Annotated in this window: 57 protein-coding genes and 2 pseudogenes (1 of these 59 only partly in view); 53 read left to right on the top strand and 6 right to left on the bottom strand. The window is 33.4% G+C overall.

Features of this window, described 5'->3' with window-relative positions; translation table 11 throughout:
* From rimP to rbfA, 6 genes are all read left to right on the top strand, one after another.
* A protein-coding gene (rimP, locus tag BG262_RS07155) for a ribosome maturation factor RimP (protein WP_070788208.1) crosses the window boundary here: on the top strand, positions 1–288 show its 3' portion. Its footprint begins 183 nt before the window's first position; the window shows 288 of its 471 coding nt (coding positions 184–471); its start codon lies off the left edge, out of view; its stop codon occupies positions 286–288.
* 25 nt (positions 289–313) lie between these two features.
* A complete protein-coding gene (nusA, locus tag BG262_RS07150; protein WP_070788207.1) occupies positions 314–1549 on the top strand; it encodes a transcription termination factor NusA in 1236 nt (411 codons plus the stop codon).
* A gap of 20 nt (positions 1550–1569) precedes the next feature.
* Entirely contained in the window at positions 1570–1863 is a 294-nt protein-coding gene (gene rnpM, locus BG262_RS07145; RefSeq protein ID WP_070788206.1) for an RNase P modulator RnpM, read from the top strand.
* Positions 1860–2165 (top strand): YlxQ-related RNA-binding protein, encoded by a 306-nt coding sequence (locus tag BG262_RS07140; protein WP_162271526.1) that lies wholly within the window; start codon positions 1860–1862, stop codon positions 2163–2165. Before rnpM ends, BG262_RS07140 begins: the two co-directional genes overlap by 4 nt.
* A 62-nt stretch (positions 2166–2227) precedes the next feature.
* Entirely contained in the window at positions 2228–4657 is a 2430-nt protein-coding gene (gene infB / locus BG262_RS07135) for a translation initiation factor IF-2 (protein WP_070788204.1), read from the top strand.
* A gap of 382 nt (positions 4658–5039) precedes the next feature.
* Entirely contained in the window at positions 5040–5387 is a 348-nt protein-coding gene (rbfA, locus tag BG262_RS07130) for a 30S ribosome-binding factor RbfA (protein ID WP_070788203.1), read from the top strand.
* 43 nt (positions 5388–5430) lie between these two features.
* Here the strand turns inward: rbfA and BG262_RS07125 are convergent, their stop codons facing one another.
* On the bottom strand, positions 5431–6012 hold the full coding sequence (locus BG262_RS07125) for a hypothetical protein (RefSeq protein WP_070788202.1): 582 nt from the start codon (positions 6010–6012) through the stop codon (positions 5431–5433).
* Between the two features lie 160 nt (positions 6013–6172).
* Here BG262_RS07125 and BG262_RS07120 point away from each other — a divergent pair, with 160 nt between their 5' ends.
* Positions 6173–6550: a hypothetical protein gene (locus BG262_RS07120; protein WP_070788201.1), complete on the top strand. Its 378-nt coding sequence runs from the start codon at positions 6173–6175 to the stop codon at positions 6548–6550.
* Here BG262_RS07120 and BG262_RS07115 read toward each other — a convergent pair.
* Positions 6534–7094, bottom strand: a complete 561-nt coding sequence (locus BG262_RS07115) for a nucleotidyltransferase family protein (RefSeq protein ID WP_070788200.1) — start codon at positions 7092–7094, stop codon at positions 6534–6536. The genes BG262_RS07120 and BG262_RS07115 overlap by 17 nt on opposite strands.
* Positions 7095–7299: 205 nt before the next feature.
* On the opposite strand from BG262_RS07115, the gene rplK reads away from it, so the two are divergent.
* The 8 genes from rplK (at position 7300) to BG262_RS07075 (ending at position 13129) form a co-directional block, all read left to right on the top strand.
* Positions 7300–7725, top strand: coding sequence for a 50S ribosomal protein L11 (rplK, locus tag BG262_RS07110; RefSeq protein ID WP_070788199.1), 426 nt, complete (start codon positions 7300–7302; stop codon positions 7723–7725).
* Positions 7726–7870: 145 nt separating this feature from the next.
* Entirely contained in the window at positions 7871–8560 is a 690-nt protein-coding gene (gene rplA / locus BG262_RS07105) for a 50S ribosomal protein L1 (RefSeq protein WP_070788198.1), read from the top strand.
* A 115-nt stretch (positions 8561–8675) separates the two neighbouring features.
* Positions 8676–9020: an arsenate reductase family protein gene (locus BG262_RS07100; protein ID WP_070788197.1), complete on the top strand. Its 345-nt coding sequence runs from the start codon at positions 8676–8678 to the stop codon at positions 9018–9020.
* 17 nt (positions 9021–9037) lie between these two features.
* On the top strand, positions 9038–9364 hold the full coding sequence (locus BG262_RS07095; RefSeq protein WP_070788196.1) for an inorganic pyrophosphatase: 327 nt from the start codon (positions 9038–9040) through the stop codon (positions 9362–9364).
* Between the two features lie 443 nt (positions 9365–9807).
* Positions 9808–11046, top strand: coding sequence for an MFS transporter (locus BG262_RS07090; RefSeq protein WP_070788195.1), 1239 nt, complete (start codon positions 9808–9810; stop codon positions 11044–11046).
* A gap of 98 nt (positions 11047–11144) precedes the next feature.
* Positions 11145–11537, top strand: coding sequence for a GntR family transcriptional regulator (locus BG262_RS07085; RefSeq protein ID WP_070788194.1), 393 nt, complete (start codon positions 11145–11147; stop codon positions 11535–11537).
* Positions 11538–12266 carry a DUF1648 domain-containing protein gene (locus tag BG262_RS07080; protein WP_070788193.1) on the top strand — a complete coding sequence of 243 codons (729 nt, stop codon included), beginning with the start codon at positions 11538–11540 and terminating at the stop codon, positions 12264–12266. It begins immediately after the preceding gene.
* 92 nt (positions 12267–12358) lie between these two features.
* Positions 12359–13129 carry an HAD hydrolase family protein gene (locus BG262_RS07075; protein ID WP_070788192.1) on the top strand — a complete coding sequence of 257 codons (771 nt, stop codon included), beginning with the start codon at positions 12359–12361 and terminating at the stop codon, positions 13127–13129.
* A gap of 46 nt (positions 13130–13175) precedes the next feature.
* Here BG262_RS07075 and BG262_RS07070 read toward each other — a convergent pair whose 3' ends face one another.
* On the bottom strand, positions 13176–14003 hold the full coding sequence (locus BG262_RS07070) for an exodeoxyribonuclease III (RefSeq protein ID WP_070788191.1): 828 nt from the start codon (positions 14001–14003) through the stop codon (positions 13176–13178).
* A gap of 115 nt (positions 14004–14118) precedes the next feature.
* On the opposite strand from BG262_RS07070, the gene metG reads away from it, so the two are divergent.
* The 18 genes from metG (at position 14119) to BG262_RS06985 (ending at position 31558) form a co-directional block, all read left to right on the top strand.
* Positions 14119–16122, top strand: a complete 2004-nt coding sequence (metG, locus tag BG262_RS07065; protein WP_070788190.1) for a methionine--tRNA ligase — start codon at positions 14119–14121, stop codon at positions 16120–16122.
* Positions 16123–16235: 113 nt separating this feature from the next.
* Positions 16236–16436, top strand: a complete 201-nt coding sequence (locus tag BG262_RS10880; protein WP_206598550.1) for a hypothetical protein — start codon at positions 16236–16238, stop codon at positions 16434–16436.
* Positions 16427–17221, top strand: a complete 795-nt coding sequence (locus tag BG262_RS07060) for an agmatine deiminase family protein (RefSeq protein WP_206598549.1) — start codon at positions 16427–16429, stop codon at positions 17219–17221. The genes BG262_RS10880 and BG262_RS07060 overlap by 10 nt, the downstream gene beginning before the upstream one ends.
* 351 nt (positions 17222–17572) lie before the next feature.
* Positions 17573–19153 carry a ribosomal protection-like ABC-F family protein gene (gene abc-f / locus BG262_RS07055; RefSeq protein ID WP_070788189.1) on the top strand — a complete coding sequence of 527 codons (1581 nt, stop codon included), beginning with the start codon at positions 17573–17575 and terminating at the stop codon, positions 19151–19153.
* A gap of 120 nt (positions 19154–19273) precedes the next feature.
* On the top strand, positions 19274–20371 hold the full coding sequence (locus BG262_RS07050) for an AbiH family protein (RefSeq protein WP_070788188.1): 1098 nt from the start codon (positions 19274–19276) through the stop codon (positions 20369–20371).
* Positions 20372–20380: 9 nt separating this feature from the next.
* Positions 20381–20620 carry a DUF2829 domain-containing protein gene (locus BG262_RS07045; protein ID WP_070788187.1) on the top strand — a complete coding sequence of 80 codons (240 nt, stop codon included), beginning with the start codon at positions 20381–20383 and terminating at the stop codon, positions 20618–20620.
* On the top strand, positions 20613–21332 hold the full coding sequence (locus BG262_RS07040) for a 3-oxoacyl-ACP reductase (protein ID WP_070788186.1): 720 nt from the start codon (positions 20613–20615) through the stop codon (positions 21330–21332). The genes BG262_RS07045 and BG262_RS07040 overlap by 8 nt, the downstream gene beginning before the upstream one ends.
* 21 nt (positions 21333–21353) lie before the next feature.
* Entirely contained in the window at positions 21354–22193 is an 840-nt protein-coding gene (locus BG262_RS07035; RefSeq protein ID WP_070788185.1) for a metallophosphoesterase family protein, read from the top strand.
* Positions 22194–22364: 171 nt separating this feature from the next.
* Positions 22365–23798, top strand: a complete 1434-nt coding sequence (locus BG262_RS07030) for an alkaline phosphatase (RefSeq protein ID WP_083312935.1) — start codon at positions 22365–22367, stop codon at positions 23796–23798.
* Positions 23799–24075: 277 nt separating this feature from the next.
* Positions 24076–25179, top strand: coding sequence for an ABC transporter ATP-binding protein (locus BG262_RS07025; RefSeq protein WP_070788184.1), 1104 nt, complete (start codon positions 24076–24078; stop codon positions 25177–25179).
* Positions 25169–26047, top strand: a complete 879-nt coding sequence (locus tag BG262_RS07020) for a carbohydrate ABC transporter permease (protein ID WP_070788183.1) — start codon at positions 25169–25171, stop codon at positions 26045–26047. Before BG262_RS07025 ends, BG262_RS07020 begins: the two co-directional genes overlap by 11 nt.
* Positions 26044–26874: a carbohydrate ABC transporter permease gene (locus tag BG262_RS07015; protein WP_070788182.1), complete on the top strand. Its 831-nt coding sequence runs from the start codon at positions 26044–26046 to the stop codon at positions 26872–26874. Before BG262_RS07020 ends, BG262_RS07015 begins: the two co-directional genes overlap by 4 nt.
* A gap of 11 nt (positions 26875–26885) precedes the next feature.
* On the top strand, positions 26886–28208 hold the full coding sequence (locus BG262_RS07010; protein WP_070788181.1) for an ABC transporter substrate-binding protein: 1323 nt from the start codon (positions 26886–26888) through the stop codon (positions 28206–28208).
* Positions 28209–28312: 104 nt separating this feature from the next.
* On the top strand, positions 28313–28951 hold the full coding sequence (locus tag BG262_RS07005) for a DJ-1/PfpI family protein (protein ID WP_070788180.1): 639 nt from the start codon (positions 28313–28315) through the stop codon (positions 28949–28951).
* A gap of 159 nt (positions 28952–29110) precedes the next feature.
* Complete coding sequence (locus BG262_RS07000) at positions 29111–29662, top strand: TMEM175 family protein (protein ID WP_070788179.1); 552 nt, start codon at positions 29111–29113, stop codon at positions 29660–29662.
* A 364-nt stretch (positions 29663–30026) separates the two neighbouring features.
* Positions 30027–30968, top strand: coding sequence for a mannose-6-phosphate isomerase, class I (gene manA / locus BG262_RS06995; RefSeq protein ID WP_070788178.1), 942 nt, complete (start codon positions 30027–30029; stop codon positions 30966–30968).
* Between the two features lie 89 nt (positions 30969–31057).
* Positions 31058–31261 (top strand): DUF3923 family protein, encoded by a 204-nt coding sequence (locus tag BG262_RS06990; protein ID WP_070788177.1) that lies wholly within the window; start codon positions 31058–31060, stop codon positions 31259–31261.
* A 93-nt stretch (positions 31262–31354) separates the two neighbouring features.
* Positions 31355–31558, top strand: a complete 204-nt coding sequence (locus tag BG262_RS06985; protein ID WP_070788176.1) for a TMEM199/VMA12 family protein — start codon at positions 31355–31357, stop codon at positions 31556–31558.
* Positions 31559–31697: 139 nt separating this feature from the next.
* Here BG262_RS06985 and BG262_RS06980 read toward each other — a convergent pair whose 3' ends face one another.
* Both BG262_RS06980 and BG262_RS06975 read right to left on the bottom strand, forming a co-directional pair.
* A complete protein-coding gene (locus BG262_RS06980) occupies positions 31698–33485 on the bottom strand; it encodes an ABC transporter ATP-binding protein (protein ID WP_070788175.1) in 1788 nt (595 codons plus the stop codon).
* On the bottom strand, positions 33482–35218 hold the full coding sequence (locus BG262_RS06975) for an ABC transporter ATP-binding protein (RefSeq protein WP_070788174.1): 1737 nt from the start codon (positions 35216–35218) through the stop codon (positions 33482–33484). Before BG262_RS06975 ends, BG262_RS06980 begins: the two co-directional genes overlap by 4 nt.
* A 352-nt stretch (positions 35219–35570) precedes the next feature.
* On the opposite strand from BG262_RS06975, the gene uvrA reads away from it, so the two are divergent.
* The 20 genes and pseudogenes from uvrA (at position 35571) to pknB (ending at position 56869) form a co-directional block, all read left to right on the top strand.
* Positions 35571–38402, top strand: coding sequence for an excinuclease ABC subunit UvrA (gene uvrA / locus BG262_RS06970; RefSeq protein WP_070788173.1), 2832 nt, complete (start codon positions 35571–35573; stop codon positions 38400–38402).
* Complete coding sequence (locus BG262_RS06965; RefSeq protein WP_070788172.1) at positions 38392–38808, top strand: hypothetical protein; 417 nt, start codon at positions 38392–38394, stop codon at positions 38806–38808. Before uvrA ends, BG262_RS06965 begins: the two co-directional genes overlap by 11 nt.
* A gap of 6 nt (positions 38809–38814) precedes the next feature.
* The gene (locus BG262_RS06960) at positions 38815–39870 is read left to right on the top strand and encodes a M24 family metallopeptidase (RefSeq protein ID WP_070788171.1); all 1056 of its coding nucleotides are present in this window, start codon (positions 38815–38817) and stop codon (positions 39868–39870) included.
* A 110-nt stretch (positions 39871–39980) separates the two neighbouring features.
* Positions 39981–40541: an elongation factor P gene (gene efp, locus BG262_RS06955; protein ID WP_070788170.1), complete on the top strand. Its 561-nt coding sequence runs from the start codon at positions 39981–39983 to the stop codon at positions 40539–40541.
* A 31-nt stretch (positions 40542–40572) separates the two neighbouring features.
* On the top strand, positions 40573–40983 hold the full coding sequence (locus BG262_RS06950) for an Asp23/Gls24 family envelope stress response protein (RefSeq protein WP_070788169.1): 411 nt from the start codon (positions 40573–40575) through the stop codon (positions 40981–40983).
* Positions 40973–41380, top strand: coding sequence for a transcription antitermination factor NusB (gene nusB / locus BG262_RS06945; protein WP_070788168.1), 408 nt, complete (start codon positions 40973–40975; stop codon positions 41378–41380). The genes BG262_RS06950 and nusB overlap by 11 nt, the downstream gene beginning before the upstream one ends.
* A gap of 99 nt (positions 41381–41479) precedes the next feature.
* Entirely contained in the window at positions 41480–42373 is an 894-nt protein-coding gene (gene rapZ / locus BG262_RS06940; protein WP_070788167.1) for an RNase adapter RapZ, read from the top strand.
* Positions 42370–43347, top strand: coding sequence for a YvcK family protein (locus BG262_RS06935; RefSeq protein WP_070788166.1), 978 nt, complete (start codon positions 42370–42372; stop codon positions 43345–43347). Before rapZ ends, BG262_RS06935 begins: the two co-directional genes overlap by 4 nt.
* Positions 43344–44258, top strand: coding sequence for a DNA-binding protein WhiA (whiA, locus tag BG262_RS06930; protein ID WP_070788165.1), 915 nt, complete (start codon positions 43344–43346; stop codon positions 44256–44258). The genes BG262_RS06935 and whiA overlap by 4 nt, the downstream gene beginning before the upstream one ends.
* A 206-nt stretch (positions 44259–44464) precedes the next feature.
* Positions 44465–45169: a DeoR/GlpR family DNA-binding transcription regulator gene (locus BG262_RS06925; RefSeq protein ID WP_070788164.1), complete on the top strand. Its 705-nt coding sequence runs from the start codon at positions 44465–44467 to the stop codon at positions 45167–45169.
* Between the two features lie 50 nt (positions 45170–45219).
* Complete coding sequence (gene pfkB, locus BG262_RS06920; RefSeq protein ID WP_070788163.1) at positions 45220–46131, top strand: 1-phosphofructokinase; 912 nt, start codon at positions 45220–45222, stop codon at positions 46129–46131.
* A gap of 77 nt (positions 46132–46208) precedes the next feature.
* Positions 46209–46653, top strand: a pseudogene (locus tag BG262_RS11075) (PTS sugar transporter subunit IIA); the annotation flags it as partial.
* A 65-nt stretch (positions 46654–46718) separates the two neighbouring features.
* Positions 46719–48170, top strand: a pseudogene (locus BG262_RS06915) (PTS fructose transporter subunit IIC); the annotation flags it as partial.
* A gap of 261 nt (positions 48171–48431) precedes the next feature.
* The gene (gene gmk, locus BG262_RS06910) at positions 48432–49040 is read left to right on the top strand and encodes a guanylate kinase (protein ID WP_070788161.1); all 609 of its coding nucleotides are present in this window, start codon (positions 48432–48434) and stop codon (positions 49038–49040) included.
* Between the two features lie 26 nt (positions 49041–49066).
* Positions 49067–49381 (top strand): DNA-directed RNA polymerase subunit omega, encoded by a 315-nt coding sequence (rpoZ, locus tag BG262_RS06905; RefSeq protein WP_070788160.1) that lies wholly within the window; start codon positions 49067–49069, stop codon positions 49379–49381.
* 72 nt (positions 49382–49453) lie between these two features.
* On the top strand, positions 49454–51823 hold the full coding sequence (locus tag BG262_RS06900; protein ID WP_070788159.1) for a primosomal protein N': 2370 nt from the start codon (positions 49454–49456) through the stop codon (positions 51821–51823).
* 13 nt (positions 51824–51836) lie between these two features.
* On the top strand, positions 51837–52772 hold the full coding sequence (fmt, locus tag BG262_RS06895) for a methionyl-tRNA formyltransferase (RefSeq protein ID WP_070788158.1): 936 nt from the start codon (positions 51837–51839) through the stop codon (positions 52770–52772).
* Positions 52759–54075 carry a 16S rRNA (cytosine(967)-C(5))-methyltransferase RsmB gene (rsmB, locus tag BG262_RS06890; RefSeq protein WP_070788157.1) on the top strand — a complete coding sequence of 439 codons (1317 nt, stop codon included), beginning with the start codon at positions 52759–52761 and terminating at the stop codon, positions 54073–54075. The genes fmt and rsmB overlap by 14 nt, the downstream gene beginning before the upstream one ends.
* Positions 54076–54102: 27 nt before the next feature.
* Entirely contained in the window at positions 54103–54867 is a 765-nt protein-coding gene (locus BG262_RS06885; RefSeq protein ID WP_070788156.1) for a Stp1/IreP family PP2C-type Ser/Thr phosphatase, read from the top strand.
* Positions 54851–56869, top strand: coding sequence for a Stk1 family PASTA domain-containing Ser/Thr kinase (pknB, locus tag BG262_RS06880; protein ID WP_070788155.1), 2019 nt, complete (start codon positions 54851–54853; stop codon positions 56867–56869). The genes BG262_RS06885 and pknB overlap by 17 nt, the downstream gene beginning before the upstream one ends.
* A 54-nt stretch (positions 56870–56923) precedes the next feature.
* Here the strand turns inward: pknB and treR are convergent, their stop codons facing one another.
* Positions 56924–57640: a trehalose operon repressor gene (treR, locus tag BG262_RS06875; protein ID WP_070788154.1), complete on the bottom strand. Its 717-nt coding sequence runs from the start codon at positions 57638–57640 to the stop codon at positions 56924–56926.
* Between the last annotated feature and the right edge of the window lie 31 nt (positions 57641–57671).

Below are 57671 nucleotides of genomic sequence, written 5' to 3'. Positions count from 1 at the left end.
TTGGATGAAATTACTCCAGATCCGTTTCCAGCTGAGTATATGCTTGAAGTAGCAAGCCCAGGTGCTGAGAGACCACTAAAGAAAGCTAGTGATTTTGAAAATGCTGTTGGAGACCATGTCTATGTTAGCCTTTATACAAAGGTTGATAAGTCAAAGGAATTTATTGGAGATTTAGTAAGTTTTGATGGTGAGAAACTTGTAATTGACTATCTTGATAAATCACGTCATAAGACAGTTGAAATTGAACTTAAAAATATTGCCAAAGCTCGCACGGCTGTAAAAATCTAGAGCACATAGGAAAGGAATTTATAAATTGAGCAAGGAAATGCTAAGTGCCCTTACAACTCTTGAAGAAGAGAAGGGAATCAAAAAAGAAGTAGTAGTTGAAGCAATTGAACAAGCAATGACTGCTGCCTATAAAAAACAATATGGACAATCACAAAGTGTAGAAGTTATCTTTGATGATAAAAAAGGAGATTTCCAAATCTACACTGTTCGTGAAGTTGTTGATGAAGTATTTGATAGTCGTCTAGAAATTTCATTAGATGATGCTTTGAAAATTAATCCTCACTATGAAATTGGTGATAAGATTCGTTTTGAAGAAAAACCAAAGGATTTCGCTCGTACAGCTGCAGGAGCTGCTAAACAAGTAATCATGCAAAAAATGCGTGAAGAAGAACGTACAATTATTTATAATGAGTACTCACGTTATGAAAATGAAATCATGACTGGTACAGTTGAACGTTTTGATAATCGTTTTATCTTTGTTAACCTTGGTAAGATTGAAGCACAATTATCTAAGCGTGACCAAATTCCAGGGGAAAAATATGAAGCACATGATCGTATAAATGTTTATGTTTATAAAGTTGAAATGACTTCAAAAGGAACTCAGGTTTTTGTAAGTCGTAGTCATCCTGAACTTCTTAAACGTTTATTTGAAAAAGAAATTCCAGAAGTTTATGATGGAACTGTTGAAATCATGGGAATCGCGCGTGAAGCAGGAGACCGTGCAAAAGTTGTTGTTCGTTCAAACAAAGAAAATGTTGATGCAATTGGTACAATTGTAGGTGTGGGTGGTTCAAGAATTCAAAGTGTAGTTAAAGAACTTCACGGTGAGAATATGGATATTATTGAATGGGATGAAGATCCAGCAGTATTAATTGCAAATTCATTAAAACCAGCTAGCGTTGAGCAAGTAATTCTTAATCCTGAAACTCCAAGACAAGCAATTGTTGTTGTTCCTGATGATCAATTGAGTTTAGCAATTGGTAAGCGTGGACAAAATGTTCGTCTTGCTGCACATGTAACAAATCATAAACTTGATATCAAATCTTCATCTGACTATGAAAAATATTTAGCTGAACAAGCAGATCAAGTTATTGAAGAAGTCGAAGAAGTTGAAGAACTTGTCGGAGATGTTCAAGGTGATGAACTAGCAGTTGTAGAAGAAACTATTGTTACAGACTCTGATGAAATTGAAGAATTTAAAGCAGAAGAAGTTGAAGCAGAAGAAGCAATTGAAGATTTTGATGAGGAAGTTCTAGATTAATCTAGAATAAGGAGCCTTTAATGAAGACACGTAAGACACCAATGAGAAAATCAGTTGTTTCAAATGAACAGTTTCCCAAAAAAGATTTATTAAGAATCGCCTTTGATAAAGAGGGAAATGTTTCAATTGATCCAACTGGTAAAGCCCATGGACGAGGAGCTTACTTGGCCTTAACAAATGAAGAGGCAGCTCTAGCCAAAAAGAAAAAAGTATTTGATCGTACTTTTCAAACAAGTATCTCAGATGATTTTTATGATGAGTTAATCGAATATGTAAATCATCGAGTAGCTCGTCGTGACTTAGGACTCGAATAAAAATGGAAGAAAAAGTATTAAATCTATTAGGCCTTGCCAAAAGAGCTGGTAAACTTACCACAGGTGAGGAATTAGTAGTCAAAAGTATTCAAAACGGTAAAGCTAAATTAGTTTTTGTCGCAAATGATGCTTCAGAAAATTTAATCAAAAAAATTGCAGATAAAACAGACTATTACAAGATAAGAATGACAGATATCTTTAGCTCTTACGAACTTAGTAATGCAATTGGTGAACCACGTAAGGTGATCGCCGTTACTGAAAAAGGATTTGCTAAGAAGATGGGAGAACTTATGTCGAAATAGGATAATATAGATGATGAGCCAGTGATATACTCCTTGTCATCAGACAGTTAGGAGGACATATTTTGTCTAATAAAAAGCGTATAAATGAAATTGCCCGCGAAAGTGGATTGAAGAATAAAGAATTGATTGAACATGCTCAAAAATTAGGATTTGATGTTAAAACACATTCAAGTAGTGTGGATGGCGAGCAAGAAAAGAAACTTCTTGCAAGTTTTAAATCTTCTAATAATCAAGCAAAACCTGCTCCAAAAAAGGTGACTAATAACCAGTCACCTAAACATGCAGATAACAATCAACCAAAAAAGGCAGCACCAAAACAAGAGAACAACCGTTCTAATAATCGTCCTGTCCAAGCTCAACAAGGGAAAAATAGTAAACAAAATTTGAATAATAAGCCACAGAATAAACAAGCAAGTAACCAAAATAAACAAGTAAATAACCAAGGTAGCCAAGGTCAAAAACCAGCAAATAATAGCAACAAGAATAATAATAACCGTAATAACCAAAATAGACAACAAGGTAACGGAAATAACTCTCAAGCTAGAAATAATAATGCTGGTGGAAACCAAAATCAAGGTCAAAACCGTAACAATAATAACAGAAATAATAATAACAATAACGGACGTAATCAAGTGCGTAATGCCCGTAATAGTAACTGGAACTCTAAGAAAAAAGGAAAACGTAATAATCAAAATACTGCACCAGCAGTTCCACAACGTAAATTCCATGAACTTCCAGAATCATTAGTTTACTCTGATGGTATGACAATTGCTGATATCGCTAAAAAAATCAAACGCGAGCCAGCTGAAATTGTTAAAAAACTTTTCATGATGGGTATCATGGCAACTCAAAATCAATCACTTGATTCTGAAACTATTGAATTACTTCTTATGGATTATGGAATTACTCCTGAAAAGAAAGTTGAAGTGGATTCAGCTGACATTGAACGTCTTTTCATTGAAGATGATTATCTAAATGAAGATGAATTAGTAGAACGTCCACCAGTTGTTACTATCATGGGACACGTTGACCACGGTAAAACTACTTTGCTTGATACTCTACGTAATTCACGTGTTACTAGTGGCGAAGCAGGTGGTATCACTCAACATATTGGTGCCTACCAAATTACAACTGAAGGTAAGAAAATTACTTTCTTAGATACACCAGGACATGAAGCATTCACAAGCATGCGTGCACGTGGTGCCAGTGTAACCGATATTACTATTCTTGTAGTAGCGGCTGATGACGGAGTTATGCCTCAAACAATTGAAGCAATCAATCACTCTAAAGCAGCAGGAGTTCCAATTATTGTTGCTATCAACAAGATTGATAAACCAGGAGCAAATCCTGAACGTGTTATTCAAGAACTTGCTGAACATAATGTTATGAGCACTTCTTGGGGTGGTGATTCTGAATTTGTACAAATCTCAGCAAAATTTGATAAAAATATTGATGAGTTATTAGAAACAGTCCTTCTAGTTGCTGAAATGTTAGAGCTTAAAGCAGACCCTACTGTCAAAGCAATTGGTACTGTTGTAGAAGCTCGACTTGATAAAGGTAAAGGAGCGATTGCTACATTACTTGTTCAACAAGGAACACTGCATCAACAAGATCCAATCGTTGTTGGTAATACATTCGGACGTGTTCGTGCAATGGTTAATGACCTTGGTCGTCGTGAAAAATCTGCCGGTCCAAGCTCACCAGTTGAAATTACTGGACTTAATGATGTACCTCAAGCAGGTGATCACTTCGCAGTATTCGATGATGAAAAATCAGCGCGTGCTATTGGTGAAGAACGTGCTAAACGTGCTCAATTACTCCAACGTCAAAGTACAAATCGTGTAAGTCTTGAGAACCTATTTGATACTCTTAAAGAGGGAGAAGTTAAGTCTGTTAATGTAATCATTAAGGCAGACGTACAAGGTAGTGCCGAAGCTTTAGCAGCAAGTCTTCAAAAGATTGATGTTGAAGGTGTGAAAGTTGATATCGTTCACTCAGCAGTTGGTGCAATTAGTGAATCAGATGTAAGTTTAGCCGAAGCATCTAACGCTATTATTATCGGATTTAATGTTCGTCCTACACCACTTGCTCGTGTTCAAGCTGAACAAGATGACGTTGAGATTCGTCTACATAGCATTATCTATAAAGTTATTGAAGAAGTTGAAACAGCTATGAAGGGACTTCTTGATCCTGAATTCGAAGAAAAAGTTATCGGAGAAGCAGTTGTTCGTGATACATTCGTTGTTTCTAAAGTTGGAACTATTGCTGGTTTCTTAGTTACATCTGGAACAGTTAAACGTGATGCGAGCGTCCGTGTAATTCGTTCAGGAGTAGTAATTCATGATGGAGCAATTGCTAGCCTTAAACACCTTAAAGATGACGTTAAAGAAGTTAAAAACGGTAACGAAGGTGGAATGATGCTTGAAAACTTCAATGATGTTCAAATTGACGATACATTCGAAATCTATGAAATGGTAGAAATCAAACGCTAAACCATTGAAGTTACTAAGGAGTCATCTTGAAAAGATGATGAACAGTTACGGAAAAGGTTCTCCAGATCACTTGCGACTTATACTAGTGAGCTTTGCTCGCTACAGTATAATCGACATCGAAACGAAGTGTAGTATTGATTTTACGACTGAATAAGGAGTAAAGAGATTGCGATTAGGACTGTCAAATTTTATTTGACATAGTTCTATCGACAGCGAAAAGAGTGAAACTCTTGGAGATAGTGAATCTGGTCCATTGAAGTTACTAGCGATTAAAACTAGCAACTTTAGTTGCTTAAGTTTTATAGTAGACTTACTTTAATTCAATGAAATTAAGAATCATATATAAATAAAAATTTAATTATCAAATAAAGGAGGAATTTCTATGTCAAACTTCCGTTCAGACCGTGTTTCAACAGAAATTAAACGTGAAATAAATGATATTTTACATAATAAAATCCGTGATCCACGATTAGAAGACGTAAATATCACTGATGTTAAGGTTACTGGAGATTTAAGTCAAGCTTCAATCTACTATAGCCTTCTCAGTGATTTGGCAAGCGATAACGAAAAAGCTCAAAAAGCATTTAAAAAAGCTAATGGAGTTATTCGTAGTGAACTTGCAAAACGCATGAGCCTTTATAAAGTTCCAGAACTTATTTTCGTTAAAGATGAATCAGTTGAGTATGGAAATAAGATTGATGAACTTTTAAGAAATTTAAATAAAAATTAAAATAAAAAACGAATTGGAAGAGATCCAATTCGTTTTTCTTATATCATAATTTAAAAGTTTTGATAATTTTATCAACGACTTGTTTTTGAGATAAGTCGGTGTTATCAATTTTTATATAATTAACATTAGGGAATTCTTTTTCAACCTGTCCATCAGTACTTATAAGTTGAAGATTATTATTTGTTTCGATAATTTCATTATGTGAAAATTCAAGATTTCGTTTAGAGGGTTTTGCATTCAATCGTTCTTCATGAACATTGCGACTTAATCTTGTTTCAATATCTGTTACAAGTTCAATAAAATATACTTTTTGGCCTGCATCTGTAAAGATGCTTGAGATATCATGTAAGAAATTAATATCATCTTGACAACCAAAATTTATAACAAGTGTAAAGATTATTGAATCAGTTGAGTTAGTTTCAGGATTTTTAACAAAAGCCTTGAATAATTCTTTCCTTGTTAAATCTGAAAGCCCAAAGGCATCTTCTGTATAATTGAGATAATTAGCAAATAGATCAATAGTTTGATGATTATAGAGAAGCTTTCCATTGATATTTTCTTCAAGTATCTTACCAACAGACATTTTCCCGACAGCTTGTGCACCAATTATGACGAATAGGCTCATATTGTTCTCCTTTTATTTTTTTGGAAACGCTTTAAAATATTGTGTAATAATTTTAACATATTTTTGTGATAAAAGTTATCATTAATTTACTAAATTTAATAATAATGAAATTGTAAAAATGATATATTATACTTAGAAAAGTATTGTGAGGAGCGAGATAATGACGAAGGAAATGTTTTTTAAAACGGCTAAATCTAATATAGAAATAACATTATTAATCTTTATCATTATGGGAATTGACCAGATAGTTGTAAAACGTCAAGATGTTGTTAATTTATATACAGATGGGATAGTTATCATTGTTACAATATTGTCGATAAATATACTACGTGAAACGAATTTGTCAATGTGGAAGACATTTCTTGGTACAATAATTGTCAATTACATATTAGTTCAAATAATGCAGTTTTTCTCAATACATTGCCTATCATTCAATATTTATGTCTATATTTTCATTGTCGTGTTACTCATAATTTTAGCACTCATATCAGGATATCTATATAATAAAATGCATAACTCAATTAAAATAAATACCTAAGCTTGGGCCATTGACTTGTCCAAGTTTTTTTCTGCATTCGTTCCTTAAAAATTTCCATTTTCTCTTCGCATGATTCAAAATAAGGTGTTGGTGTAATAATAAAATTCACAATATCGGAAACACCATATGGAGCAAAAAGTTCAATTTCAATATCTTGAGGATTTATACGACAAGCAATAGCAGTACATTTTTCAGGAAATTTAGAAACTGCATCTCTAGAATTTAAGTAAGGAGAGGTGTTCAAATTATGAGAGTGCATATAAACTTGATTTTTGACTTCCCATTCATATTGGGGATATGAAGCTTTTAACTTTTCTTGTATGAGAAAGTTTTCTTCATAGGGAATTGATTTATCGTAGAAAATTACATCAATATCTGTATTTTTATCAAGCGAATTTCTACCTGATAAATAGTTCCACATGAGGTTACGAATAGTTCCTGCACAAATCCAGGAATCTCTAAGTTTTAAATTATCGACAATAGTAAGTAACTCCATAAAATCAGGATTAGATTGCAATATCTGTATAAATTGGTTTTCTTTCATAAAAAATGTCACCTGCCTTTAGCTGAAAAATATATTTTAATTTATTATATCATTTGTATTGACTTAAGTGATGTTACTTGTTATAATATTTAGGTGTGTTTAATCACACTCGCGTGGGAGGTGGTTCGTCCGCCATTAAACCACATCACGATGAACGTGTTAGGACATTGGTCTTAAGCGTCATATAAAATAGGAGGAAATTATCGTGGCTAAAAAAGTAGAAAAACTTGTAAAATTACAAATTCCTGCCGGTAAAGCAACACCAGCTCCACCAGTTGGACCAGCATTAGGTCAAGCAGGGATCAACATCATGGGATTCACAAAAGAATTCAACGCTCGTACAGCTGACCAAGCTGGTATGATCATTCCAGTTGTAATCAGTGTTTATGAAGATAAATCATTTACATTCATTACTAAAACACCACCAGCTGCTGTTCTTTTGAAAAAAGCTGCAGGTGTTGAAAAAGGTTCTGGTGAACCTAACAAGAAAAAAGTTGCAACTGTAACTCGTGCACAAGTTCAAGAAATCGCTGAAACTAAAATGCCTGACTTAAACGCTAGTGACATTGAATCAGCTATGCGCATGATCGAAGGTACTGCACGTTCAATGGGCTTCGTTGTAGAAGACTAAGAGAAAGTTTATTAAATTATCAATAGGTAATTTAAAAGTTTTCAGATTACAATTCCCACGAAGTTCGGGTGGGAGGATAAGTATATCTTTAGATTAAATCTGAGTATATACAAGACCCGTAAATACCACAAAGGAGAAAATAAAAATGGCTAAAAAAAGCAAACAAATGACTGCTGCTATTGAAAAAGTAGACAGCACAAAAGTTTACAGCGCTGAAGAAGCTGTAGCTCTTGCAAAAGAAACTAACTTTGCAAAATTTGATGCAACTGTAGAAGTTGCTTACAACTTAAATATCGATGTTAAAAAAGCTGACCAACAAATCCGTGGAGCTGTAGTGCTTCCAAACGGAACTGGTAAGACTCAAAAAGTTTTAGTTTTCGCTAAAGGTGAAAAAGCTAAAGAAGCTGAAGCTGCTGGTGCAGACTACGTTGGTGACGACGAATTAGTTGCTAAAATCAATGGTGGATGGCTTGACTTTGACGTTGTAGTTGCAACTCCAGACATGATGGCTGTAGTTGGACGTCTAGGACGTGTTCTTGGACCTCGTAACCTTATGCCAAACCCTAAAACTGGTACAGTTACTATGGATGTAACTAAAGCAGTTGAAGAAGTTAAAGCTGGTAAAGTAACTTACCGTGCTGATAAAGCTGGTATTGTTCATGTTCCAATTGGTAAAGTATCATTTGATGATGCTAAACTTGTTGAAAACTTCAAAACAATCAACAACATTATTGCTGCTGCAAAACCTGCAACTGCAAAAGGAACTTATATCACAAGCTTAACATTAACAACAACAATGGGACCTGGCGTTAAAGTTGACCCAGCTTCTCTATAAGATATAAGATAAAATCAGATTTCGGTCTGGTTTTTTTATTTTCACCATTTTTCTTTACGTAAATACTTGATTTGATATAATTAGAGAATAACTAATGGAAAAATAGGGGAAATATATGTATACATTTTATTGTTATAGCAAGTGTTCGACTTGTAAGAAAGCTAAAAAACAGCTAGATGATGCTGGAATTAAATACGAAAGTATTGACCTAAAGGAGAATCCTCCAAAAGCATCATTAATTTTATCTTGGATTAATGAATCAGGTCTTGATAAAAAGAAATTCTTTAACACAAGTGGTATAAAATATCGTGAACTTGGACTAAAAGACAAGATTGATAAAATGTCAGACCAAGAAGCTGCAGATTTACTTTCAACTGATGGAATGCTTATTAAGCGACCAATCCTGTTAAAAAATGGAAAATTTGTCCAAATTGGTTACCGTAGCGAGTACAATCTGTAAAATCTAAGGAGAAAGTCATGGAAAGACTGCAGCTTAAAGTAACAATTGACCGACCCATTGGATATAAGAATGACTTTGGTAATATTTATCCAATAAATTATGGGTATATAGCAGGTGTGATCGCAGGTGATGGTGAAGAGCAAGATGCCTACGTTTTAAGTACATCAGATGAACCACTTAAAGAATTTACGGGCTATCTAGTAGCTATTATAAGGCGAAAAGATGATGTTGAAGATAAGTGGGTAGTCGCTGAAGCTAACCAAACTTACTCCGCACAAGAAATTTATCAAGCAGTTGAATTCTTGGAGAAATATTTTGATTCAGAAATTGAGCTTGTCAAATAGTTAATATTAATAATAATCAGAATCTTTTTGACATTTTTTATTTTGTCTGATATATTAATATCAACAAAAAGAAGGGAATAGTTATGACTTATTTTAGGTTTACAAATACAATCTTGCAAGAACGGCGTATGTTGGTAAAATCTAACATATTATATTGTCATGCTATTTTCTGTTGATTATTATATGATTGGTTTACTTTAAAGTTTATCTTTCTATACATAAGGAGCTGAATTAGTTGGCTCCTTTTCGTTTACTCTAAATTGGATATATGTTAGGTTTTAAAATTAATAAACTTAAACGTTAGTATTTCACACATTGAAATACATATATAAAATCTTTTTTAATATATCTATATGGTATTATAGAAAAAGTCCATAGTTGGAGATTATTAAAGGTTCTATTTTAGTTAGATAACACATCTAGCAATTTAGGAGAGATGAATAATGTATAAAAAAAATGACAACAGTAGAACGCGAAATGCGTTGCTACCTTTAATTGGATATCTTATTTTAAACTTAGCAGATCAATTATTTTCTTTTGCTTGTCCGATACTATTTTATGAAGTCACAAAGACAGCATTAGCTAGTAGTACTTTTACTGCAATTGATTTTTTGCCAACTACCATATTTGGCTTCTTTATAGGAGTTTTTCTTGATAAATTTTCCAGAAGAATTTTAATTTTCTTTGCCTTAATAATACAATCAATTTTTGCTTTATTAATACCAATATCTGTTTTTCATAATATACCATTAATTAACATATATATTTTAACTTTTATTATGTCTACAGCAGAACTAGTGAGTACAACTGGTATTGAAATAATAGTTCCTTCAATAAGTGGGAAAGAAAATCTTACAAAGATAACGGGAATTATGGGGTTTATAAATTCTGTATTGAGGATGATTGGTCCAGGGATAGCAGGTCTTGTATTAGCAAATTTTGGTTACAAATTGGGTTTTCTTACTGCGAGTGTTTTATTTCTAAGTGTGGGATTGATAATTATTATTATGCCAAACCAATATTTAGAGAATAAAAAAATTGAAAAGAATACTAAAAGTAAAGTTACTTATTTTGATTCGTTGAAATCAGGTTTTTATTATGTTTTTAAGGATAAAATTCTTAGACCTATTACATTTAGTTTTTTATTTGCAAATTTAGGATTTGGATTGGTAGTACCTGTATTAATTTATACCTTGAAAAGTGACTTTTTAGCATCGGATAATATGATTGGTTTATTCTTTTCATTTGCTGCTGTAGGTGCACTCATTACTAATTTGGGATATATAAAGTTTTGCAAGAAAATTTCATTAGGTATCCAACTAATAGCCACTGGTATTGTTATTTTACTAGGTTTTCTAACTATGCTGTTTACAAGTAATATTTACATTTTTGCTATAGCATATTTATTTGTTTCGTGTGGAAGTGTCTGGGCTCAAAGTAACTTTTATTATGTGAACCAAGCAAGGACTAGTGATAATTACAGGGGACGAGTTACAACGACTACAAAAACAATGAGTAGAATATTTGGTCCAGTGATGGCAGTCGCAGGCGGGTTCTTTACAGATTATGTAGGAATCAAATCTATTTTTGCTTTAGCGTGTGTATTTATGGTACTTTCCATAGGATGTACGGTTGGTTCTGGACTTTGTAAAATAAATAAAGTTGAAGAAAAAAATTATTAGTCTATTAGTAATATTTTAGAAACTAGTAAATCTAGTTTCTTTTTTCTTGCTATATTAATTATATATGTTATATTACTTATATAACAAAGAGGTGAGATATGATTATTGAAATTGATTTAGAAAGTTCAACGCCTATTTATGAACAGTTAATCTGGGAGATAAAAAAAGGAGTTGCCAATAAGAAAATTAACTCAGGTCAGGAGATGCCCAGTATACGTGAGTTAGCTGGGGACTTGGGCATAAACTTACACACTGTTAACAAGGCCTATAAATTGCTTGAAGATGAAGGGATTTTGCTCCGTAGACGAAATCGTTTTGTCGTAAATGAAGTAGAAAACTTCAAGGAAAATGGTTCATGGAGGGAAGTGATGGATGATTTGCTTTATAAAATCATCATTAATGAAAAGTTGTTGGGACTTAGCGAAGATGATTTTTCGGCACTCTATCAAGAAAACTTGAAGAAAATAGAAAATAAAATGGAGGATGAGTAGATGGGTACTCAAAAAAGATACGCTAGCCTCGATTCAAGAACCAGAGTTCCAATTGTCGCTACTAGCAAATATATAATTGTTTATCTGATTGCAGTCGTTAGTGAGTTGATTATTACATTTGCCTTTTATGATAAAATTCCTAATCAGATTCCGACACATTTTGATGCCTTGATGAATCCAAATCAATTCACAGAGAAAAGTTTGTCAACAGTTCTTTTTATGCCACTAATTCAGACTGTAATGTTGATTATTTTTATTGTTTGTAATGAAATGATGAAAGCATCAAAAATTCAAATTTCGTCTTCCAACCCAAAAGATTCATTGAAGATAAACGAAGAAGTTAGACTAACTAACTCTAAATTATTATTTAATTTGTTTATACTAATGCAATTAATTTTCTTCACAGTTCAGATGATGACTTGTTTTAATATAAGAAATTTAAGATATGTTATGCTAGCAATTTTATGTCTAACTATTGGATATGTTATTGTGTATATATTGATGCTACTTAAAGTACGCAAAGGTCATTCCTATCGAATAGTTGAAAATAAATCTGCATGGAAATTTGGATTCTTATATTACAATAAAGATGATGTTGCCTATATTGTTCAAAAAAGAAGTGGACTTGGCTATACACTAAATTTTGCAAGATATCAGTCATGGTTGATTACCTTAGCTTTTATTTTATTAATGTTAGTCATTGTTTTCTTAGGAAATAAATTTTCTTAGTTAGAGATTTGAATGGACCGGTAAGGTCCATTTTTTATAAAATTAAATATTATAATATGATATAATGAAAACAAAAAAGAGAATAATTTGTTATGAAAGAAAATAAAGCAATAATATTTGATTATGATGGTACTCTATTATTAAAATGTGAAGAGATTATATCAGATAAGATAAAAATACTTTTGAAGAATTTAAAGGATAAAAATTTTCTTATTATTTTAGCAACTGGTAGGCCGCTAAATCATTGCCAGTATTTATTGGATGAAAATTTAGTAGATTATATAGTAAGTGCAAATGGTTCTTTGGTTACTGCAAAAGAGAGATTTTATTCAATACCCATTTCTGCGACTAAGGTTAAGATTTTTAATGGCTTTTGCACTGAAAAAAATATTCCAACAACCTTTTATAGTGAGGATATTCTTACAAATGGAGTGGTGGATAATAAAATCGTAGCAGGTTTAAAAGATGCGATGAATATTAATGCTTTGGATTTACCTCTTATTGATGTTGAAGAAGTGAAAGATATATATTTAATGTGTGCCTTCTGTGAAGAGAGCATGGATGTGAAACTTAGAAGTTCTTTTCCAGACATGTATTTATTGCGTTGGCACCCGTTTATAATTAGTGTTTTGGAGCAAGAAGTTTCAAAAACTAATGGAATAATGGAAATTTTAACTCACCATCATATTTCGCCGAATGATTGCATTGCTGTTGGTGACGGTGGAAATGATGTTGATATGCTTCAAATGGTGGGGCGTGGTATTGCGATCAAAGGAAATAAGAAATTAATGGAGGTTGCTGATTATGTAATTCACTCTGTAAAAGATGAATTGATTAGTATTATTGAGATACAAGATTTTTAACAGCTCAAAAGGACTTGGCATTAGCCAAATCCTTTTTCTTATATTTTTAGATATTAATTTCTAAAATAATTGGTGTGTGGTCTTGTCTTGCGCCACTATCAATCATATCAGATACTTCAATCTTGTCAGCAATCCTATTACTTACTAACCAGTAGTCAATTCTCCATCCAGAATTATTGATTTTACTTGTTTTAGAGCGTTGTGCCCACCAAGTATAACGTTCTGGCACATCACCATGTTTATATCTGAAAGTATCAGTAAATCCAGCATCTAGTAGTTCAGTGAATTTTGTTCTTTCTTGAATAGTGAAACCAGCAGAATTTCTATTTGAATTTGGATTTTTAAGGTCAATTTCTTCATGAGCTACATTGTAGTCACCACAAGCAATGACTGGTTTTTTAGCATCCAAAGTTTTTAAGTAGTCTCGGTATTGATCATCCCATAATTCACGTTCTGGTAATCGTTTAAGTGCGTCACCAGCATTCGGTGTATATACTTCAGTAACATAAAAATTTTCAAATTCGAGAGTAATGATACGTCCCTCACAGTCCATGGTAGAAGGAGCAGAAATTACAGCTTTCTCAACCTCTGGAGTATATTCTTCTTTATAAAGAAACATGGTTCCAGCATAGCCCTTACGAGCAGGTTCGCAGCTTGAACGCCAAACGATTTTGTATTCAGGGAAAAGATTTCCAAGAATTTCCAAGTGTTTTTTAGTAGGTCCAGTTTCCTTAAGTTTTGTCTCTTGTAAAGCCAAGACATCAGGTTTCATAGAAGCAAGATTTTCCAAAACTCCGAATGTCATTTGACCACGCGGAGAAGTAGCAGTTAAGCCTGCATTCAGTGAATCAATATTCCAAGAAATAAATTTCATTTTAATTAGTGTTCCTATCTATTATTGTTGTCTTATCCTACTAATTATAGCAAAAAAGCAAATATTTTGTGATATAATGGATTCAAACATTGTTTTTTGGAGGGAATTATCAAGCATGACAGATAACACTTATTATATTACGACACCTATTTACTACCCATCAGGTAAATTACATATTGGATCTTCATATACTACTGTAGCTTGTGATGTATTAGCACGCTATAAACGTTTAATGGGTTTTGATGTTTTTTTCTTAACTGGTACAGATGAACATGGTCAAAAAATCGAAGAAAAAGCTAATGAGCTTGGAGTGACACCACAATCATATGTAGATGAGATGGCTAGTCAAATTCAAGAATTATGGAAGTTACTCGAAATCACTAATGATAAGTTTATCCGTACTACTGATCCTGAACATGAAAAAGCAGTAGGTCAAATATTTGAACAATTACTTGCTCAGGGTGACATCTACCTTGGTGAATATGAAGGTTGGTATTCAGTTTCTGATGAAGAATATTTTACTGAAAGCCAGTTAACAGAAGTATACCGTGATGTGGACGGTAAAGTTATTGGTGGTATTGCTCCAAGTGGACATGAAGTAGAACTTGTTAAGGAAGAATCTTATTTCTTCAAAATGAGCAAATACGCTGACAGATTAGTAGAATACTATGATGAGCATCCAGGATTTATTGATCCAGAATTTCGTAAAAATGAAATGCTTAATAACTTTATTAAGCCAGGGCTTGAGGATTTAGCAGTTACTCGTACTACATTCTCATGGGGAGTTCCAGTGCCTTCTGATCCTAAACACGTTGTCTATGTATGGATTGACGCATTATCTAACTATATTACTGCACTAGGATATGGAAGTGATGATGATTCAAACTTTAAGAAATTCTGGCCTGCTGATGTCCATATGATTGGTAAGGAAATTGTGAGATTCCATACAATTTATTGGCCAATTATGCTTATGGCTCTCGACCTTCCATTGCCTAAAAAGATTCTAGCACACGGCTGGATCGTTATGAAAGACGGTAAAATGTCCAAATCAAAAGGTAATGCTGTATACCCTGAAATGCTGGTTGAACGTTACGGTTTAGATGCATTGCGTTATTACTTAATGCGTGTAATCACATCTGAAAATGATGGTGTATTTACTCCAGAAGATTTCGTTGACCGTGTAAACTTCGATTTAGCTAATGACCTTGGAAATCTTTTAAACCGTACGGTAGCAATGATTAATAAATACTGTGATGGAGTAATTCCGGCTTATACAGGAAATGTTACTGAATTTGATGAAGACCTTAAAAATACTGCAAGTAGTGCCATCAAAGCATATCATGAAGCTCTTGACCACAATCAGTTCTCTCAAGCACTTGACCAAGTTTGGGTTTTAATTCGTCGTGCAAATAAATATATCGATGAAACAACTCCGTGGATTCTAGCTAAAGATGAAAGCAGAAAAGAAGAACTTGATTCAGTAATGGTACATTTAGCAGAGTCACTTAGAACTGTTGCTTTACTTTTACAACCAGTTTTGACACATGTACCTAAAGAAATTTTTGCTCAACTTGGACTTGATTTTGAAGATACATTTGAAAATCTTGAATTTGGAAAAATTGCAGCAAATACTAAGGTAGTTGCTAAAGGAACACCAATTTTCCCACGTCTTGATACTGAAGTAGAAGTAAACTACATTAAAGAGCAAATGTCAGGCGGAGTATCAAAAGAAGAAACTGCTGACAATGAATTCGTTCCAGAAGATACAAAACTAGTTTCAAGCAAAGAAAAAGCAATCAAATTCGAAGACTTTGATAAAGTTGAAATCAAGGTAGCTGAAGTTATCGAAGTTGAAAAAGTTGAAGGCTCAGACAAGCTCCTTAAATTCCGTTTGGATGCAGGAGATGAAGGACATCGTCAAATTCTTTCAGGAATCGCTAAATACTATCCAAATCCAGAAGAATTAGTTGGCAAAAAACTGCAAGTAGTCGCTAATTTGAAACCACGCAAGATGATGGGGTTAGTCAGCCAAGGTATGATCCTATCAGCAGAAGATGCAGATGGAAGCCTAAAAGTTTTAGTCGCTCCAGATGTTGCTAACGGTTCAGTAATCGGATAATAATGAATTAAAGGAAGTTGGTCTTTGGACTCAACTTCTTTTTCTAAATAGGAATCAACATGAAAAAAATATTTTTAATTATTATTACATTAATTCTCATAGGAGGACTTTTTATGTTTTGGAATGCAAAGAACAATAGCGACAAAGAAAAAGTTACATACTCAAAAGGAGAAGGTACAACACTAGTCTTATCAGCTCCATCGGTTGATGATAAATATTACAAGAAGGTCTTTCAAGATATTGTTGATTTCCAAACTGCTTACGCTAAAAAAGTGATAGATTCTGGTATTGATGATGTCCGTATTTGTGTGTAGATAATAAAACAAGAAAATTCTATGAGAATAAGGGTGTTGACGATGTACTTTTGACTGCTAATATTGATGATATTTGGATGCGTGACTTCACAACAGTGAATCCTAACAATCCTGTACAATTTATTTATTCCCATGCCTCTATGTCAAAAGCAGATTCAAAAAGAGTTCAAAAATCATTTACAGATTTCGCTGATGAAGCAGGCTTTGAAAGAAGAAGAAGTTCTTTAATCATTGATGGTGGAAATATAGTAGATAATCATGCTGGCATAGCAATAACAACAACTAGATTCTTAGAAGATAACAACTTATCATATCAAGAAGGAAAAGAAGAGTTAGCAAAGGCGCTTGAGGCTGAGCACGTAGCAATAATCGAACCAGACGATGAGATACTGGCTCACTCTGACGGTATGACAGCCTTCATTGATGAAAAGACCCTACTTTTATATAAATATGATGACAAAGAATTCGATGAAAGTATTCTAGATGAGCTTCAAAAATCGCTACCAGGAATTAAAATTATCACACTACCATTAAAAATCCCTAAGAATATTGAAAAATGGCCAGGTTTTGAATCAGCCTTTGGAATAAATCTAAACCTTGTCTACACTAAAGATTGCCTTTATGTACCAACATTTAGTTTAGAAAGTGATAAGGAAGTTCTGAAACTCATTGAAGAAAATACAGATAAAAAAGTCGTTCCAATAGATGCCACCAAAGTCGCAAAAATGGGAGGCAGTGTAAGGTGTTTAACATGGCAAGTGAAAGGGATCTTTGAGCAGAATTAAAGTACTATAAATTTATTTATTACACATAAAGTTGACAAAACATTAATATCTGCTAAAATTAAGGAAAATACTAGAAAAGGAGGAACATTTCATGGCTCATATGTACAACATGCAAAATAATATCATTAATCATATTTTTGATGTACGTATGATTGGTTTTACTGTTGCCATTTAGTGGGGTTAGTGCGCCCTTTTTACCAAAGATAGCTTCTTAGAGCTATACACTAAAATGACAATTAAAATCAAGAGCCGTGGGATGTTTTTCATTTAAATGAGGAGAGACTATGGAATTTTCGTAGTCTCTTTTTTCTTTGAATAAACATATCCACCTTAAGTAACAAGGAGGGAACTATGTTAGTTCAACTAAATAAAATAACAAAGAATTTTGGAGGTCTTCCTCTATTTGATAATATATCTTTATCAATTTCTGATAATCAAAGAATTGGTCTTGTCGGTAATAACGGTACAGGCAAAACAACATTATTAAAACTTTTATCAGGTCAAGAGCATCCAGAATTTGGAACTGTAAGTAAAAATAAAGGAGTCAAAGTTGGTTATCTTGAACAAAATCCAATAATAAGTGAGGATGCTGTATTCAAGCATATAATTGAAAATTTTGACCAGATAAGTAAACAAAAAAGGGAGCTATCAAGAGTTGAAAGAATGATGGCAGACCCTGAAACCTATGACGATAAGTTGCTCACTTACTACGGTCGTTTGCAAGAAGAGTTTGAAAAGCAAGGTGGTTATGAGATTGAGGACCGAGTAATTTCTGTTTTGAAAGGTCTTGATCTAGGGGATAAGTTAGAGCAAAGTCTCGACAGTTTGAGCGGTGGAGAGCGTGTGCGCGTGGAGTTAGTCAAGCTACTGGTCTCGGATTCTGATTTACTACTTCTAGACGAACCAACCAATCACCTAGATTTGGAAGGGATTTCTTGGCTGGAAAACTTTTTAAATAATTCCAAAAAAGCAGTCATTGTCGTTTCGCATGATAGGGAGTTTCTGGACAAAGTTACCCAGAGAACCATTGAGATTGAAGACAGCAAACTAATTGATTATCCTGGAAATTATTCCATCTATCAAAAGCTTAAAAAAGAGCGTGTCAAACAGATGCAAAAGGATTTCGATTTGCAGCAGGCAGAACTTGCAAGACTTAGAAAATTAGCCCGCCAATATAGGCAATGGGGGAATGAAAGTGGTGAAGAGAAGTTTTACAAAAAAGCTAAGGAAATTGAGCATCGAATTGAGAGAATGACCATACTAAAAGCTCCTGAAGCAACTAAAAAGCGTGTCCGTGTTGACATATCAACTACGATTAAAGCCAGTAAGGAACTAGTAAAAGTTATTGATTTATGCAAAATAATGGGTGAAAAAATACTATTTGAAGACTCAGACTTTATTATTTTCAAAGGTGAGCGAATTGCAGTTATGGGTGAAAATGGTTCTGGGAAATCAACCTTACTCAAAATAATTTTAGGACAAATATCACCAGACCAAGGAAATGTGAAAATCAGTGACTCAGTTCAAATCGGCTACCTTCCACAGGTAATAAAATTTGATAAAGAAAATCAAAGAATCATTGAATATACTAAAGATATAACTGGAAATGAAGAAAGAGCTAGAAGGGAACTTGCTAAATTTGGTTTTTATGCCGGTGATGTGAGTAAGAGATTAAAAGACCTATCAGGGGGAGAAAAGGTTAGATTATACTTATTAAAAATCTTTCAAAATAAAATTAACCTATTAATCATGGACGAACCAACCAATCACCTTGATATTTTTGCTAGAGAAGAAGTTGAAAAAATTCTCGCAAATTACCAAGGAACATTATTAGCAGTATCCCATGATAGATATTTCCTCAAGAAAAATTTTGATAAAACACTTCTTGTAGATGATGGGAGAGTTGAGAAGTATGGGCAACTGATATTGTAAGAAAATAAGTATTTGACTTCATTCACCCATCATCATGTTAGTTGGGATATGTATATATACAAAATAAAATTTAGTGTATAATGTATAGATAATAATTATGATTGTGAGTAGGAGTGTATTATGAGGAAAAGTGAAGAGTTTCGAATTTCGTTTTTAATTGGTAATGGGTTTGATATCAAATTACTTAAGGAAAAACATTCGAATAATTTAACAACATATTCAGCATTTTATGAGTGGCTTAAAAGTAATGAACCAAATAAAAAAAATATAATATATAATAGTATTAGAGAATCTCAAAATAATAGTGATTGGGAAAAATGGTCAGATTTTGAGCTAGGACTGGTAAATGAAATTATTCCAATGGTTTCTAATCCAGAAAAAAATTATGAAATTGAACATTTTTTAAATGATTATATGGAACTTCAGTTGTCCTTTTCTAAATTTTTAAATCAGACAGTAACTCCAGAATTATTACTAGCAGCAAGTGAAATTGATTCAGAGCCCTTTTTACAAAACTTTTTGAAAGATTTATCTGAACAAAGTTTTAATGAAATAAGAAAACCAGATAGTCGTTTTGGTAAGTATTTGTCAAGTAATGGAAAAGCAATAAAACTAAAATATGATTTTTATAATTTTAATTATACAAGTCTGCTTGATAACTATCTATTTAATGATGTTAACTTGAAGCCATTTTCAAGTACTAATAATAATTCTAAATTTTTCCACGATGAAGTCAAAGATAAAGAAACAGGGTGGTATATATCTAGAGATGTAAATATTTATCATCCACATGGAAGACAGGAAATATCTCCATCAATTCTTTTTGGAGTTAGTGAGGGAGATCAACTAGGTACATCTTATGACAATGATCTTAAAAGATTTATAAAATCAGAGTGGATAAATGTGAAAAGTGGAAATTTTGATAGGATTGATTCTACAGATTTATTTGTAATTATGGGGCATTCTATAGGAGAATCAGATAAATGGTGGTGGAAAAAACTAGCAAAGTTAATGTTAGAAAAAGACAAACCTAAACACCTCATTATTTATCAGTTTGGAGATGAAAAGTTAAAAGAAAATTTTATTAATTGTATTGAAAAGTATTCAGATGGTATTCAACATGGTTTTAATAATGATAGTTTACTAAAATTAGAGAAACTTATTCATATTATTAAGTTTACCGAAGATAATCCACCAGCGTTTGCATTTAATTTTTAAGGAGATAACATGACTTTTGAAGAAATTTTACCTGATTTAAAACAAGGAAAGAAATTCGTTCGTTCTGGTTGGGGTGGAGCTGAAAACTTCATCAAACTTTACGATTCAATAACTTTAGATGACGGTCAAGAATTACAGGTTACACCATACTTTCTAATCAACGTTACAGGTGACGGTGAAGGATACTCTATGTGGAGTCCAACACCATGCGACGTTTTGGCGACTGATTGGGTAGCCGTAAATGACTGATTTTAGCAATAAAAAAATCCTTGTCACAGGTGTTGCAAGTGGAATAGGCCTAGCGCAAGCTAAGGCTTTTCTTGAAGCAGGGGCTAGCGTTTGGGGTATTGATAAAAATTTACTATCAGAAGAAATCAGGGGACTAAATTTCATTCAAGCTGATTTATCTTCATGTGATTTTGATGAACTAAAGGAAAAGTTACCTGATAAATTTGATATCCTATGTAATACTGCTGGAATTCTAGATAATTACAAACCACTTCTTGAAACAAGTGAGGCTGAGTTTGAAAATGTTATGCTGACAAATTTCATGTCAATGGTTAAAATGACAAGACTTTTTCTACCAAAAATGATTGAAGAAAAATCAGGAATTATCATCAACATGGCAAGTATTGCAAGTCTTGTGGCTGGAGGAGGTGGAGCTGCCTATACTTCTAGCAAGCACGCTGTCGCAGGCTTTACTAAGCAATTAGCTCTTGATTATGCAAGAAGTGGAGTCGGTGTATTTGCAATCGCACCCGGTGCCATTCAAACTGCTATGACGAAGGCTGACTTTGAAGGTGATGGGAAAATGGCTGCCTGGGTTGCTGAAGAAACACCAGTTGGACGATGGGCGCAACCTGAGGAAGTAGCAGACCTAACTTTATTTCTAGCATCTGGCAAGGCAAGCTATATGCAAGGTGCAATCATTCCTTTAGATGGTGGCTGGCTTCTAAAATAAGGGGTTAGATGAAAGGATATTATGAATCATAAAATTGGGATAATTTCAGATATACATGGTAACTTTACCGCCTTGAAGGCTGTGATTGAAGATGCAAAGAAATCTGGTGTGACAGAATATTGGCTACTAGGCGATATTGTATTACCAGGACCAGGAGCAAATGAATTGTTTGATTACTTGTCTACCCTACCAATAACTGTTAAAGTACGAGGAAATTGGGATGATTGCTTCTTGGAAGCAATTGGAAAAGAAAATTCTTTGGAAACTCCATCAGATGTTTATATTACACGATTAAGTCAGTATCTAAAAGAAAACTTGGATGAAAAGTATATTGATGAATTAAAGAGTACGCCACTTTATATTGAAAAAGAAGTAAATGGTATAGAAATATTGATTAGTCATAATTTGCCTAATCAAAATTGGGGTCGTGGTCTTTTAGCGACAAATTCTACTGAGGATTTTGATATGTTATTTACTGATTCAGATTATGATATGGCAATATACGGTCATATTCATACTCAACTAATACGCTATAGTAGTAAAATGCAAATTATTTTAAATCCAGGAACAGTTGGTCAGCCGTTTTCAATGTGGAAAAAATTTGAAAATGACCTTAGGGCTCAATATGCAATTTTAGAATTTGATGATTTTGGTTTGGGAAATATCCAACTCAAAAAGGTTTTGTTTGATATTGAAGAAGAGCTAGAACTTGCTAAAAAAGAAAATTTACCATACTTAGACTTATATGAAGAGCAACTTAAAACGGGAGTAGTTCATACTCATGATGAAGAATTACTAGAAAAAATTAACATCAAAAATGGCTATTTAGCTGACGTAAAAGAGTATTTCAGATTTCAATGAAATACTTTTTTTATCCCAAAAAGTATTTCATTTACATAAAGTTTTCAAATTATTTACATTGGATTTACACAAGACCTTATAATTTTAAGATAGAATAATCATGTTGGTTCAATTAATCACTTGTTTAATAAATGAACTAATTAATATCATTAGATTAATACTTAAAATTAGATGGAGACAGTAGGAAAAGTGAAAAAGAATAAATTATTCAAAGTTGGTATGGTTTTAGCAATGGGGACTTTGCTTACGGGATGTGCTAGTGGGACAGGAGCTAGTAAATCAACAAGCAACAGCAAAGGCAAAGTGAAAAATGTTATCTTCATGATTGGTGACGGTATGGGAAATTCTTATACTTCTGGATATCGTTACTACAAAGCTAATGGTGGTGAAAGATTTGTTTCACAGACTGAATTTGATAAATATTTGATTGGACAACAAGCTACTTATCCTGAAGATCCCAAACAAAATGTTACCGACTCTGCTTCAGCAGCTACAGCTATGGCAGCAGGAGTTAAAACATATAATAATGCAATTGGTCTAGACAATGATTTGTCGGATACTGAAAGCGTCTTGGAACGTGCTAAAAAGAAAGGTAAGTCGACTGGGTTAGTTGCTACCTCAGAAATTACTCACGCAACACCAGCAGGTTACGGTGCTCATGAAGCAACACGTAAAAGTATGGATAGAATTGCTGATGACTACTTTGATGAAAAAATTGATGGCAAACATAAGATTGATGTACTTTTAGGCGGTGGTTCAAAATTATTTGAACGTGATGAAAGAAATCTTGTAAAAGAATTTGAAAAAGATGGTTATAGCCATGTTACTGACAAAAAATCATTAGAAGCTGACAATAGTGATCAAATTCTAGGACTATTTGCAACTGGTGGACTACCTAAGATGATTGACCGTACAGATGAAACGCCATCACTTGCTGACATGACGGATGCAGCAATCAAACGTCTTGATAAAAATAAAGATGGATTTTTCCTTATGGTTGAAGGAAGTCAAATTGACTGGGCAGGACATAGTAACGATATTGTTGGTGCTATGAGTGAGATGGAAGACTTCGAAGCAGCCTTTAAAAAAGCAATTGAGTTTGCTGAAAAAGATGGTGAAACAATTGTTATTGCGACTGCCGACCATTCAACAGGCGGACTTTCAATTGCTGCTGATGATGTTTACAATTGGGATACTAAGCCAATTCATCAAGCTAAAAGAACTCCAGATTTCATGGCAGAAGAAATTCTTGAAAAAGGTGATGTAAAGAAAACATTAAAAGACTATATTGGATTTGATCTAACTGATGAAGAGATTGCTTCAGTTGAGAAGACTGTTAAAGATGCACAAGAGCTTAATAAAACTAACAATGAAAAAGCAGTTGATGCAGTAGCAATTCCAATTCGTAAAATCTTTGACGTTCATTCAAATACTGGTTGGACAACAAAAGGTCATACGGGAGAAGACGTTAACGTTTATGCCTTTGGCCCTCAATCTGACCTATTCAAAGGTCAAATTGAAAATACAGACCAAGCAAAACTAATCTTTGGACTAATCGAAGGGACTAACAAAAAAGAAGATGTTAAAGACGTAGAGAAAAAATAATCAAAAACAGGATAATTTCCTGTTTTTTTGTGAAAAAAATTAATAAATTTTCAATAAAAAATTTACATTTAATTTGCAAAAAATTTACATAATATTAGTTGAAGTAGACGTATATCCTATATATACTAGTTTAAGTGGTAATATCACATAGCTAATATATTTAATCAGAAATTTAATATATGTTACTATTAAACTTTGTGAATTTTATTGAATATATTGTAAGGATAAGTGTAATTAGAACAAAATTATTATTTAAGAAAAGGAATTATTTTTTATTATGTATTCAATTGAGCTTAAAAATTTATCAAAATCATTTGATGGTCAAGAAAATATTTTATCAGATATTTCATTGAACATTTTATCAGAAGAGTTTTTTGTTTTAGTAGGACCTTCTGGTTGTGGAAAGAGTACTTTGCTTCGTATGATTGCAGGACTTGAGCAAGTAGAGCAAGGAAGTATATATCTCCAAGGTGAAGATGTTAGTCAATTTTCACCACAGCAGAGAAAGATTTCGATGGTTTTTCAGAACTACGCACTTTTCCCTCACATGACTGTTAGGGAAAACATCTTATTTGGTCTTGATAATAAAAGTGTGTCAAGTAATCAGTTGGATGAACGATTAAAAACAGCTGTTGAGATGACTAACCTTGATAACTATCTAGATCGAAAGCCAAAACAATTATCGGGTGGGCAAAGGCAACGTGTGGCACTAGCAAGAGCTATTGCTAGCCGTCGTGCAATTTGCTTGATGGATGAACCACTTTCAAATTTAGATGCGGAGCTACGTGAAAAAATGCGTACACAAATAAAAAATCTTCAAAGAGAATTGAAGATGACAATTGTTTACGTAACTCATGATCAGACGGAAGCTATGACAATGGGTGATCGTATTGCAGTTCTTAATAAGGGGATAATTCAACAGGTTGGTAAGCCTTTGGAGCTATATAATAATCCTCAAAATACATTTGTTGCCGGATTTATTGGTACTCCTAGAATGAATTTATTGAACCTCACAAAAATTAACAATCAAATTATGTCTGATGGAAAAACCATTGTAGTTGATTTGGATAATAAGCAATTAGAGTCATTAGAAAAGCATCGTAAAATGACAGTAGGTGTAAGGCCAGAGCACTTTGAGATTGCTTCAAAAGAGGATTCGAATTTAAGTGCTGAGATAATAAATATTGAGCAACTTGGAGACGAAACAATCTTAATTTTCAATGTTGAGGGTCAACAATTATTGGCGAAATTAGACGGTCAGCATTTGCTAAATGTTGGTGATCAAATCAATTTAAAAATCAAACAAAATGAATTGCATTTCTTTGATGGGTTAACTGATAAACGTATTGTTGTTGGAGGGAACGAAGTAAATGAAGATTAAAAATAAGGACTTAAAGCAAGCCACGTTATTTCTAGGTCCTTCACTTATTTTATTTGGATTATTTGTTTTCTATCCAATGATAAAAACTATTTATACGAGTTTGTTTTTAACAAATACTGCAGGAATTAATATTTCATTTGTTGGATTAGAAAATTATTTTACAGCCTTTTCTTCCAGCGTTTTTAAAAGCGGATTTTTAGCAACAATATTCTTTGTATTATTAACAGTTCCATTAACAATATTCTTTGGTTTTATTTTAGCTTACCTAACTAGTACTAAAATGAAGGGAATTGGAATTTTTCGTTTGATTTTTTCTTCAACAATGGGTATTTCGGTTGCAGCATCATCAATATTCTGGCTTTTTCTTTTTAATCCTATTAATGGTTACTTAAATAAATTTTTAGGATTATTTAATATTGCACCTATTGGATGGCTTACAGATCCAAAATGGGCAATTATATCCCTTGCAATTGCAACAACATGGATGAATAGTGGTTTTGCCTATATTATTTTCTTAGGAGGTATTCAATCACTTGATAATTCGTTACTAGAAGCTGCAGCTATCCAAGGGGTGAAACCTTTATATCTAATACGTAAAGTAATACTACCTCTTTTATCTCCAACATTTTATTTCGTCACAACTGTAAGTATAATTCAAGCATTCCAAGCATTCGGACAAATTGATATGCTGACAAAAGGTGGCCCAAATAATGCTACGAATACATTGGTATATCAAGTTTATCAAGATGCGTTTATCAATTTAAATAGTGGACGTGCAAGTGCAGAAGCAGTTGTTTTATTCATTGTCATACTAATTATTACTTTGATTCAAACAAAATTTAGTGAAAGTAAGGTACATTATCAATGAGAACAAATATCGAGAGTAATAATTGGCATAAATTAATTTTATATATTGTCTTAATAGGATTATCTTTGATTTATCTTCTCCCTTTGCTATCAAGTGTTTTTATAAGTTTGATTTCGAGTACGGATTATTTAAATGGGGATATATTTCCAAAACATGTGACCTTTGAAAATTTCATTAAAGGTTGGAGCGATAATAATATTGGACGTCTACTTTTTAATAGTACAATCGTTTCATTACTAATTGTTAGTGCTCAGATCTTAGTTAGTAGTCTAGCGGCATATGCTTTCGTATTTTTGGACTTTCGTTTTAGAGATCAAATATTTTTCATTTTTTTGATGACCATGATGATTCCCTTTGAAGCGACATTTATCTCCAATTTTCAAACAATTAAATTTTTTGGATTAATTGATACATACTATGGTATTGCATTACCTTCATTCGCATCAGCTTTCTCAACATTCTTTCTTCGTCAGACTTTCAAACAAGTTCCTGATGAATTAATAGAAGCATGTCAAATTGCGGGATTTAGCCATTGGAAAATTTATAAAGAAGTTGTAATGCCAATTGCCAAGCAAAGCTTAATTACACTATCTATTTATCAGTTTCTAGTTGCTTGGAATATGTACTTATGGCCGTTACTTGTAACTACAAATGCTAAGGTGCGTACTGTACAAATTGGATTACGACAAATTCAAACAGAGGAAGCATTAACTCAATGGGGAGTAGTAATGGCTTCAGCTATAATGGTTGCTATTCCTACTTTACTAATTCTATACTTCAGCCAAAAACGATTACAGGACGGTTTAGCTGAAGGTGCCATTAAATAAGGAGTAAAATTTTGTCAAAAAAAATAGTAGGATTATTATTTACAATTCTTTGCCTGACAAGTATTGTAGGTATTTTTAGTCAAAAAAATATTGTTGCTTCTGAGAAAGAAACTCGTCAAAAAATCACTTTCTGGCATGCTATGGGAGGCGATTTGAAGATTGCATTGGAAGATATTGTAAATGATTATAATAAGTCCCAAGATAAATATGAAGTAATACCAAATTATCAAGGTCAGTATGCAGAAAATTTAGCTAAATTCCAAAGTGTTGCAGGAACCAGTGTAGCTCCTAATTTACTTCAAGTTCAGGAAATTGGTTCAAAAACGATGATCAATAATAAGAGATACATTCCTGTCAGTAAAATGGCAGAACGTGATAACTTTGATCTATCAATAATTGAAGATCAAATAGCAGCTTATTATAGTGTGGATGGAAAGTTACAATCGTCTCCCTTCAATAGTTCAACTCCAGTTTTATATTATAATAAAGAGGTATTAAAGCAGGTTGGCTATGATAGTTTCCCAGCAACTTATGAAGAAATTAAAGATGCTGGACGAAAGATGAAAGAAAAAGGAATTTCTACAAAAGGTTTTTCTTTACAAGTTTATGGTTGGTTATTTGAAGAGTTACTAGCAAATCAAGATATTTTATTATTAAATCAAGAAAATGGAACAACAGGAATGCCGACCGAAGTATTATTTAATAATAAAGAAACCAGAGAAATGATGCAATGGATTGTTGATATGATTAAAGAAGGCACTTTTGTAAATTATGGAACAAGTGATAATGATATGACTGCTGGTTTCTTAAATGGAGATGTATCGATGATTCTGGCATCTTCTGCCTCAGCAACTCAAATCTTAAGTTCAGCTAAGTTTGATGTTGGAATTGGCTACCTTCCTTATCCAGAAAATGGAGAACGTACTGGAGTTGCAATTGGAGGAGCTAGTGTTTGGACTATGAAAGACAAGCCGGAAAAAGAAATAGCTGGTTCTTGGGATTTCTTGAAATATGTTATGAAGCCTGATGTTCAAGCAAAATGGTCTCTTGCAACTGGATATTTTCCGATAAATAAGGAAAGCTATAAAGAAAAATCATTGATAGATGCCTATGCTAAAAATACAGAGTTGGAACAACCAAGTAAACAGCTCCATTCGACAAAAAATGTCCCAGCAACTCAGGGTGCTAAGACAACAATTATTACAGAATCAAGAAAGATAATTGAAGCAGGAATGGAAAAAATTTATAATGGTGGAGATATAGATTCAACTTTAAATCAAGTATCCAAGGATATAAACCAAGCACTGACACAAGCAAATCGTGTTAATAAATAGAGTTAAGAAGCATTTCAAATATATGAGATGCTTTTTTGCTAAATTATTATTTAATAAAAATGATATAATTTAGTAAATAAATCAAAAAATAAAAGGGGAATATTATGGTCAAAAATAAAGCATTAGTCTTACTTTATGAAAATATGTCAATGAGTGAGATTACATTATTAACTGATTACTTAACAGTATTTCAGCCGATGAATGAATGGTGGGAAATTGACACAGTAAGTTCTGAGGATAAAAAAATGATTAGATCAGAAGACTTTTTCCAGTTAGTACCCAATAAAAGTTTTTCTGAAATCAATTTTGAAGAATATAATTTGATTTTATTTAGTGGTGACATTGACCCCGTTGCTGTAACAGAAGATAAAAGTCTAATTGATTTTCTAAAACCATTATCTGATATGACTAATCGTCCACTGATAGCTGCCATTTCTTCAGCACCAATGATATTGGCTAAAGCTGGTATCCTAAAAGGAGTGAAATTCACAGCAGGATTATTTGAAGAGACTTATAATGAATTTGACTTTTTAGAAAAAGAAAATGTAGTCAGACAACCAGTAGTTTACGATGAGGAGCATGGAATAATCACTGCAATTGGTTTTGCTTACCGTGAATTTGCTGTCAAGGTTGCACAAATATTAGGCTATGATATACCTGACAATTCATTTTCAGGAGTACCAAAAGGACATGCTTATACTGAAGAAGAATTAACATTTTATATGAATCCAGAAAACAGATAGTAATTGAAGTTCATATAAATGATACTAAATGCAAGTTTTTGATATAAATGTACTTAATAATTGACAATAAATACTAATAGATGTATTATCTCAATGGCTTAATAACGGATTATTAATGTAGTTCAATAAAAATTTATTGTAAATGAGAGGTTTTGATATATGACTAAAGGAAGACTTGAGGCTATAGTAGATGCAGTTTTAGCAATTATAATGACAATTTTAGTGTTGGAAATACATCTACCTGAGAATAATCACTCTGTTGAAGCTTTGATTGAAATTTCACCAAAATTTCTTGCATATATTGTCTCATTTGTCTTCATAGCTGTTGCTTGGATTAATCATCATTTTATATTTACTAAGGTAGAAAAAATAAATTCTGCTACTTTAGGATTTAATTTCTTCTTCTTGTTTTGTGCCTCACTCTTACCAGCAACTACAGCTTGGTTAGGTTCAGACATGCATGCAACAGTTCCCGCGGTATTATATGCAAGTAACATCACACTATTTAACATTTCAGTAGGATTAGTTAGACAAAATATAACTAGCTTAAATCATTTCATTGATCCAAGATCAAAACTTGAATTGATTTCCTTTATAATAAATGTTATCAGTTTGGTTATGACATTCATTTGGCCACCAGCGGTATATGTTGGTTTACTGATGAATTTGATACTGTGGACTGTTGTAAATGCAAATATGAATAATAAATAAAAAACTGTGAAATTTTTTACAGATATTGCACTTGAAATCTAGATAATTTCAAGTGTTTTTTAGTGTATCGACTATTTTTATCATGTTATATTTACAAATTAAGAAGCTTTGTTGGAAATTAAGGAAATCTTTATGTTAATAGTCCAATTGTTACATTTTATATATTTTAATATATTTCTATGATCTCGTCGATTTGTATAATTTGTTTTAGTGCATATTTTAGAGTTAGATGTATATAATTTTTAATAGTATATTATATATTGAAAACTGTGAGAGAAAAAATTTATAGCAAAAAATTTAAAGAATTATTTTATCTTTAGGTGTATAATTAAATCATATCAAAATTACAAGGAGCTAGATTTTCATGGTACAACCGTTATTTTTAAAACCTGTTCTACAAGAAAAAATATGGGGTGGCAAACGCCTGGAAGAGTTTGGCTATGATTTACTAACAGATAAGATAGGTGAATTATGGGCAATTTCTGGACACCCTAATGGTCTATCAGTTGTTGAAAATGGACCTTTTAAAGGTGAAACTTTAGATGAATTATACATAAATCAGCCACAATTATTTGGTAATCCAGATGACCAAGTATTTCCTTTACTTACAAAAATCTTAGATGCAAATGAATGGTTAAGTGTACAAGTCCATCCAAATGATGCATATTCATTGCCTGAAGAAGGTGAACTTGGGAAAACTGAATGCTGGTATATTATTGATGCTGAGCCAGGTGCTGAAATCATCTTTGGGCATACTGCTCAAACAAAGGAAGAACTCATACAACTGGTTGATGAAGAAAAATGGGACGATTTACTTACAAAGGTTCCTGTCAAAAAAGGCGACTTTTTCTATGTACCAAGTGGGACTATGCATGCCATTGGGCCAGGAGTACTTGTTCTCGAAACACAACAGTCAAGTGACATAACATATCGAGTTTACGATTTTGACCGTAAGGATGACCAAGGAAATCTGCGCGAACTCCATATCAAAAAAGCACTAGACGTTCTAACAGTACCTGCTAAAGAAAACCAAGCACAGCCTCAAACAAGTTTATATGATGATGCTAAAATCACAGAACTTATCAAATCAGACTTTTTCGCAGTCGAAAAATGGCAAATACATGGAGATATGGCCTTTGCTAAAAAAGCTCCATATACTTTGGCTACAGTCATTGATGGTCAAGGAATTTTGACAGTGGATGGTCAGGACTTTCCAATTGAAAAAGGACAATCTTTTATTTTAACCGATGACATATCTACATGGACAATCTCAGGTCAACTTGAAGTAGTTGCAAGTACAAAATAATAATTGACAAGAGCAGGTTTTACTGTTCTTTTGTTTTTTGATTTTTAAATTAAAAAATGATATTATAGACAAAAAAATAGAGGTGTATTATGAGAATATGGAAAGTGGTATCAGTAATAGAAGTTGTTTTACTTGTAATTACAGCATTGTTCATATGGTTTAGGTCATTTGACGGTCATGGGGCAGTAAATAATATGGAAAATAAACTTATGTCTTTATTAGTGCTTGCTATTTTTGCTCTAATATTATTAGCTATTCAATTAGTCTGGTTCTACCAAATTAAAAAGAGATAAATACTGAAAATATTAACTTGATAGATAGGTTAGCTCATTTTTGATTTTTATTGCGAAAAATGATACTCTTAGTAAAAAAATTAGGAGTTATTTATGAAAACTTGGAAATTAATAAATATTATTCTTGCAGTCTTTTTCGTTGGTTTTGCTTTGTATATTTGGTTTGGTACAAATCCAAGTCCAGGAGATGATAACAGAATATTCTATATATCAATCTTGGCTGCTTGTGCAGTGTTAGTGTATATGATACAACTAATTTGTGAGATAGTTATTAAATATAGAAATCGAGAAAAATAATCAGTAAAAAATTCTCATGAGAGGATTTTTTTTGTATCTAATTTTATAATTTAATGTCTATTAAATAAATAGTAATGAGTGAGATAATGTAAAAAAACAACTGAGAATTAATTTTCCCAGTTGCTTCTTTTTATAGATTTTACATTTCTTGCTTAGTTTGTAGCTTAACTAACTCAGCATATCTCCCATCTTGTTTAACAAGTTCATCATGAGTTCCTCGTTCTACTACTTGACCTTGGTCGAGTACAAGAATTAGGTCTGCATGTTGGATTGTTGAAAGTCTGTGGGCGATAGCAATAGTTGTACGATCCTTCTGAATTACTTCTAAGGCATCTTGGATTAGGTGTTCACTTTCAGTATCTATATGTGAAGTTGCTTCGTCCAAGATTAGAATTTTCGGATTATGCGCAATTGTTCTTGCAAATGAAATAAGTTGTTTTTCACCTGCAGAGAATCCATTTCCACCTTCACGCACAATTGTCTTATATCCATCAGGTAATTTTTCAATAAATTTATCAGCACCGACAAATTTTGCGGCACGCTTGATATCCTCATCTGTTAAAGTTTCATCGTACATACGAATGTTGAAATTAATATCACCGTAGAAAAGATATGGTTCTTGAAGAACGAGTCCCATCTCACGGCGTAGATTCTTCATTTCAATATCGCGAATAGGTTGGTCATCTAGTAAAATTTCTCCACTATCAAATTCGTAAAAACGCATCAGCGCATTGATAGTTGAGCTTTTTCCAGAACCAGTGTGCCCCACAAGGGCAATAGTTTGACCGGGTTGAGCTACAAAAGTCAGGTCTTTAAGTATAGTATTTTTTCCATCATAAGAAAAATTAAGATTTTTAAATTCAATTTTTCCTTTTGTTATTTTTCCATCAGCATTAGCATTTTGCTCAGGTGCATATTCGTCTTCAGCAAAAAGTTTTTTCACTCTATATGCTGAGACTGTGGCATCTTGTAATGTTGACATACTACCTGTCAAATTACGTAGTGGATGGAAGATATTACCTAAGTAGTTTACAAAGGCATAAACTGTACCACCAACTATGACATTTGAAACAGAGAGTTCACCAAGTAAATATAGTGTTAGTGCTAGTGAAAATCCATAAACTAAGTCTACTAGTACGTCTAGCCAGGCGTCTGCCTTAATCATGCGGTAACGTGAATCATAATATTCACTATTAATTTTTTGGAACTCACTTGATAAACGTGCTTCCTGGTTGAAATCTTGGATTACGGCAATTCCTGCAACACTTTCAGCAATTTTTGCATTTAAACTAGATAGTTTTGAACGCATTGTTTTGTATACTGCTGTAGAGAATTTTTGATAAACACCTATTATTAAAGTGATGGCAGGTATTATTATTAGCAACCAGTTAGTAACGTGGGCATTACTCATGTACATTCCGATATAAGCACCAATAATTAATGTTATGGCGCTTAGTAATTGGAATATGAAGAACCAAAAATCCCAAAATGTACTAGTATCATTCATTGTCCGAGTTACAAGAGAACCTGCAGGTGTTTGATCAAAGAATCTCATTCCAAGACTGTGTAATTTGTCAAATAATCTTACTCGAATATCTGAAAGAGCGATAAATGCTCCTTGTGATATGAAGTAATTTTGAATGAAATTAAAAACTGCTAAAATCATGCGCCAAAAAGTAAAAATTAATGCGAATACAACTAACTGATTAAAGACAGTTGTGTCATCTGAAAGCTGATTATTCATGAAATTAGCTAGAAGTCGTGTGGTGTAAGTCATTAATACCGTCCCACCAAGCATTCCAAATAGAGCAGCTAATATATAATATTTAGCAGGTTTAGCTGTTTTAATGAGCCAACCCATTAAGCTTAGTTGTTCTTTAATACTTATGCTTTGAGACCAAACGGAGTTATTTTTTTCTTCATTCATGCTTGACCTCCTTGTTGTTCATTATAGATTTTAGCGTACCAGTCAGGCTTAGAAATTAATTCTTCATGTGTCCCTCTTTCAGTGACTTGTCCATTTTGCATGACAATGATTTCGCTTGAATTGGCAACTGAAGATAGCCTGTGAGCTAAAATAATAGTTGTTTTGTTTTTTCTTTCCTTGGCTAAAGTTGCAAGGATTGTTTTTTCTGTTTTGGCATCAACAGCAGACAAGGCATCATCTAGAATTAATATTTCTGGATTAATTAAGATTGCACGCGCGATTGCAAGACGTTGTCTTTGCCCACCTGATAAGGAAATTCCTTGTTCGCCAACCTCTGTTTCATAACCGTTAGGCATGTTTAGAATATCATTGTGTAAATCTGCTTTAATTGCTGCTTGCTTAATCTCTTCCATACTAGCATCAGTTTTTGCGAATGCAATATTTTGAGCAATAGATTGAGAGAAGAGGAAGTTTTCTTGAGGTACATAACCTATTGATTTACGATAGTTGGCAAGTTGATAATCTCGAATATCAGTATCCCCAACTTTGATGCTCCCCTTATATGAGTCAAATTGACGCATGATCAATTTAATTAAAGTTGTTTTACCTGAACCAACTGGTCCAACGATTCCCAAACTTTCACCCTCATCTAAGTGGACATGAACATTTTCAAGAGAACTTGATTCATGCTCTACTTCATCGGGATAGTGAAAAGAATCAACATCAATTCTCAAGTTTCCTTGTACAGGACTTGTAATACCATTCGGACTGATATGACTTTCTTGATTAAGAACCTCTTGAATACGATCATAAGAAGTATTTCCACGTTCAAGTACATTAAATACTTGTCCAAGGGCAAACATTGGCCATACTAAAAGACTTAGATATCCTGAAAAGGCTACAAGTTCTCCGATGGTCATGCTCTTATCAAGAACAGCTACACCACCAATAGTGATTAAGGCAACATAAGAAATTGTCATAACAATCGTTGCCAGTGGATCAAACATCGAATCAATTTTTGATAGATATTTGTTAACAACTATTGATTCGTCAACTTGAACTTTAAAGTCCTGTAAATCAGCATCTTCTTGACCTAAAGTTTTAATAACCTTGATGCCTCGAAGTGATTCCTGTGTTTTATTACTTAGTTTGTCAAATGCTTCCTGACTTTGTCCGAAAGCGTCTTTAATTTTTGGTATTAATATTGATACTCCATATGCAAGGAGTGGTAGTGGAAGAATAGCTAGAATTGTTAACTTAAGACTTGAGTTGATAATCATTGAGCTGACTGCTAATATCATCATTACACTTGAATCTACTGCCATCAAAATCCCGCCACTTGCGACACGTTGAACAGCTGATAAATCATTAGAAGCAAGTCCAATTAATTCACCCGTTCTATGGGTCTGATAGAATGGTGCATCCATTATCATATAGTGGTTGAACAGTTTTTGTCTTAGATCTTTTTCAAGCCTTGCAGCACCACGTCTTAGAAAAATTTGCCAAAAAAAACGGCCGATGTTCATTATAAGAACAACAGCCACAAGTGAGCCAACGGCTCGAAGCAGTCCGGACGTGGTCAGATGGTTTCCGACAATAAGGTCCGTTGTTTTTCCTATAATATAAGGTAGAAATACTTCCATTACGTCTGTGAGCAACAGAAAAAATAGTCCAAAAATATAGACAGTTTTATTTTCTTTGAAAAACCAAGTTAATTTTTTAAATACGCTCATTGTAAGTATCTCCTTTCTTCTTTTCTGTAATATAAAATTTTGATTTAGATTGTTCAAATAACAAAAATTTTTCCTGAACAATTTTAAGTTAATTGCTGAATGACTAGGTGGATTCGTCTGTTTAATCAATTTACATAAATCAAAACATCTATAACATAACAATTTTATAAATAAAAAGCAAGCGATTATAAAAGAATTATAAAAATATTTTTTAAAATGTTCGCTATTTACTAAAAATTCAAAGGTTTTAAAGAAAAAGCAGCTCAAACGAGTTAAGTGTTTTTTAATAAAATATGAAATATGCTATAATTATATAGCTAGTTACTATAGTAAAGAGAAACAAGGGGGTCATATGGCTCAAGATAAAATAGTTATACACGGTGCGCGTGCGCACAATCTAAAAAATATAGATGTTGAAATTCCCAGAGATAAAATGGTGGTTGTAACAGGACTTTCTGGTTCTGGAAAATCAAGTTTAGCGTTTGATACAATCTATGCTGAAGGTCAAAGACGTTACGTAGAAAGTCTTTCTGCATATGCTAGACAATTTTTAGGAAATATGGATAAACCTGATGTTGATAGTATTGATGGATTAAGTCCAGCAATTTCTATTGATCAGAAAACAACCAGTAAAAATCCGCGTTCGACAGTAGGAACAGTGACAGAAATTAACGACTACTTAAGATTGCTTTATGCAAGAGTTGGTATTCCCATGTGTCCAAATGGACACGGTCCAATTACTGCACAGTCTCCTGAACAGATTGTTGATAGTGTTTTAGAGTTACCTGAACGTTCAAGGCTTCAAATTCTAGCTCCAGTTGTTAGAGATAAAAAGGGACAACATAAAAAAACTTTTGAGAAGATTCAAAAAGATGGATATGTTCGTGTACGTGTTGATGGAGAAATCTATGATATTGATGCAGTACCAGAACTTGAAAAAAATAAAAAACACAAGATTGATATCGTTGTAGATAGAATAGTATTAAAAGAAGGTATAAGAAGTCGTCTTTTTGATTCAATCGAAAATGCTTTGAGATTGGCTGAAGGTTATGTAGTTGTTGATACGATGAATGGAAGCGAGCTCTTATTTAGTGAACACTATGCCTGTCCAGTTTGTGGCTTTACAGTTCCAGAACTTGAGCCTAGATTATTTTCATTTAATGCACCATTTGGTAGCTGTCCTGAGTGTGATGGACTTGGAATCAAACTTGAGGTCGACTTAGATCTAGTAATTCCTGATCCAAGCAAAACTTTAAATGAAGGTGCAATAGCGCCATGGAATCCTATATCATCAAATTATTATCCTCAGATGCTTGAACAAGCTATGACTGAGTTTAATATTGATATGGATACACCATTTGAAAAATTAACTGATGAAGAAAAAGATATTATCCTTTATGGTTCAAAAGGTCGCTTATTCCACTTCCATTATAAAAATGACTTTGGTGGAGTGCGTGATATTGATGTTCCCTTTGAAGGTGTAGCAAATAATATTGCTCGTAGATATCACGAAACAAATAGTGATTTTACTCGTGAACAAATGAAGACATATATGACAGAACTTACTTGTGTGGCATGTAATGGTTATCGTTTGAATCCACAAGCCTTATCAGTAAAAGTTAATGAAAAGCATATAGGGGAAGTTTCTAATCTAGCTATCGCTGATCATCTTGAATTTATTAATAGCTTAATTCTGACAGAAAATGAAGAGAAGATTGCTCGTCCGATTGTCAAAGAAATTTCTGATAGACTTTCTTTTCTTAATAATGTCGGCCTTGACTACTTAACACTTTCAAGAAGTTCAGGTACTTTATCAGGTGGTGAAAGCCAACGTATTAGACTTGCTACACAAATTGGTTCAAACCTAAGTGGTGTCTTATATGTTCTTGATGAACCCTCAATCGGTCTCCATCAAAGAGATAATGATAGACTTATTGAAAGTCTCCAAAAAATGCGTGATTTAGGCAATACTCTAATAGTTGTTGAGCATGATGAAGATACAATGATGGCAGCTGACTATTTAATTGATGTTGGTCCTGGTGCAGGTGAATTAGGTGGACAAATTGTTGCTGCTGGTACTCCAAAGCAAGTTGCTAGAAATAGTAAATCAATTACAGGACAATATCTATCTGGGAAGAAAAAAATCCCACTTCCAGAAACAAGAAGACCAATTGATAAAGATCGAATGGTTAAAGTTACAGGTGCTACTGAAAACAATCTGAAAAATCTTGATGTTGACTTTCCTTTAGGGGTAATGACAGCTGTTACTGGTGTATCAGGCTCAGGTAAATCAACACTTGTAAATCAAATTCTTAAAAAGGCTTTGGCACAAAAATTAAATGGTAATTCGGAAAAACCAGGTAAATATAAAAAGATTTCTGGTTATGAAGATATTGAGCGTTTAATTGATATTGACCAAAGTCCAATTGGACGTACTCCAAGATCAAATCCAGCAACTTATACGAGTGTATTTGATGATATTCGTGATTTATTTGCCCAAACTAATGAAGCCAAAATTCGTGGTTATAAAAAAGGACGTTTTTCATTCAATGTTAAGGGTGGGCGTTGCGAAAATTGTAAGGGCGATGGTATAATAAAAATCGAAATGCACTTCTTACCTGATGTTTATGTAGCATGTGAAGTGTGCCACGGTCGTCGTTACAACAGTGAAACACTTGAAGTTCGCTATAAGGAAAAAAATATTTCAGAGATTCTTGATATGAGAGTATCTGATGCCTTGGAATTCTTTAAACATATTCCAAAGATTGAACGCAAGCTACAAACAATTGTTGACGTTGGATTAGGCTATGTGACTTTAGGTCAACCAGCTACTACCTTATCAGGTGGTGAGGCACAACGTATGAAATTAGCTAGTGAGCTTCAAAAACGTTCAACAGGTAAGAGCTTCTATATTTTGGACGAACCTACAACAGGTCTCCATACAGAAGATATTGCTCGACTTCTTAAAGTTTTAGATCGTTTGGTTGATGCAGGAAATACAATTGTGGTTATTGAACATAACCTTGATGTTATCAAGACTGCAGATCATATTATCGATTTAGGACCAGAAGGTGGAGCAGGTGGTGGTCAGTTAATTGCTACTGGCACACCAGAAGAAATAGCTAAAGTTAAAAAGAGTTATACTGGACAATATCTGAAAGGAAAATTAGAAAATGACAAATGAAAATATTAAAGAAATTTTAGACGAAGAGTTAGCAGAAAAAGGAACAAGTAATCTTCCAGGAGATTTAGATTTTGAAGGTGTTACTGATCTTCCAGAAGATGAAGAACTTCTTCAAGAACAATTACTTGAAAAAGGTACAACAAATTTACCTGGTGACTTAGACCCGAATGATGAATTAATTCATGGTACAACAAACATTGGTGGTGATGTTGAAGAAGAACCAGAAAATCACATTGACCGTGGAACTACAAATATTCCAACAGCGCCACATGAAGATGAAGATACAATTGAAGGCCATGAAGAAAAAGGGCGTACAACAAACGTTCCTGAAATCGTTGAAGAAGAGGAATCATGTTCTTGTCAATGTTCATGCGGAAGTGATGAAGATAAGACTAAGGAAGACTAAAATTCAATGGAAAGAATTGAAAAATTACGTAATTTAATGAAAGAGGATTCGGTAGAATCCCTTTTAATTACCAACTTAAATAATATTTTTTATCTTACTGGATTTTGGGGAACTTCAGCTACGGTTCTCGTTACAGAAAATGAGCAATATTTTATCACAGATGCAAGATATACACTCATTGCAAAAGAAACTGTTAAAAACTTCAAAATTATCGAAAGTCATCAACCGTTAGTTGAAGTGGATAACATCCTAAAATCTGAAAATATATCCTATCTTCAGTTTGAAGGGGAAGTCTCTTTTGCTTTTTATCAAAATCTAAAGAACACTTTATCAGTTGATTTAAAAGCTTCTTCTAATTTAGTGGAGAAACTTAGAATCATAAAAGATAATTCAGAAATCAAGCTTATTGAAAAAGCTTGTAGTATTTCTGACCAAGCGTTCATTGATGTTCTGGACTTCATTAAAGTTGGAATTTCTGAACTTGATGTAGCAAATTTTCTGGACTTTAGAATGCGTGAGCTTGGAGCATCTGGAATTTCTTTTGAAACAATCGTTGCAAGTGGAAATCGCTCCAGTATGCCTCACGGAGTGGCAAGTGATAAACTTTTAGAGTTGGGTGATACTATTACTCTTGATTTTGGTTGCTACTACAATCATTACGTAAGTGATATGACTAGAACTGTTTTCTTAGGTCAACCAGAAGATAAAATGATAGAGATTTACAATACCGTTCTTGAGAGCAATAATACACTTATAAATCAGACGAAAGCTGGCCTTTTATATAAGGACTATGACGGTATCGCGCGTGATGTCATCGAGCAAGCAGGTTACGGGGACTATTTTACTCATGGTATAGGTCATGGAATTGGTATCGATATTCACGAAGATCCTTTCTTTGGTAAAACTTCCGAGGAAAAACTTCAAGTTGGAATGGTAATAACAGATGAACCTGGTATCTATGTGGATGATTTGGGTGGCGTAAGAATTGAAGATGATTTAGTAGTCTTGGATAATGGATGTAAAATTATTACTAAAGCACCGAAAGAGCTTATAATTATTTAATATAGTTTGAGGATTATTGATTTAAGAGATACTGTTTATAAAAAAAGTGTCAATTCCCTTAAATTGTGTTAAAATGGTAAAGAAATTAAGATTAGGAGATTTTTAATAAAATGGTAGCAGCAAATGAATTAAAAGCAGGTATGACTTTTGAAATGGATGGAAAATTACTTCGAGTTCTTGAAGCAAGTCACCATAAACCTGGTAAAGGTAATACAATCATGCGTATGAAACTTCGTGATGTACGTAGTGGCTCAACAGTTGACACTTCTTTTAGACCAGAAGAAAAATTCGAACAAGCAATTATCGAAACTCGTCCAGCACAATACTTATATCAAATGGATGATACTGCATTCTTCATGGATACTGAGTCATATGACCAATATGAAATTCCAGTTGTTCAAGTAGCAGAAGAATTAAAATATGTTCTTGAAAATGAAGAAATTAAAATTCAATTTTACGGAACTGAAGTTATCGGTCTTACATTACCAACAACAGTTGTTCTTACAGTTGCTGAAACTCAACCATCTATTAAAGGTGCAACAGTTACTGGTTCAGGTAAACCTGCAACAATGGAAACTGGTCTTGTAGTTAACGTTCCAGATTTCATCGAAGCTGGTGAAAAATTAGAAATTAATACTCAAACTGGTGCTTATTTAAAACGTGCTAACTAGTATTTTGAGTACTTTCTATAATTAAGAAAGGATGATTATGAAAGATGTACAAGTTGAAAACTTGGGAGCTGTAGTTATTTCTCCACGAGTTATCGAAACAATTGTTAGTATTACAACATCTAATATTGACGGTCTTTATTCTTTAAGAAATAAAAGTTTTTCTGATTTTCTTGGAAAGAATTCAGAAGGTCGTGGTGTATACATTAGCCAAGACGAAGATGGTTTAGTAGATGTTGACGTATATGTATTCTTATCATTTGGTGTTAATGTACCTTCAGTTGCAATGAATATTCAAAAGGAAATTAAAGAAGCTGTCTTTAATATGACTGGAATTGAAATCAACGACGTTAATGTGCATGTTTCTGGTATCGTACCAGCAAAAACTCCAAAACCTAAGCATACAGATTTATTTGATGGAGGAGATTTTCTAGATGCCGAGTAAAAAGATGAGTCAGCATGAGATTCGTATGAGTGCTGTTCAAGCTCTTTATTCTCTAGAACTTCAAGATGAAGCTACAGTAACGGATGCAATGGATTTTGTACTTTCTTATGATGAATTTCCTGAAGAGAGTCCTGCTTATTTGGAAACACTAATTAGAGGTGTTCAAATAAACAAGGAAAAACTTGATGAAAATTTAGCAAAGTATATTAAGAATCCATGGAGCCTTGATCGTTTAACTAATATTGACCGTGTAATTTTAAGACTTGGTGCTTATGAGATTTTAGAGACAGAAACACCAAATGTTGTGGCGGTTAATGAAGCAATTGAATTAGCAAAAAATTTCAATGACGAAAAATCAGCAAAATTTATAAATGGTGTATTAACCAATTTAGTATAGGAAAAAGACGGTTTATATCGTCTTTTTTTGTTATAATGAGGTTAGTATATTAGATGATTACTTGCCATTCAAAAGTAATTATAGGAAAAATAAGGAGGAATTATGAACTCATTAGATTTAGTAATAGTAACTGGAATGAGTGGTGCAGGGAAAACTGTCGCTATTCAATCCTTTGAAGATATGGGCTACTTCACAATTGATAATATGCCACCAAACCTAATTGAAAAATTTGTTTCACTTTTAATCAATGCAGATAATGGAAGTATTGATAAGGTAGCTATGGTAGTTGACATGAGAGCTAGAACATTCTTCGATGAACTTCAAGAAGTTATTAATGATTTAAGCGATATGCATGGAGTGAAATTCAGCCTACTTTTCCTTGATGCAAAAGATCCTGAACTTGTTGCTCGTTATAAAGAAACAAGACGCAGCCACCCGCTAGCAGCTGATGGACGTGTCATGGATGGTATAACAAAAGAAAGAGAGCTACTTGCTCCACTTAAATCGTTCTCTCAAAATGTAGTTGATACAACAGACTTAACTCCAAGAAATTTACGTGCACGAATAATTAACGATTTTTCCGAAGGAAATAGTCAACAATTTAGAATTGAAGTAATGAGTTTTGGCTTTAAATACGGTTTACCACTTGATGCAGACTTAGTATTTGATGTACGCTTTTTACCTAATCCCCACTATGTACCTGAATTAAGAAATAAAAATGGTATGGATAAGGAGGTGTATGATTACGTGATGGATGCACCAGAATCTGAGGAATTCTATCAAAATCTTAAAAATTTATTGTTACCTATTGTGCCAGGTTATGAAAAAGAAGGTAAGTCAGTTCTTACTATCGCTATTGGATGCACTGGTGGTCAACATAGGTCTGTTGCCTTTGCAGAGAGAATTGGTAAAACTTTACAAGAGGACAATTGGAAAGTTAATATTGTACACCGAGACAAAGATAGAAGAAAAGAGACGGTTAACCGCTCATGAGAAAAAGAAAGATTGTAGTAGTTGGGGGAGGGACAGGGATTCCTGTTATCCTTAAAAGTTTAAGAAAAGAAAATGTTGATTTAACTGCAATTGTAACGGTTGCAGATGACGGTGGTTCAAGTGGTGAAATTAGAAATGCTATTAATATTGCGCCTCCTGGTGATTTGAGAAATGTTTTAGTTGCTATGAGTGATATGCCAAGATTTTATGAGAAAGTTTTCCAATATCGTTTTGATAAAGATGATGGTGCTTTAGCTGGACATCCTTTGGGTAACTTGATTATTGCTGGTATTAGTGAAATGCAAGGTTCTACTTATGACGCTATTCAACTTCTGTCTAAATTTTTACATGTGGAAGGTAATGTATATCCGTCAAGTGAGAGTGCGCTGACACTTCAAGCTATTTTTGAAGATGGCCATGAAGTGACTGGCGAAAGCAATATTGCTGATTACGATGGAAATTTGAGATTTGTATATGTTTATAATACTCATGATGGCTCAATGGCTAAGGCAAGTCGTAAGGTTGTAAAAGCAATAATGGAGGCAGATACTATCGTCATGGGTCCAGGTAGCCTGTTTACAAGTATTCTACCTAACCTTGTGATTCCAGAGATTAGTAAGGCAATTTTAAATACAGAAGCTCAAATTGTTTATGTATGTAATATCATGACACAACGTGGGGAAACTGAACATTTCTCAGATGCAGATCATGTCCATGTTCTGCATGAGCATCTTGGAAGGAACTTTGTAGATACTGTTTTAGTAAATATTGAAAATGTACCGCATGAATATATGAATACACATAAATTTGATGAGTACCTTGTTCAAGTTGAACACGATTTCAAAGGGCTGCAGGCAGAAGGTTGCAAGATAATTTCATCAAATTTCCTTAAATTAGAAAATGGTGGTGCCTTCCATAATGGAGAGGCAGTTGCTGAAGAAATTCTTAATATTAGCGAAAGAAGATTATCATGAGTTTTTCTGCTGAAGTCAAGAAAGAATTGACATCGCTAGATGATAATTCGACTGTACTTATGGCTTTGATTAGAATGAATGGTTCACTTGGTATTTCACGAGGCTTAACTCTTTCTATCACAACAGAAAATGCAACAACAGCAAGATACATATATACTCTTTTGTTGAAAATTTATAATATAAAATCAGAGATTAGAACCCAGCAAAAGACTAATCTATCGAAGAATCGTATTTATACAGTTTATATTGATGACCGAGTAAATAATCTTTTAGATGAATTAGATTTGGCTGATGGTTTGCTCTTGGATAATGGAGTGCCAGCATCAGTTAAATATGATGAAAAAAAGAGTATTTATTATTTAAGGGGTGCCTTTCTTTCAAGTGGTAATGTTAGTGACCCAGAATCTGGAAAATATCATTTGGAACTTTCTTCTGTCTATCAAGATCATGCACAGGATTTAAAAGATATTCTTGAAAACTTAGGATTTAATGCCAAGATTATTGAACGAAAAAACAGGTACGTGCTTTATATAGCAAGTGCGGAACAAATTATGGATTTTCTTACAATAATCGGTGCTATGAATGCAAGGCTTAAATATGAAAATGCGAAAATTTTTAAGGAAATGCGAAATCAAGCTAATCGAATTGCTAATTTTGAAACGGCAAATTTGGGGAAAACAGTCAATGCATCTTATGATATGATTGAAAAAATCAATATATTAGATCAAAAATTAGGACTAGAAAATTTACCAGAAAACCTATTCGAAGTTGCAAGGATTCGCTTAGAAAATCCTGATTTAACTATTAAAGAGCTAGGAGAAGCTATGACTCCTCCGCTAGGGAAAAGTGGTGTCAATCACCGATTAAGGAAACTTAGTCAGATGGCTGAAGTATATTTAGAAGAAAAATAATTAAGTGGAAATGGGAATAGTATCCTATTTCCATTTTTGTTAGTGCATTAAAATAAATATACTTATAGGCATATCTTATATTCAAAGAATCATTGAAAAAATGTTATAGAAAAACACACAAAAACATAAAAAATGAACGTTTTTGATTGACTTTGAACGTTTTTGATGTAAAATAATCTTGTAACCGATTTCTAAAAGGGGAAGATATGCTTGCAAATGATCGAAAAAAGATAATTCTAGCAGAACTACACAGTAAGGGAAGTGTTACAATTGATGATTTGTGCGATTTAACTGATGCTTCAGTATCCACACTAAGACGGGATCTCAATGAACTTGAAGAATTAGGAAGACTTATTCGTGTTCACGGAGGAGCGGAACCAATTTCAAGTATTCCGAAAGAACCAAGTATTTATGAAAAAAACTCCATAAACGTTCGTGAGAAATTAGAGATTGCAAATATTGCAGTTACTAAAGTAAATGAAGGAGATGTTATTTTTCTAGATGCTGGGACTACTACCGGAATGATGATTGAAGGACTACTTGGATTAGAAAAATCATTTACAGTTGTAACAAATAGCGCTACCCATGCTTCAAAATTAATTAGCGATAAAATTACGGTTTATATTATCGGGGGGATAATAAAAAAATTAACTGATGCAGTTGTAGGGTCATATGCTATTCAACAAATAAGTCAGTTTAACTTCACAAAGGCTTTTATAGGTGCTAATGCAATTAGTGCTGGGAATATCTCAACACCTGATATTGAGGAAGCTAATATAAAGCGTACAGCCTGTGAGCAATCAGCACAAACCTATATTTTAGCTGATAAAAGTAAGTTTAACCAAGTAAGTTTTGTAACTTTTGCAAAAATTGCTGATGTTGAAATAATAACAAATACAAATAAGGAGTAACTTTTTATTTGATAATTATCAAATATTGAAGCTACAGAAAAGGAGAAAATATGATTTATAGTGTAACCTTGAATCCTTCAATTGACTATATAGTTCGTTTGCCTGAAGTTGTAGTCGGTGAGGTTAACCGTATGACTAGTGACGATAAATATGCTGGGGGTAAAGGAATTAACGTAAGCCGAGTGCTTTCTAGATTACATTACGATTCAACAGCATTAGGATTTATCGGTGGATTTACGGGTGATTTTATTACTAAAAAGCTTACAGAAGAACGAATTTCAACTAACTTCGTAGCAGTTGATCAAGATACTCGTATTAATGTAAAAATTAAGGCAGATCAAGAAACGGAAATTAATGGACAAGGTCCAGAAATTACAGAAGGTCAATTAAATGACTTTCTTAAAATTCTTGAAAAATTAACTGCTGACGATACAGTTGTTTTTGCGGGGAGTGCACCTGCATCTCTTGGAAACAAGGTCTATAAAAAATTAATTTCTACAGTTCGTGCCACTGGAGCACAAGTGGTTTGTGATTTTGAAGGACAAACATTACTTGATTCATTGGAATACAATCCATTACTTGTTAAACCTAATAATCATGAGCTTGGAGCCATTTTTGGTGTTAAATTTAAAACAACAGAAGAAATTATTCCTTACGCACAAAAAGTTTTGGAAATGGGTGCACAAAATGTAATTATTTCTATGGCTGGCGATGGGGCTTTGTTAGTTAATAATGAAGGAAGTTACTTTGCAAAACCAATTATAGGAAAAGTTAAAAACTCAGTTGGTGCAGGTGACTCAATGGTAGCCGGATTTACTGGTAAGTTTGAAGAAACTAAAAATTCAGTTGAAGCATTTGCTCTTGGAGTAGCATGTGGTACAGCAACAGCCTTTTCAGATGACTTAGCAAGTGCAGAATTTATTAAAGAAACTTTGGATAAAGTAGAAATTACAAAACTTTAATTAATAAATTTCTGAAATAAAGAAAAAAGTTAAAAAATATTGAAATATTTACATTAAAGCTATTAAAAGGAGAAAAAATGGAAATTACAGATTTACTTGTAAAAAATGCCATGATTATGGATATGCAAGCAACTGATAAGTTGGGTGCAATTGATGAGATGGTTGACAAACTTTATGAAACTGGTCGAATCACTGACAAAGTTCTTTTTAAAGAAGGAATTCTTAATCGTGAGGCGCAAACTTCAACTGGTCTTGGTGATGGAGTAGCAATGCCCCACGCTAAAAATGAAGCAGTTAAAGAAGCAACAATCTTATTTGCTAAATCAAACAAAGGTGTTGATTATGAAGCTCTTGACGGTCAGCCAGTATACTTATTCTTCATGATTGCAGCACCTGCTGGAGCGAATGATACTCACTTAGCAGCACTTGCAAGTCTTTCAAAATATCTGATGCAAGATGGTTTTATTGCTAAAGTACGTGAAACTAAAACTCCTGATGATGTGATTGCTTTATTTTCAAGCGAAGAAAAAGAAGAAAATAAAGAAGAAGCTAAAATTGAATCAACAGTAAAAGATACTGGGAAATTTGTTGTAGCAGTAACTGCCTGTACAACTGGTATTGCACATACATATATGGCAGAAGAAGCTTTGAAGAAAAAAGCAGCCGAAATGGGTGTTGGCATCAAAGTTGAAACAAATGGAGCAAGTGGTGTTGGTAACAAGTTAACAGCTGAAGATATCGCTAAAGCTGACGGTGTTATTGTAGCTGCTGATAAAGCAGTTGAAATGGATCGATTTGATGGAAAACATTTAATTAGTCGCCCCGTAAAAGATGGTATTCGTGAACCAGAAAATCTAATTACAATGGCTACTGATGATTCGCTTCCTATCTATCATGGTAGTGGAGATGCATCGGGTGCTGGTGCAAGTGATGAAAAACTAAGTTTAGGTAAAGCATTTTACAAGCACTTAATGAGTGGTGTATCAGCAATGCTTCCATTTACAATCGGTGGTGGTATCGCTATTGCAATTGCCTTCTTGATTGATAACGCTATGGGAGTTCCAACAGATCAACTTGCTAATCTTGGTTCATATAATGAATTAGCAAGTATGTTTAAGAATATTGGTGGTGCAGCTTTTGGGTTTATGCTTCCAGTATTAGCAGGATATATTGCTTATTCAATTGCTGAAAAGCCAGGTCTTGTAGCAGGTTTTGTAGCAGGTGCAATGGCGAGTAATGGACTTGCACTTGGGAAAGTACCATTTGCCAAAGGCGGAGATGCAACATTAAACCTTGCTGGAGTTCCATCAGGATTTCTTGGTGCATTAGTTGGTGGTTTTCTTGCTGGTGGAGTAATCATCTTACTTAAGAAAATTTTAGTAGGTCTTCCAAGATCACTTGATGGTCTAAAATCAATCCTTCTTTACCCAGTATTTGGAGTAATTATTACAGGATTTTTAATGCTTCTTGTAAATATTCCGATGAGCGGAATCAATGAAGGACTTAACAACTTCCTATCAAGTTTAAGTGGTTCATCAGCGATCCTTATGGGAGCACTAGTTGGTGGAATGATGGCAGTGGACATGGGTGGTCCAGTTAATAAGGCAGCCTATGTATTTGGTACAGGAACATTAGCAGCAACAGTAACAAGCGGTGGTAGTGAAGTAATGGCAGCAGTTATGGCTGGTGGTATGGTTCCTCCTCTTGCAGTATTCGTTGCAACTCTATTATTTAAAGATAAATTTACTAAAGAAGAACGTGAATCAGGTCTTACAAACATTGTAATGGGACTTTCATTCATTACAGAAGGAGCTATTCCGTTTGGAGCAGCTGACCCAACACGTGCTATTCCTTCATTCGTTGCAGGTTCAGCATTAGCAGGAGCATTAGTTGGTCTTTCAGGAATTAAATTAATGGCGCCACACGGAGGAATCTTCGTAATTGCTCTTACAAGTAATCCATTCCTTTATCTACTTTATGTAGCAATCGGAGCAGTTGTTGGTGGAATTTTATTTGGTTTCTTACGTAAAGCAAAATAACAATTAAAATTAACGAGGGATTTATTTCCTTCGTTTTTTATTTTTTCTCTGAAAAATTTTTTATAAGTAAAAATATTAATTTAAATATTGTGAAAAATATTTCTTAAACAGCTTAAATCTGTTGAAACTGTTTGGTATTACAGTTCTGTTACAGTTCTGATTTTTACTATGAATTAAGTGTTATAATGAATTTATCTTATTTGAGATCAGCCAAAAAAATTTTTGGATAATAAAAGAATATTTTTTTCTAAGGAGATTAACATGCAGGAGCGTGGTTTATTAATTGTCTTTTCAGGTCCTTCGGGAGTTGGTAAAGGTACAGTTCGTAAAGAAATTTTTGAAGGACATGGTCATGATTTTGATTACTCAGTTTCAATGACAACACGTCCACAACGTCCAGGTGAAGTTGACGGAGTAGATTATTTTTTCAGAACACGTGAAGAGTTCGAAGAAATGATTAAAAATGGTCAAATGTTAGAATATGCTGAGTATGTGGGTAACTATTATGGAACTCCCCTTACTTATGTTAATGAAACACTTGACTCTGGTAAAGATGTATTTCTTGAAATTGAAGTTCAAGGAGCTTTACAAGTTAAGGAGAAAGTTCCCGATGGAGTATTTATCTTCCTAACACCACCAGATCTTGATGAGTTACGTGATAGAATCGTAGGTCGCGGAACAGATTCAATTGACGTCATTGATCAACGTATGGAAAAAGCTCGTGAAGAAATCAAATTAATGAGTGAATATGATTATGCTGTCGTTAATGATGAAGTATCTAAAGCAGCTCAAAGAGTTAAAAAAATTGTTGAAGCAGAACATTTCCGTGTTGACCGTGTAATCGGTAAATACCGTGCAATGATAGACTAATAAGGGATAAAAGAGGAGAATATATTATGATGTTAAAACCGTCAATTGACAAACTTTTGGATAGAGTAGATTCTAAATACTCACTAGTAATTCTTGAAAGCAAACGTGCTCATGAATTAAACGAAGGTGAAACTTCAACAATGGGATTTAAATCTGTAAAACCAACTCTTCAAGCACTTGAAGAAATTGAAGCAGGTACTGTTACAATTCACCCATTCCCTGAAGAAAAACGTGAAGAAAAACTTCGTGCCATTCAAGAAGAGAAAGAACGTCAAGAAGAAGAAGAAAGAAAAATTAAAGAACGTATTGCAAAAGAGCAGGAAACTGAAACAGCTAAATAAGTTCTAAGATATATAGAATGAGATTGGGTATCGTTTCCCAATCTCTAATTTTATTTAAGGAAAGGTGTTGTAATGAAAGCAGCTCAAGTTATTATTGATGTTCCCTTGATGCAGACGGACCATCCTTTTACATATTTGATACCTGATAATTTACAAGGTCTTATCCAAGCAGGAATGCGAGTTCATGTACCCTTTGGTCAAGGAAATCGTCTAGTTCAGGGGATAGTAGTAGAACTTTCTGAAAGTAATGATGATGAAAATCTAAAAGAAATTCGAGAAGTCCTAGACTTAGAACCAGTTTTAAATAAGGAGCAGTTGCAATTAGCTGATCATATGCGAAAGACTGTGTTTTCTTATAAGATAACATGTTTAAAAGCAATGCTTCCTAATCTTTTAAATTCGAATTATGACAAAATTGTCATGCCACTTGATCAAGAAACAAAAGATACATTTTTTGCAGGAAAAGAGAATTTAAAATTTTCTACTTTAACAGAAGATCAACAAGTAATTATTTTGAAATTGAAAAAGGAAGATAAAGTTTCTTTTGAATATGAGGCGAAGAGCCGAGAAAATAAAAAATATGAAACTTTTATTCAATTAGAAGATATAGAAAAATTAAGAGATTTTGAAATTCCAACTAGAGCAAAGAAAAAGCAAGAATTCAAAGAATTTTTGCTTGGAAACCCTGGTAAAAAGCAAGTTAAGGAAGTTAGAAAAAATTTCTCTAAATCAATAATTGACTTTTTCGTGGAAAACGATCTTGTAAAATTAGAGCATGTTGAACTTCGTCGTGCACAAGAGCATTTCGACAAGATTAAGTCGGATAAACCTTTAGTTCTAAATGAAGGACAAGAGAAAGCGTACCAAGCCGTTATAAACGGAACATCGGGTAAACCTTTCTTACTTGAAGGAATAACTGGAAGTGGTAAGACAGAAGTATACTTGCAGATTATAGCCCACACCTTGAATGAAGGTAAGACGGCAATTATGCTAGTGCCTGAAATTTCTCTTACTCCGCAAATTACCAATCGTTTCATTGCTCGTTTTGGTGATCAAGTAGCAATACTACATAGTAGATTGTCTGATGGAGAAAAATATGACGAGTGGCGAAAGATTGAAAGTGGTCAGGCCAAGGTTGTTGTCGGAGCTCGTTCAGCAATTTTTGCACCTTTAGAAAATATTGGTACAATTATTATTGATGAGGAGCATGAATCAAGTTATAAGCAAGACTCTAATCCAAGATACCATGCAAGAGATATTGCTTTATTTAGGGCAGATTGGCATAAGGCTAAGTTGATAATGGGAAGTGCAACACCAAGTCTTGAGTCGCGAGCACGTGCCGATAGAGGAGTTTATGAGTTTCTTGAACTTAAGGAGCGAGCAAATCCTTTGGCTCGTGTACCAAAAGTTGATATTATTGACTTTAGAAAAAATATGAATGAAAAATCGGCGAATTTTACTATGCAGTTACTTGAAAAAATTCAGGAAAAATTGGATAAGAATGAGCAAATTGTACTAATGCTAAACCGTCGAGGATACTCAAGCTTTATCATGTGTCGTGACTGTGGATATGTCGAAGAATGTCCAAATTGTGATATTAGTTTGACCCTTCATATGGATACAAAGACTCTTGATTGTCATTATTGTGGGTTTCAAGAAGCTATTCCAAGCCGCTGTCCAAACTGTCAAAGCAAAAAATTTAGATATTATGGTTCAGGAACTCAAAAAATTGAGGAAGAACTAAATAATTTATTTCCTCGAGCTCGTATTTTGAGAATGGATGTTGATACTACTAAGAAAAAAGGTGCCCATGAGCAAATTCTTGATAAATTTGGAAATCATGAAGCAGATATTTTGTTAGGAACTCAGATGATAGCTAAAGGTTTGGATTTTCCTAACGTAACTCTAGTTGGTGTTATAAATGCTGATACTGCTTTGAATTTACCTGATTTTCGATCAAGTGAAAGAACATTTCAACTTTTGACACAGGTGGCTGGACGTGCCGGGCGCGCCGATAAAGAGGGGGAAGTAATCATTCAAACCTTCAACCCAGAACACTATGCAATAAAATTAGCTGAACATCATGATTATGAGGCGTTTTATAAGCAAGAAATGCAATATAGAAGAACCTTGGCTTATCCACCATATTTCTATACAGTTCAAATTGTGGTTAGCCATAAGAACGAAGAGGAAGCGATCAAGAAAAGTTATGAAATAATGAGCCTTCTTGCTTCAAAAGTAACGGATAAAGCTAAGATTTTGGGACCTACAGCTAAACCTATTGCTCGAACTCATAATATGTACCATTATCAAATACTCATTAAATATCGCTTTGAGGAAGAATTGCAAATTGCCTTAAATCAAGTATTGGAAATGACACAGGATAAGAACAATAAAGGACTTCGCATTATAATCGATAGCGAGCCGCAGAATTTTATTTAGGAGAATTAAACTAATGACAAAAATAATTTTTATGGGAACCCCTGATTTTTCAGTTCCTGTTTTAGATGGATTGATTGAGAAAGGCTATGAAGTTTTAGCCGTGGTTACACAACCAGATAGAGCAGTTGGAAGAAAAAAAGAAATTAAAATGACCCCTGTTAAAGAAGCAGCTCTTAAGCATGGTCTAAAAGTACTTCAACCTGAAAAACTAAGTAATAGTCCTGAACTTGATGAGATAATTTCATTGGGAGCTGATTTGATTGTAACGGCAGCATTTGGTCAATTTCTACCTGAAAAACTTCTTAACTCTATTGATAAAGCAGTTAATGTCCATGCAAGCTTATTACCTAAATATCGTGGAGGAGCTCCAGTTCATTATTCAATCATCAATGGCGATGATAAAACTGGTGTAACTATCATGGAAATGGTTAAGAAGATGGACGCTGGAGATATTATCAGTCAAGTTGAAGTGGAAATTACAGAAGAAGATAATGTTGGGACAATGTTCCAAAAGCTAAGTTTAGCAGGACGTGACCTATTATTAGAAACTTTACCAGCTTATCTATCAGGTGATATTACTCCTCAAGTACAAGATGAAGATTTAGTAACTTATAGTCCAAATATAACTCCTGAGGAAGAAAAAATTGACTGGAATAAATCAGCAAGACAAATATTCAACCAAATTCGCGGAATGTATCCATGGCCAGTTGCTCATACTTATTTGAATGAAAATCGTTTTAAAATTTACGAGGCAAAAGTATCAGATAAATCAGGGAAACCTGGTCAAATAGTAGAACGCACTAAAAATTCATTAGTTGTTGGTACGGGTGCGGGTGCTATTGAATTACTAACAGTTCAACCTGCTGGAAAACCAAAAATGAAAATAAATGATTTTCTAAATGGAGTAGGTCGTGACCTAAAAGAAGGAGATAAATTTGGGCAAGAATAATAATCCAAGAGACCTAGCATTAAATGTAATTAATCAAGTGTTCAATGAAGAGGCCTATGCTAATATTGCACTTAATGATGCCCTTAAACAATCTAATTTAACTGCCTTAGACAAATCAATGGCTACAAATATAGTGTACGGAACTATAAGCCATAAAATGACTTTAGAGTGGTATTTAAAACCTTTTATTAAAAAAACTAAAAAATGGGTTAAAAATTTATTGCTACTTTCAATCTATCAAATCGTATATATGGATAAAGTGCCTGATAATGCTGTTGTTGATGAAGCCGTAAAAATCGCTAAACTTCAAGGTGATAAACGACTTTCGGGATTTGTAAACGGAGTCTTACGAAATTTTATCCGTACGGAAAGAGCTGATTTCTCTCAGATTAAAAATGAGACTGAAAGACTTTCAATTCAATACAGTATGCCAACTTTTCTAATTAAAAAATTTACAAATCAATATGGAAAAGAAAGAACACTTGCAATCCTTGAAAGTTTAGAAACTCCTAGCAAAAATAGCCTGAGAGTTAATACAAATTTAGTTGACTTTGATAGTGAATTTGATAAGCTAGATTCAAGATTTACTGTTGGAAAAAGTAAAATTGCATCTACAGCAATTTTAGCTGATACAGGGAATTTTGCAGTTACAGATGATTTTAAAAATGGCTTAATCACCATCCAAGATGAATCAAGTCAATTAGTTGCTCCGGCAATGGAAATATCAGAAAACGATAAGATTCTTGATGCCTGTGCAGCACCTGGTGGAAAAACTGTTCATATGGCTGAGTATCTTAAAGATGGTCATATTACAGCTTTGGATTTATATGATCATAAGTTAAAACTTATTAATGACAATGCTGAAAGATTAAAATTGTCAGATAAGATTTCAACTGAAAAAGTTGATGCAAGTAAAGCCTTTGAGCATTTTGGGGGCGAGGTATTTGATAAGGCTTTGGTTGATGCACCATGTAGTGGTATGGGATTAATTAGGAGAAAACCTGATATTAAATACCGTAAAGAGACTACTGATTTTCAAGGCTTGCAAGAAATTCAATTGTCTATTCTTGAAAATGTTGGTAAAACAATTAAAAAGAATGGTATAATGGTTTACAGCACATGTACGATTTTTGATGAAGAAAACTTCCAAGTAGTTGAGAAATTTTTGGAACAAAATGAAGACTTTGAACAAATATTAATAACTAATGAAAAAGAGGATATTGTTAAGGATGGCTGTATGATGCTTACTCCGGAACTTTATCATACTGATGGGTTCTTTATTGCAAAGTTTCGAAAAAAATAAACCAATCAATATTCTGAAAGGATGGTTATGAAATTTACAGTACTTACAGACGTCGGTGTAAAGCGCGTTACTAATCAAGATTTCGCTGATGTATATATAAATAAAGCAGGACAAAAGATTTTTATCTTAGCAGATGGAATGGGTGGACACAAGGCTGGTAATGTTGCTAGTCGTCTTACTGTTGAAGATATTGGAAAACAATGGAAAGATACTAATTTTGATAAGAATAATTCAATGGATCAAATCTCTACTTGGTTAACGGAGAAAATTTCCCTTGAAAATCAAAATATTGCTGACTTAGGTAATTTAGACGATTATAAAGGCATGGGTACAACTCTTGAAGCAGTTATCATCCTTGGCGATAAACTTATTTGTGCTCATGTCGGTGATAGTAGAACACAAGTTATTAGAGGAAATCAATTAATAAAAATTACTAAAGATCACTCTTTAGTTCAAGAGCTTGTTGATGCAGGAGAGCTTACTCCTGAACAAGCAGAAAATCATCCAAATAAAAATATTGTTACAAAGAGTATTGGGCAACAAACATTTTTAGAACCTGATATTTATGTTTTCGACCTTGAAAAAAATGACTATATTCTTATCAGTAGTGATGGTTTGACTAATATGGTAAGTAATGCTGAAATTGTTGGAGTTATTAAAGGTTATGATGCACTTGAAAAGAAAGCTGAAACTTTGATTGAACTTGCTAATACTTATGGTGGATTAGATAATATTACTGTTATTCTGATTCAATATGAGAATGGAGGTTTGTCTAATGATTCGAGTAGGTAAAATATTTGCAGAACGTTACATGGTTATTAAAGAAATTGGCCGTGGAGGTATGGCAAATGTCTACTTGGCTGAAGATAGATTTCTTGATAATCGTTTAGTAGCAATTAAAGTATTACGATCAAATTTTGAAAATGATAGTATTGCGACTGCAAGGTTCCAACGAGAAGCTTATGCTATGTCGGAACTTACTCATCCAAATATTGTCGGAATTTCTGATGTAGGTGATAACGACAAGCAACAGTACATCGTGATGGAATATGTGGCAGGTAAAACATTAAAAGAATACATTCAAGAAAAAGGGCATCTTTCTAATGAAGAAGCAATTCATTTCGCTAGTCAAATTTTATCTGCTATGCAAATGGCACATGATAGAGGAATAATTCACCGTGATTTAAAACCACAAAATATTCTAATTAGTGAAGATGGTAATGCAAAAGTCACCGATTTTGGTATCGCTATGGCATTTGCGGAGACTAGTTTAACTCAAACTAATAGTATGTTTGGTAGTGTACACTACCTTTCACCTGAACAAGCACGTGGTTCGAAAGCAACTGTACAAAGTGATATATATGCTATTGGTATTGTTTTATATGAAATGCTTGTAGGAGATGTACCTTTTGATGGGGATAGTGCAGTTACAATCGCTCTGCAACATTTTCAAAAACCATTACCATCTATTAGAAAAGTAAACTCAGATGTTCCTCAAGCCTTAGAAAATGTTGCTATTAAAGCAACTGCTAAATCTCTTGATGATCGTTATAAAAATGTATCTGAAATGCTTACAGATCTTTCAACATCAACTTCTTTAGATAGGAAAGATGAACCAAAATTGGTATTCATAAAAGAAGATGATGAAGGTGCCACAAAGGTATTACCAAGAGTCTTAGTAGATAAGTCAGATACAGAGGACTTAGTTAAAAAAGTAAGTGCAGATACTTTAAAAGATGAACCTGAAAAAAATGAAATTCAAGAAAAAAAAGAAAAGAAAAATAAGAGAAAACTTATTATTGGAGCAATAATTGCTGCGGTATTAGCTTTGATAATTGGTTTAGTGATTGTAACGACACCTAAGGACGTACGAGTACCGGAAGTAAATGGTATGACGGTGGAACAAGCAAAAGATGAAATTAAAAAAGCTGGCCTAGAAGTAGGGAAAGTTACAAAAGAAATAAATGGTACTATTGATAAGGATAAAGTTATTAGAACGAATCCAACAATAGGGACTTCAAAGAAAACTGGGTCTAAAATTGATATTTTTATATCAATGGGACCAAATGTAATTGAACTTTCAAACTATGTTGGCCAATCTTATGATGATGCTGTTTCAGATTTAGTAAAGAATTTTGGTATTTCACAATCACAAATTGTTAAAAAAGTAGTGACTGACGATAATTATGCTACTAATGAAATAATTAGTCAGGATCCTAAAAAGAATGAGTTTTTTGATAAAACTTCTGATGATAAAATTACTTTTAAAGTAAGTGACGGTGGTAAAAATGCTACTATGCCTGATGTAATCAACAGCTCACTTGAAAATGCTAAAGCGACTCTTAACAATATGGGAGTTCCTGAATCAAATATTAAATTAGTACCACAAAAGACGATTGATGAAAGTTTAGTTAGTCTGGTTATTGATCAAAATATTTCTGCAAGTAGTTTATTTAATCCTAAAAAGGATAAAATAGTTCTACATTATTATGTATACGATGAAGCTGGTGCAGCTGAGGCTAAAAGGGCAGTAGAAGCTGAGAAGAAAAAAGCTGAAGATGAAGCTAAGAAGAAAGCTGAAGAAGAAGCTAAGAAAAAAGCTGAAGATGACGAAGCTAAGAAAAAAGCGGAAGATGAAGCTAAGAAAAAAGCTGAAGAAGAAGCTAAGAAAAAAGCTGAAGAAGAAGCTAAGAAAAAAGCCGAAGCTGATGCTAATGCTAGTAAAAAAACAGAAGAAGATACTAATAAAAAAACAGATGATGATTCTAAAACATACGATGATAGTTCAAATTAAGAACTCAGCTAATTACAAAAAAAGCCTAGGAAGAGAAGTATTCCTAGGCTTTTTTTATATTTTCTGTCTTCTTGCGAATTCAGTAAATCTAAATTTATCAACTTGATGGCGACTTTCGGTATATTGAAGCGGAGTGGTATCAGCAAGATATACGTGACTTTTCACACTAACGACATGATGATCAATTTTAGCTAAATCTATATATTTACGATCATCTTCGTCAAGAAAATCAATTGTTATTTCTTTATTTGCATATGAAATAACAAGACCCAGTTCATCCTCTAAATATTCATAAAGAGAATTTTGTAGTATATCTTCTGTTAAATCAGGTGCAAGATCATACAGAAGGTAATCGCGGTCTAAAACAGAATATTTTCCTTCTATTTTTCGAGCTCTTAAAATATGCCAAGCATATGAATCTTTTGGAAGCAGTGTTAAGAGATGAAGTCCCTCGTCAATTTGGATTTTTTCAAACTTCAATACTGTAGTTGAACTATTGAAATCTAAACTTTCTTGAAGTTCTTTATAACTTGTTAAACCAGAAATAGGAAAATTGAGTTTTTCTGATGAAATTACCAAACTTCCTTTGCCTTTTTGTTTTTGAATAAAACCACGGCTTTCTAGTATATTTAGAGCTTGTCTTATAGTAGCTCTGCTGGCTTCATAGTAGTCAGATAATTCCATTTCGCTTGGAAGGAATTCCCCTTCATCATAAATTTTTTTTAATATTTTATTTTCTAAATCTTGAAAGATTAATTCATATTTTTTCATATATATATTTTAGCAGATTTTTTGAAGAAAA

Origin of the sequence: Floricoccus penangensis, assembly GCF_001832885.1 — a bacterium.
Classification (GTDB): domain Bacteria; phylum Bacillota; class Bacilli; order Lactobacillales; family Streptococcaceae; genus Floricoccus; species Floricoccus penangensis.
Note: the sequence above shows the minus strand (reverse complement) of the source record. Positions and strands in the feature narration are given on the sequence as shown.

Excerpts from the sequence above, each read along its gene's own strand:
- BG262_RS06885 (WP_070788156.1), top strand. The coding sequence starts at position 54,103 with ATGAAATTTACAGTACTTACAGACGTCGGTGTAAAGCGCGTTACTAAT.
- uvrA (WP_070788173.1), top strand. The coding sequence starts at position 35,571 with ATGGCTCAAGATAAAATAGTTATACACGGTGCGCGTGCGCACAATCTA.
- whiA (WP_070788165.1), top strand. The coding sequence starts at position 43,344 with ATGAGTTTTTCTGCTGAAGTCAAGAAAGAATTGACATCGCTAGATGAT.
- BG262_RS06985 (WP_070788176.1), top strand. The coding sequence starts at position 31,355 with ATGAAAACTTGGAAATTAATAAATATTATTCTTGCAGTCTTTTTCGTT.
- treR (WP_070788154.1), bottom strand. The coding sequence starts at position 57,640 with ATGAAAAAATATGAATTAATCTTTCAAGATTTAGAAAATAAAATATTA.
- rnpM (WP_070788206.1), top strand. The coding sequence starts at position 1,570 with ATGAAGACACGTAAGACACCAATGAGAAAATCAGTTGTTTCAAATGAA.
- BG262_RS06935 (WP_070788166.1), top strand. The coding sequence starts at position 42,370 with ATGAGAAAAAGAAAGATTGTAGTAGTTGGGGGAGGGACAGGGATTCCT.
- manA (WP_070788178.1), top strand. The coding sequence starts at position 30,027 with ATGGTACAACCGTTATTTTTAAAACCTGTTCTACAAGAAAAAATATGG.
- rplA (WP_070788198.1), top strand. The coding sequence starts at position 7,871 with ATGGCTAAAAAAAGCAAACAAATGACTGCTGCTATTGAAAAAGTAGAC.
- BG262_RS07000 (WP_070788179.1), top strand. The coding sequence starts at position 29,111 with ATGACTAAAGGAAGACTTGAGGCTATAGTAGATGCAGTTTTAGCAATT.
- gmk (WP_070788161.1), top strand. The coding sequence starts at position 48,432 with ATGCAGGAGCGTGGTTTATTAATTGTCTTTTCAGGTCCTTCGGGAGTT.
- metG (WP_070788190.1), top strand. The coding sequence starts at position 14,119 with ATGACAGATAACACTTATTATATTACGACACCTATTTACTACCCATCA.
- pfkB (WP_070788163.1), top strand. The coding sequence starts at position 45,220 with ATGATTTATAGTGTAACCTTGAATCCTTCAATTGACTATATAGTTCGT.
- BG262_RS07040 (WP_070788186.1), top strand. The coding sequence starts at position 20,613 with ATGACTGATTTTAGCAATAAAAAAATCCTTGTCACAGGTGTTGCAAGT.
- BG262_RS07115 (WP_070788200.1), bottom strand. The coding sequence starts at position 7,094 with ATGAAAGAAAACCAATTTATACAGATATTGCAATCTAATCCTGATTTT.
- BG262_RS07035 (WP_070788185.1), top strand. The coding sequence starts at position 21,354 with ATGAATCATAAAATTGGGATAATTTCAGATATACATGGTAACTTTACC.
- BG262_RS07095 (WP_070788196.1), top strand. The coding sequence starts at position 9,038 with ATGGAAAGACTGCAGCTTAAAGTAACAATTGACCGACCCATTGGATAT.
- BG262_RS07005 (WP_070788180.1), top strand. The coding sequence starts at position 28,313 with ATGGTCAAAAATAAAGCATTAGTCTTACTTTATGAAAATATGTCAATG.
- BG262_RS07125 (WP_070788202.1), bottom strand. The coding sequence starts at position 6,012 with ATGAGCCTATTCGTCATAATTGGTGCACAAGCTGTCGGGAAAATGTCT.
- BG262_RS06925 (WP_070788164.1), top strand. The coding sequence starts at position 44,465 with ATGCTTGCAAATGATCGAAAAAAGATAATTCTAGCAGAACTACACAGT.
- efp (WP_070788170.1), top strand. The coding sequence starts at position 39,981 with ATGGTAGCAGCAAATGAATTAAAAGCAGGTATGACTTTTGAAATGGAT.
- rpoZ (WP_070788160.1), top strand. The coding sequence starts at position 49,067 with ATGATGTTAAAACCGTCAATTGACAAACTTTTGGATAGAGTAGATTCT.
- BG262_RS06980 (WP_070788175.1), bottom strand. The coding sequence starts at position 33,485 with ATGAATGAAGAAAAAAATAACTCCGTTTGGTCTCAAAGCATAAGTATT.
- BG262_RS07020 (WP_070788183.1), top strand. The coding sequence starts at position 25,169 with ATGAAGATTAAAAATAAGGACTTAAAGCAAGCCACGTTATTTCTAGGT.
- BG262_RS06965 (WP_070788172.1), top strand. The coding sequence starts at position 38,392 with ATGACAAATGAAAATATTAAAGAAATTTTAGACGAAGAGTTAGCAGAA.
- rbfA (WP_070788203.1), top strand. The coding sequence starts at position 5,040 with ATGTCAAACTTCCGTTCAGACCGTGTTTCAACAGAAATTAAACGTGAA.
- BG262_RS10880 (WP_206598550.1), top strand. The coding sequence starts at position 16,236 with ATGTTTTGGAATGCAAAGAACAATAGCGACAAAGAAAAAGTTACATAC.
- BG262_RS06960 (WP_070788171.1), top strand. The coding sequence starts at position 38,815 with ATGGAAAGAATTGAAAAATTACGTAATTTAATGAAAGAGGATTCGGTA.
- BG262_RS07070 (WP_070788191.1), bottom strand. The coding sequence starts at position 14,003 with ATGAAATTTATTTCTTGGAATATTGATTCACTGAATGCAGGCTTAACT.
- BG262_RS07025 (WP_070788184.1), top strand. The coding sequence starts at position 24,076 with ATGTATTCAATTGAGCTTAAAAATTTATCAAAATCATTTGATGGTCAA.
- BG262_RS06975 (WP_070788174.1), bottom strand. The coding sequence starts at position 35,218 with ATGAGCGTATTTAAAAAATTAACTTGGTTTTTCAAAGAAAATAAAACT.
- BG262_RS07120 (WP_070788201.1), top strand. The coding sequence starts at position 6,173 with ATGACGAAGGAAATGTTTTTTAAAACGGCTAAATCTAATATAGAAATA.
- BG262_RS07050 (WP_070788188.1), top strand. The coding sequence starts at position 19,274 with ATGAGGAAAAGTGAAGAGTTTCGAATTTCGTTTTTAATTGGTAATGGG.
- BG262_RS06900 (WP_070788159.1), top strand. The coding sequence starts at position 49,454 with ATGAAAGCAGCTCAAGTTATTATTGATGTTCCCTTGATGCAGACGGAC.
- BG262_RS07015 (WP_070788182.1), top strand. The coding sequence starts at position 26,044 with ATGAGAACAAATATCGAGAGTAATAATTGGCATAAATTAATTTTATAT.
- BG262_RS07090 (WP_070788195.1), top strand. The coding sequence starts at position 9,808 with ATGTATAAAAAAAATGACAACAGTAGAACGCGAAATGCGTTGCTACCT.
- fmt (WP_070788158.1), top strand. The coding sequence starts at position 51,837 with ATGACAAAAATAATTTTTATGGGAACCCCTGATTTTTCAGTTCCTGTT.
- nusB (WP_070788168.1), top strand. The coding sequence starts at position 40,973 with ATGCCGAGTAAAAAGATGAGTCAGCATGAGATTCGTATGAGTGCTGTT.
- BG262_RS07085 (WP_070788194.1), top strand. The coding sequence starts at position 11,145 with ATGATTATTGAAATTGATTTAGAAAGTTCAACGCCTATTTATGAACAG.
- BG262_RS07045 (WP_070788187.1), top strand. The coding sequence starts at position 20,381 with ATGACTTTTGAAGAAATTTTACCTGATTTAAAACAAGGAAAGAAATTC.
- BG262_RS07075 (WP_070788192.1), top strand. The coding sequence starts at position 12,359 with ATGAAAGAAAATAAAGCAATAATATTTGATTATGATGGTACTCTATTA.
- BG262_RS06990 (WP_070788177.1), top strand. The coding sequence starts at position 31,058 with ATGAGAATATGGAAAGTGGTATCAGTAATAGAAGTTGTTTTACTTGTA.
- pknB (WP_070788155.1), top strand. The coding sequence starts at position 54,851 with ATGATTCGAGTAGGTAAAATATTTGCAGAACGTTACATGGTTATTAAA.
- abc-f (WP_070788189.1), top strand. The coding sequence starts at position 17,573 with ATGTTAGTTCAACTAAATAAAATAACAAAGAATTTTGGAGGTCTTCCT.
- BG262_RS07080 (WP_070788193.1), top strand. The coding sequence starts at position 11,538 with ATGGGTACTCAAAAAAGATACGCTAGCCTCGATTCAAGAACCAGAGTT.
- BG262_RS07030 (WP_083312935.1), top strand. The coding sequence starts at position 22,365 with ATGGAGACAGTAGGAAAAGTGAAAAAGAATAAATTATTCAAAGTTGGT.
- BG262_RS07100 (WP_070788197.1), top strand. The coding sequence starts at position 8,676 with ATGTATACATTTTATTGTTATAGCAAGTGTTCGACTTGTAAGAAAGCT.
- BG262_RS06950 (WP_070788169.1), top strand. The coding sequence starts at position 40,573 with ATGATTATGAAAGATGTACAAGTTGAAAACTTGGGAGCTGTAGTTATT.